The organism is Enterococcus sp. 12C11_DIV0727, assembly GCF_002148425.2.
GTDB classification, from domain to species: domain Bacteria; phylum Bacillota; class Bacilli; order Lactobacillales; family Enterococcaceae; genus Enterococcus_L; species Enterococcus_L lemimoniae.
On the sequence record NZ_CP147248.1, the window covers coordinates 1623940 to 1680162 of the forward strand.

General features: G+C 36.8%; 64 protein-coding genes (2 of these 64 cut by a window edge). 16 read left to right on the forward strand and 48 right to left on the reverse strand.

The genetic code is table 11. From position 1 onward, the window contains the following. The 3 genes from A5866_RS07830 to A5866_RS07840 form a co-directional block, all read right to left on the reverse strand. Positions 1 to 248, reverse strand: partial view of a hypothetical protein gene (locus A5866_RS07830; RefSeq protein WP_086443889.1) — the 5' portion only. Its footprint begins 514 nt before the window's first position; 248 of the gene's 762 nt are visible here — the first part of the coding sequence; its start codon is at positions 246 to 248; its stop codon lies off the left edge, out of view. 35 nt (positions 249 to 283) lie between these two features. Beyond that, entirely contained in the window at positions 284 to 1330 is a 1047-nt protein-coding gene (locus A5866_RS07835) for a BsaA family SipW-dependent biofilm matrix protein (RefSeq protein WP_086443888.1), read from the reverse strand. Between the two features lie 90 nt (positions 1331 to 1420). Further along, positions 1421 to 2164, reverse strand: a complete 744-nt coding sequence (locus A5866_RS07840) for a signal peptidase I (RefSeq protein WP_086443887.1) — start codon at positions 2162 to 2164, stop codon at positions 1421 to 1423. Positions 2165 to 2798: 634 nt separating this feature from the next. Between A5866_RS07840 and A5866_RS07845 the strand changes: the two genes are divergently transcribed. Both A5866_RS07845 and A5866_RS07850 read left to right on the forward strand, forming a co-directional pair. Next, positions 2799 to 3368, forward strand: a complete 570-nt coding sequence (locus tag A5866_RS07845; protein WP_086278555.1) for a recombinase family protein — start codon at positions 2799 to 2801, stop codon at positions 3366 to 3368. Positions 3369 to 3585: 217 nt separating this feature from the next. Then, positions 3586 to 4902 (forward strand): peptidoglycan amidohydrolase family protein, encoded by a 1317-nt coding sequence (locus A5866_RS07850; RefSeq protein WP_086443886.1) that lies wholly within the window; start codon positions 3586 to 3588, stop codon positions 4900 to 4902. Between the two features lie 150 nt (positions 4903 to 5052). On the opposite strand, the gene A5866_RS07855 is transcribed toward A5866_RS07850, so the two are convergent. The 3 genes from A5866_RS07855 to A5866_RS07865 form a co-directional block, all read right to left on the reverse strand. Further along, a complete protein-coding gene (locus A5866_RS07855; protein WP_086443885.1) occupies positions 5053 to 5367 on the reverse strand; it encodes a DMT family transporter in 315 nt (104 codons plus the stop codon). Then, positions 5364 to 5699, reverse strand: a complete 336-nt coding sequence (locus tag A5866_RS07860) for a DMT family transporter (protein WP_086278552.1) — start codon at positions 5697 to 5699, stop codon at positions 5364 to 5366. The genes A5866_RS07855 and A5866_RS07860 overlap by 4 nt, the downstream gene beginning before the upstream one ends. Positions 5700 to 6775: 1076 nt before the next feature. Beyond that, positions 6776 to 8104: an aminopeptidase C gene (locus A5866_RS07865; protein ID WP_086443884.1), complete on the reverse strand. Its 1329-nt coding sequence runs from the start codon at positions 8102 to 8104 to the stop codon at positions 6776 to 6778. 151 nt (positions 8105 to 8255) lie between these two features. Between A5866_RS07865 and A5866_RS07870 the strand changes: the two genes are divergently transcribed. Together A5866_RS07870 and A5866_RS07875 are read left to right on the forward strand one after the other, a co-directional pair. After that, positions 8256 to 8630 (forward strand): GntR family transcriptional regulator, encoded by a 375-nt coding sequence (locus A5866_RS07870; RefSeq protein WP_086443883.1) that lies wholly within the window; start codon positions 8256 to 8258, stop codon positions 8628 to 8630. 14 nt (positions 8631 to 8644) lie between these two features. Continuing rightward, positions 8645 to 10027 carry a DUF5808 domain-containing protein gene (locus A5866_RS07875; protein WP_086443882.1) on the forward strand — a complete coding sequence of 461 codons (1383 nt, stop codon included), beginning with the start codon at positions 8645 to 8647 and terminating at the stop codon, positions 10025 to 10027. 167 nt (positions 10028 to 10194) lie between these two features. Here the strand turns inward: A5866_RS07875 and A5866_RS07880 are convergent, their stop codons facing one another. Next, complete coding sequence (locus tag A5866_RS07880; RefSeq protein WP_086443881.1) at positions 10195 to 10446, reverse strand: hypothetical protein; 252 nt, start codon at positions 10444 to 10446, stop codon at positions 10195 to 10197. Positions 10447 to 10609: 163 nt separating this feature from the next. On the opposite strand from A5866_RS07880, the gene A5866_RS07885 reads away from it, so the two are divergent. After that, positions 10610 to 11089, forward strand: a complete 480-nt coding sequence (locus A5866_RS07885) for a GNAT family N-acetyltransferase (protein WP_086278548.1) — start codon at positions 10610 to 10612, stop codon at positions 11087 to 11089. A gap of 95 nt (positions 11090 to 11184) precedes the next feature. Here the strand turns inward: A5866_RS07885 and A5866_RS07890 are convergent, their stop codons facing one another. The 19 genes from A5866_RS07890 to rpiB form a co-directional block, all read right to left on the reverse strand. Continuing rightward, a complete protein-coding gene (locus A5866_RS07890) occupies positions 11185 to 11802 on the reverse strand; it encodes an AAA family ATPase (RefSeq protein ID WP_086443880.1) in 618 nt (205 codons plus the stop codon). A gap of 6 nt (positions 11803 to 11808) precedes the next feature. After that, on the reverse strand, positions 11809 to 12672 hold the full coding sequence (locus A5866_RS07895) for a class II fructose-bisphosphate aldolase (protein ID WP_086443879.1): 864 nt from the start codon (positions 12670 to 12672) through the stop codon (positions 11809 to 11811). Between the two features lie 27 nt (positions 12673 to 12699). Continuing rightward, complete coding sequence (locus A5866_RS07900; RefSeq protein WP_086443878.1) at positions 12700 to 13098, reverse strand: hypothetical protein; 399 nt, start codon at positions 13096 to 13098, stop codon at positions 12700 to 12702. Positions 13099 to 13113: 15 nt separating this feature from the next. Further along, positions 13114 to 14403 (reverse strand): PTS sugar transporter subunit IIC, encoded by a 1290-nt coding sequence (locus A5866_RS07905; protein ID WP_086443877.1) that lies wholly within the window; start codon positions 14401 to 14403, stop codon positions 13114 to 13116. Positions 14404 to 14433: 30 nt separating this feature from the next. After that, the gene (locus tag A5866_RS07910; protein WP_086443876.1) at positions 14434 to 14739 is read right to left on the reverse strand and encodes a PTS sugar transporter subunit IIB; all 306 of its coding nucleotides are present in this window, start codon (positions 14737 to 14739) and stop codon (positions 14434 to 14436) included. 24 nt (positions 14740 to 14763) lie between these two features. Next, the gene (locus A5866_RS07915) at positions 14764 to 16860 is read right to left on the reverse strand and encodes a BglG family transcription antiterminator (protein WP_086443875.1); all 2097 of its coding nucleotides are present in this window, start codon (positions 16858 to 16860) and stop codon (positions 14764 to 14766) included. Positions 16861 to 17145: 285 nt separating this feature from the next. Beyond that, the gene (locus A5866_RS07920) at positions 17146 to 17346 is read right to left on the reverse strand and encodes a heavy-metal-associated domain-containing protein (protein WP_086443874.1); all 201 of its coding nucleotides are present in this window, start codon (positions 17344 to 17346) and stop codon (positions 17146 to 17148) included. A gap of 15 nt (positions 17347 to 17361) precedes the next feature. Next, positions 17362 to 17826 (reverse strand): CopY/TcrY family copper transport repressor, encoded by a 465-nt coding sequence (locus A5866_RS07925; RefSeq protein WP_086443873.1) that lies wholly within the window; start codon positions 17824 to 17826, stop codon positions 17362 to 17364. A 508-nt stretch (positions 17827 to 18334) separates the two neighbouring features. Next, positions 18335 to 19051, reverse strand: coding sequence for a transketolase family protein (locus tag A5866_RS07930; protein WP_254907517.1), 717 nt, complete (start codon positions 19049 to 19051; stop codon positions 18335 to 18337). Positions 19052 to 19192: 141 nt separating this feature from the next. After that, positions 19193 to 20005 (reverse strand): transketolase, encoded by an 813-nt coding sequence (locus A5866_RS07935; RefSeq protein WP_086443872.1) that lies wholly within the window; start codon positions 20003 to 20005, stop codon positions 19193 to 19195. A gap of 15 nt (positions 20006 to 20020) precedes the next feature. Continuing rightward, on the reverse strand, positions 20021 to 20674 hold the full coding sequence (gene dhaL, locus A5866_RS07940; protein WP_086278537.1) for a dihydroxyacetone kinase subunit DhaL: 654 nt from the start codon (positions 20672 to 20674) through the stop codon (positions 20021 to 20023). Between the two features lie 85 nt (positions 20675 to 20759). Next, positions 20760 to 21524 (reverse strand): SDR family oxidoreductase, encoded by a 765-nt coding sequence (locus A5866_RS07945; protein WP_086443871.1) that lies wholly within the window; start codon positions 21522 to 21524, stop codon positions 20760 to 20762. Positions 21525 to 21541: 17 nt separating this feature from the next. Beyond that, entirely contained in the window at positions 21542 to 22531 is a 990-nt protein-coding gene (locus A5866_RS07950) for a dihydroxyacetone kinase subunit DhaK (protein ID WP_086443870.1), read from the reverse strand. Between the two features lie 18 nt (positions 22532 to 22549). Further along, a complete protein-coding gene (locus A5866_RS07955; protein ID WP_086278534.1) occupies positions 22550 to 22891 on the reverse strand; it encodes a Lin0368 family putative glycerol transporter subunit in 342 nt (113 codons plus the stop codon). Between the two features lie 15 nt (positions 22892 to 22906). Next, on the reverse strand, positions 22907 to 23329 hold the full coding sequence (locus A5866_RS07960; protein ID WP_086278533.1) for a Lin0368 family putative glycerol transporter subunit: 423 nt from the start codon (positions 23327 to 23329) through the stop codon (positions 22907 to 22909). Positions 23330 to 23347: 18 nt separating this feature from the next. Continuing rightward, a complete protein-coding gene (gene dhaM / locus A5866_RS07965; RefSeq protein WP_086278532.1) occupies positions 23348 to 23731 on the reverse strand; it encodes a dihydroxyacetone kinase phosphoryl donor subunit DhaM in 384 nt (127 codons plus the stop codon). Between the two features lie 2 nt (positions 23732 to 23733). Next, a complete protein-coding gene (locus A5866_RS07970) occupies positions 23734 to 24513 on the reverse strand; it encodes a triose-phosphate isomerase family protein (protein WP_086278531.1) in 780 nt (259 codons plus the stop codon). Between the two features lie 69 nt (positions 24514 to 24582). Continuing rightward, positions 24583 to 25227: a fructose-6-phosphate aldolase gene (gene fsa, locus A5866_RS07975; RefSeq protein WP_086443869.1), complete on the reverse strand. Its 645-nt coding sequence runs from the start codon at positions 25225 to 25227 to the stop codon at positions 24583 to 24585. A 26-nt stretch (positions 25228 to 25253) separates the two neighbouring features. Continuing rightward, complete coding sequence (rpiB, locus tag A5866_RS07980; protein ID WP_086278529.1) at positions 25254 to 25703, reverse strand: ribose 5-phosphate isomerase B; 450 nt, start codon at positions 25701 to 25703, stop codon at positions 25254 to 25256. Positions 25704 to 26012: 309 nt separating this feature from the next. Here rpiB and A5866_RS07985 point away from each other — a divergent pair, with 309 nt between their 5' ends. After that, complete coding sequence (locus A5866_RS07985) at positions 26013 to 26777, forward strand: DeoR/GlpR family DNA-binding transcription regulator (RefSeq protein ID WP_086443868.1); 765 nt, start codon at positions 26013 to 26015, stop codon at positions 26775 to 26777. A gap of 64 nt (positions 26778 to 26841) precedes the next feature. Here the strand turns inward: A5866_RS07985 and A5866_RS07990 are convergent, their stop codons facing one another. From A5866_RS07990 to A5866_RS08030, 9 genes are all read right to left on the reverse strand, one after another. After that, positions 26842 to 27387, reverse strand: coding sequence for a dihydrofolate reductase family protein (locus A5866_RS07990; RefSeq protein WP_086278527.1), 546 nt, complete (start codon positions 27385 to 27387; stop codon positions 26842 to 26844). A 257-nt stretch (positions 27388 to 27644) separates the two neighbouring features. Further along, entirely contained in the window at positions 27645 to 28325 is a 681-nt protein-coding gene (locus tag A5866_RS07995; RefSeq protein ID WP_086443866.1) for a uroporphyrinogen-III synthase, read from the reverse strand. Beyond that, entirely contained in the window at positions 28322 to 29230 is a 909-nt protein-coding gene (hemC, locus tag A5866_RS08000; protein ID WP_086443865.1) for a hydroxymethylbilane synthase, read from the reverse strand. Before hemC ends, A5866_RS07995 begins: the two co-directional genes overlap by 4 nt. Before the next feature lie 47 nt (positions 29231 to 29277). Beyond that, positions 29278 to 30063, reverse strand: coding sequence for a formate/nitrite transporter family protein (locus A5866_RS08005; RefSeq protein WP_086278523.1), 786 nt, complete (start codon positions 30061 to 30063; stop codon positions 29278 to 29280). A gap of 444 nt (positions 30064 to 30507) precedes the next feature. Beyond that, positions 30508 to 31488: a uroporphyrinogen-III C-methyltransferase gene (gene cobA / locus A5866_RS08010; protein ID WP_086443864.1), complete on the reverse strand. Its 981-nt coding sequence runs from the start codon at positions 31486 to 31488 to the stop codon at positions 30508 to 30510. A 2-nt stretch (positions 31489 to 31490) separates the two neighbouring features. Beyond that, positions 31491 to 31796, reverse strand: coding sequence for a nitrite reductase small subunit NirD (gene nirD, locus A5866_RS08015; RefSeq protein WP_086443863.1), 306 nt, complete (start codon positions 31794 to 31796; stop codon positions 31491 to 31493). A 2-nt stretch (positions 31797 to 31798) separates the two neighbouring features. Further along, positions 31799 to 34201: a nitrite reductase large subunit NirB gene (nirB, locus tag A5866_RS08020; RefSeq protein ID WP_086443862.1), complete on the reverse strand. Its 2403-nt coding sequence runs from the start codon at positions 34199 to 34201 to the stop codon at positions 31799 to 31801. A gap of 226 nt (positions 34202 to 34427) precedes the next feature. Then, positions 34428 to 34985, reverse strand: a complete 558-nt coding sequence (locus A5866_RS08025) for an NAD(P)H-dependent oxidoreductase (protein ID WP_086443861.1) — start codon at positions 34983 to 34985, stop codon at positions 34428 to 34430. Then, the gene (locus A5866_RS08030) at positions 34982 to 35422 is read right to left on the reverse strand and encodes a MerR family transcriptional regulator (protein ID WP_086443860.1); all 441 of its coding nucleotides are present in this window, start codon (positions 35420 to 35422) and stop codon (positions 34982 to 34984) included. The genes A5866_RS08025 and A5866_RS08030 overlap by 4 nt, the downstream gene beginning before the upstream one ends. A gap of 396 nt (positions 35423 to 35818) precedes the next feature. Here A5866_RS08030 and A5866_RS08035 point away from each other — a divergent pair, with 396 nt between their 5' ends. Next, on the forward strand, positions 35819 to 36769 hold the full coding sequence (locus tag A5866_RS08035; RefSeq protein ID WP_086278517.1) for an amidase domain-containing protein: 951 nt from the start codon (positions 35819 to 35821) through the stop codon (positions 36767 to 36769). A gap of 49 nt (positions 36770 to 36818) precedes the next feature. After that, positions 36819 to 37205: a hypothetical protein gene (locus A5866_RS08040; protein WP_086443859.1), complete on the forward strand. Its 387-nt coding sequence runs from the start codon at positions 36819 to 36821 to the stop codon at positions 37203 to 37205. A gap of 244 nt (positions 37206 to 37449) precedes the next feature. On the opposite strand, the gene A5866_RS08045 is transcribed toward A5866_RS08040, so the two are convergent. The 5 genes from A5866_RS08045 to A5866_RS08065 form a co-directional block, all read right to left on the reverse strand. Then, entirely contained in the window at positions 37450 to 37881 is a 432-nt protein-coding gene (locus A5866_RS08045; RefSeq protein ID WP_086278515.1) for a precorrin-2 dehydrogenase/sirohydrochlorin ferrochelatase family protein, read from the reverse strand. Continuing rightward, positions 37869 to 38606, reverse strand: a complete 738-nt coding sequence (locus A5866_RS08050) for a sirohydrochlorin chelatase (protein WP_086443858.1) — start codon at positions 38604 to 38606, stop codon at positions 37869 to 37871. The genes A5866_RS08045 and A5866_RS08050 overlap by 13 nt, the downstream gene beginning before the upstream one ends. A gap of 10 nt (positions 38607 to 38616) precedes the next feature. Beyond that, positions 38617 to 39264: a response regulator transcription factor gene (locus tag A5866_RS08055; protein WP_086278513.1), complete on the reverse strand. Its 648-nt coding sequence runs from the start codon at positions 39262 to 39264 to the stop codon at positions 38617 to 38619. A gap of 216 nt (positions 39265 to 39480) precedes the next feature. Further along, a complete protein-coding gene (locus A5866_RS08060; RefSeq protein ID WP_254907516.1) occupies positions 39481 to 40515 on the reverse strand; it encodes a sensor histidine kinase in 1035 nt (344 codons plus the stop codon). Between the two features lie 15 nt (positions 40516 to 40530). Then, positions 40531 to 40959, reverse strand: a complete 429-nt coding sequence (locus A5866_RS08065; protein WP_086278511.1) for a GAF domain-containing protein — start codon at positions 40957 to 40959, stop codon at positions 40531 to 40533. Positions 40960 to 41060: 101 nt separating this feature from the next. Between A5866_RS08065 and A5866_RS08070 the strand changes: the two genes are divergently transcribed. The 5 genes from A5866_RS08070 to A5866_RS08090 all read left to right on the forward strand — a co-directional run bounded on the left by A5866_RS08070 (position 41061) and on the right by A5866_RS08090 (position 47357). After that, positions 41061 to 42566, forward strand: coding sequence for an amino acid permease (locus A5866_RS08070; protein ID WP_086278510.1), 1506 nt, complete (start codon positions 41061 to 41063; stop codon positions 42564 to 42566). 117 nt (positions 42567 to 42683) lie between these two features. Next, complete coding sequence (locus tag A5866_RS08075) at positions 42684 to 43457, forward strand: MurR/RpiR family transcriptional regulator (protein ID WP_086443856.1); 774 nt, start codon at positions 42684 to 42686, stop codon at positions 43455 to 43457. 97 nt (positions 43458 to 43554) lie between these two features. Further along, positions 43555 to 43974, forward strand: a complete 420-nt coding sequence (locus A5866_RS08080; protein WP_086443855.1) for an effector binding domain-containing protein — start codon at positions 43555 to 43557, stop codon at positions 43972 to 43974. 492 nt (positions 43975 to 44466) lie between these two features. After that, complete coding sequence (locus A5866_RS08085) at positions 44467 to 45798, forward strand: PTS sugar transporter subunit IIC (protein WP_086443854.1); 1332 nt, start codon at positions 44467 to 44469, stop codon at positions 45796 to 45798. A 128-nt stretch (positions 45799 to 45926) separates the two neighbouring features. Then, complete coding sequence (locus A5866_RS08090; RefSeq protein ID WP_086443853.1) at positions 45927 to 47357, forward strand: 6-phospho-beta-glucosidase; 1431 nt, start codon at positions 45927 to 45929, stop codon at positions 47355 to 47357. A 117-nt stretch (positions 47358 to 47474) separates the two neighbouring features. Here the strand turns inward: A5866_RS08090 and A5866_RS08095 are convergent, their stop codons facing one another. Beyond that, the gene (locus tag A5866_RS08095) at positions 47475 to 47978 is read right to left on the reverse strand and encodes a hypothetical protein (RefSeq protein ID WP_086443852.1); all 504 of its coding nucleotides are present in this window, start codon (positions 47976 to 47978) and stop codon (positions 47475 to 47477) included. Then, complete coding sequence (locus A5866_RS08100) at positions 47956 to 48321, reverse strand: hypothetical protein (protein ID WP_176332531.1); 366 nt, start codon at positions 48319 to 48321, stop codon at positions 47956 to 47958. Before A5866_RS08100 ends, A5866_RS08095 begins: the two co-directional genes overlap by 23 nt. Positions 48322 to 49079: 758 nt before the next feature. On the opposite strand from A5866_RS08100, the gene A5866_RS08105 reads away from it, so the two are divergent. Further along, a complete protein-coding gene (locus tag A5866_RS08105) occupies positions 49080 to 49331 on the forward strand; it encodes a hypothetical protein (RefSeq protein WP_086278503.1) in 252 nt (83 codons plus the stop codon). A gap of 190 nt (positions 49332 to 49521) precedes the next feature. Here A5866_RS08105 and A5866_RS08110 read toward each other — a convergent pair whose 3' ends face one another. Further along, entirely contained in the window at positions 49522 to 50055 is a 534-nt protein-coding gene (locus A5866_RS08110) for a DNA-3-methyladenine glycosylase I (protein WP_086443851.1), read from the reverse strand. 115 nt (positions 50056 to 50170) lie between these two features. On the opposite strand from A5866_RS08110, the gene A5866_RS08115 reads away from it, so the two are divergent. Then, positions 50171 to 50572 carry a hypothetical protein gene (locus A5866_RS08115; protein WP_086443850.1) on the forward strand — a complete coding sequence of 134 codons (402 nt, stop codon included), beginning with the start codon at positions 50171 to 50173 and terminating at the stop codon, positions 50570 to 50572. A 3-nt stretch (positions 50573 to 50575) separates the two neighbouring features. Continuing rightward, the gene (locus A5866_RS08120) at positions 50576 to 50779 is read left to right on the forward strand and encodes a helix-turn-helix transcriptional regulator (protein ID WP_086278500.1); all 204 of its coding nucleotides are present in this window, start codon (positions 50576 to 50578) and stop codon (positions 50777 to 50779) included. A 59-nt stretch (positions 50780 to 50838) separates the two neighbouring features. Here A5866_RS08120 and A5866_RS08125 read toward each other — a convergent pair whose 3' ends face one another. The 5 genes in view from A5866_RS08125 to A5866_RS08145 are tightly spaced (at most 25 nt apart) and all read right to left on the reverse strand, a layout consistent with a single transcriptional unit that may run on beyond the window. Then, positions 50839 to 51762 carry a transketolase family protein gene (locus tag A5866_RS08125; RefSeq protein WP_086443849.1) on the reverse strand — a complete coding sequence of 308 codons (924 nt, stop codon included), beginning with the start codon at positions 51760 to 51762 and terminating at the stop codon, positions 50839 to 50841. Next, positions 51762 to 52592, reverse strand: a complete 831-nt coding sequence (locus A5866_RS08130) for a transketolase (protein ID WP_086443848.1) — start codon at positions 52590 to 52592, stop codon at positions 51762 to 51764. Before A5866_RS08130 ends, A5866_RS08125 begins: the two co-directional genes overlap by 1 nt. Beyond that, the gene (locus A5866_RS08135; RefSeq protein ID WP_086278497.1) at positions 52592 to 53959 is read right to left on the reverse strand and encodes a PTS ascorbate transporter subunit IIC; all 1368 of its coding nucleotides are present in this window, start codon (positions 53957 to 53959) and stop codon (positions 52592 to 52594) included. Before A5866_RS08135 ends, A5866_RS08130 begins: the two co-directional genes overlap by 1 nt. A gap of 25 nt (positions 53960 to 53984) precedes the next feature. Further along, positions 53985 to 54266 carry a PTS sugar transporter subunit IIB gene (locus tag A5866_RS08140; protein WP_086278496.1) on the reverse strand — a complete coding sequence of 94 codons (282 nt, stop codon included), beginning with the start codon at positions 54264 to 54266 and terminating at the stop codon, positions 53985 to 53987. Continuing rightward, a protein-coding gene (locus A5866_RS08145) for a BglG family transcription antiterminator (RefSeq protein WP_086278495.1) crosses the window boundary here: on the reverse strand, positions 54263 to 56223 show its 3' portion. Its footprint extends 91 nt past the window's final position; only the last 1961 of its 2052 coding nucleotides appear in the window; its start codon lies beyond the right edge, outside the window; it ends in the stop codon at positions 54263 to 54265. The genes A5866_RS08140 and A5866_RS08145 overlap by 4 nt, the downstream gene beginning before the upstream one ends.

Below are 56223 nucleotides of genomic sequence, written 5' to 3' on the forward strand. Positions count from 1 at the left end.
GGGATATCTTCTTCTATGTTGATGATCGTGATTTTGGTAGACCATTTTTTACCTGGTGCAACATCTCGAATATCAACGAGATATTGTCCGTCATTTTTTATTTTAATACCTTGATCATCACCAGCCACTATTCCTGGGGGAAGGTTGGATTCAGAGTTTACTTCAACAGGTTTTAAGGTAAGTGATAAACTAATTAGTAGGAGGAACCCCACCCATAACCACTTGTTCTCCCTGTATTTTCTTTTCATCCTTTTTCCCCCTCAAAATAGATAGCTATTTTCAATTATTTAGCTGGTACTAGATCTTTTAAAGCTGTCGCTAAAGAATCATTGATACCTGCTGGCAACCAGTCATCAACAGCGTCTTTGTATGCTGCGATTCCTTGGCCTTTTACAGTTAAGTCATAGATCAATTTACTATATTCATTACCAGCTGTTCCCAGTAATTTAACTGCATCCATCAATTGTGTTGTATTTACTCCTGGGTTTACAACACTTGTGTAGTAGAAGTAACCATCAGCAGCGTTGAAATACCATTTGTCAGCGACAGTTGGATCAGTTGTAATGTTATTAAATGAAATTTGGATATTGTTTGATCCTGTTGCTGCAGGTGCATTCCAAATCAACGTACCATCTTGTGTGAATGTTGGCGCATAAATTGGTGCTTGTGTCCATGCTTTTTCCTCAGCAGCATTGTATTCTAACGATACATAGCTAAGAGCTGGAGTACCTGATTTTACTTTAATTTTATTTGTAGCATCACGCACGAATCCATCAATACCACTTGCATGATATAAAACGCCGCCTTTTTCAAAAGCATAGCGGTAAGTATACGTGGTTTTTGTTCCAACTGTTTCAGCTTTTTCTTTCACTTTTAATGTATAATCACCAATGAATTCTCCTGCTGCTACACTTATTTTTGGTGCAGCACCATCGAAGGTAGAATCTGTAAAACCAGCTGGGGCATCTGCGCCAGGTAATAAGTAGATTTCTTTACTTGTTTTACCTTCAAGTTCAGCACCAGTTGTTGGTTTTGCTTGATGGTCTTTTAAAAGTTGCAATGATTCTGTTAAAGAGACACGGATCAATGTTTTGTATTTACCGATATTGGCAATTGCCACATCTTTATTTACTTCTGAACCTGGATCCCATTCGGTCGGTGGCTCAAATGTTTCCACCACTTCAATATCTTTTCCAGTTGCAATTTGACCTTCAAAGTGGTTGGTTTTTTGGTCTTCACTAGTAAACCAAGCAAACGTTGCCGCAGCTATTGCTGCAAGTGCAAAGGCACTTGCTAACGCAAGAACTTTTTTCTTTCTGTTTTTATTCATTTCTAAATTTCCTCCCAAATTTTTTTATTATTAACTTTTCAACATTGGCAACGAAAATAGGTTTTCATCCCTAATTAAAAAGTAAATATCTTATTTATTTAAAATGTAGTACCTGATGATCGTAATAAAACCGAAAACTGAAATCAGGAAAATAATTGAAACCAGCGGATTTTCACGTACAAAATTTAGAAATGCGCCTATTTTAGGAACAACTATAATTTTTTTCCCCACCACTTGTTTCGCGCTAACTGGCACATCTTCTGCTAAGTTGGCATCTCCTTGAGTGATATAGTAGGTTCCCTTGGTATCGCCTAAATGATCCATCTTTTCTTTCACCCTATGAGTCAAAAATGCCTGACTCTTGATGCTAGGACGAAATGTAATGATATCTCCTACTTCAGCCGAATCTCCAGCAATATTTTTTACGATGATCACATCGCCAGAATGAAAGCCCCCTTTTTGTTTTTCAGGATCTCTCGGCACCATTGAATCCGTTAAAACACCGAAAAAACGATAACCCATAACACTTTTGTCAGCATTTTTAGTCGTTGCAAAAATAATCGATCCAATAATCATAAATAAAATGAAACCGTAAAAAATAATGTTAAATAATAAAGTATAGACAGGATTTTTGGGTTTACGTTGTTGCGTCTTTTTTTTTGCTTTTTTAGAAACATGCTCTTGTTTTCTTTTGCTATTTTTAGCTTGTGGCTTCCTGCTTTTAGGTTTTGAATGTTTAGAGACCTGTTTCTTATTTACAGTTTGTTTTGGTGCTGATTTTGTAGTTCGCTTTTTTTTGTTTGGCTGTTGCTTCTTATTTCGCTCTTCCGCCATTTCCCTAAACCCTCACTTTGCCTTGTACTTACCAAAAACAATGATCTTTTACTTTCAACTGTCAAGAAAAACAACTAAATTTATAAGCTTCATAAATAAGCTTTTTGCTAATCGTTTTAAGTCATTTGAAGAGTCCAAAAAACTAATGATATTGAGAAAATCAACTAAAACGCAAAAAAGAAATACGCTTGAAAGGATAAACCCCTTCATAACGTATTTCTAGACTGCTTCCTCTAAGAAAAATAGCAAGCGTTTCGACTCTATAAAAATCATTAGTTTATTATAGAGAAAACTGAAAGTCAATAGTATTTAAAAATATTTTTTACTCTTTGTTTTCAGATAATAAAACCGTCTAGCTGCGCGGACGAGACTGCTACGCTTTTATTGTTATCTAGCTACGCAGGCTAGCTCCTCGGAAAAAAGATAAAATCTGATTGTGGCAAAGAACGCCACCTTCCTATTTTCCTATTTTTCTGTCGGAGCTGAACGAGACTGCTACGCTTTTATTGGAGGAGGTGATCAAGATGTTTCGGACAACGTTATTCAGTACTTTATAGTACTGAATAAGTAAACAACATTAGCATTCAATATGACTAGCAACAAAGCAACTATCAATAATTAGAGGTGTTTATACATGGCAGTGATTGGTTATATGCGTGTCAGCACGCATCAGCAAAAATTTGATTCTCAACAAAAGGCTCTTGAACGATATGGTGTAGATTTTATTTACAAAGAACGAGAGAGTGGCAGAAAGATATCTAGAAGCGAACTGAACAAGGTTTTGGCCTGTCTAAAATCAGGAGATACATTGGTTATTTTTAAGCTTGATCGATTATCCAGAGGTACAAAGCAATTGTTGAGTTTGTTAGAGGAATTTGATCGAAGAAATATTCATTTTGTCAGTATTCAAAATAATATTGATACTACAACTGCAATGGGGCGATTCTTTTTCACTGTAATGGGGGCTTTCGCTGAAATGGAAGCAGAATTGATTCGTGAAAGAGTGATGGCAGGCCTTGATGCTGCTAGAGAAAATGGTAAGCAGCTAGGACGTCCACCACGAACAAAAGAAGTCAATGAAGCAATGGCGCTTTATACTAATTCAGACTTATCTGTTCCTGAAATTGCGAAAAGATGTAATGTCTCGGTCCCAACAGTCTACAATCATATTAGAAAACAAAACTTACTCAGGAAGGTCAACTAACACACAACTAGCACATAAAAACGCAATGAAAAACTAAGAACAACGATTTATCTTATTACTGACAGTACATAAAAAATAAACCTTTGGGAGAAATATAACAGAATTGAGACATGTATTTGATAGAAAGGTAACAGATTACTCCTTCTTTTTTTTGCTAATCTATTAATAGAGTTAACAGCGCTGTTGATTTATTAACAAACTAAAGGAGAGATGTTTTATGGCAAGTATTGAAGCAATGATTAAATGGATGAAAGATAGAGAAGGAAAAGTAACTTATAGTATGACTAATAGACTAGGTCCAAATAGTTATGACTGTAGTTCGTCGGTCTATTTTTCATTGATTGCAGGTGGCTTTTTGCCAAGTGGAAGTATGGGAAATACAGATACTTTATTTGGAGATCTAGAAAGAAATAATTGGCGGCAAGTGGCTCCTGTAAACGGAAATTATAGAATTCAAAGAGGAGACGTCTTTATCTGGGGAGCTCGCGGAGCTTCTGGAGGAGCTTCTGGACATACTGGTATTTTTGTTGACAGTGTAGATAATATCATTCATTGTAATTATGGCTATAATGGTATCACAACAAATAATCATGATGTTATTTGGGGCTATAATGGAAGACCACCAATTACAGTGTACAGAAGTGCAGCTGCAAAGCCAGAACCACCAAAATTACCAACTAAAAATCCTGAACAGCCAATTACAAAAGGGATTAATTACGAAACTCATGTAAGTAAAGTAGGCTGGATGAACAATGTAGCCAATGGCGCTTTATCAGGATCAACAGGTTACAATTTGCCAGTAGAAGCAGTGAAAGTACTTTTCAAAAACAATCAGATCCCAGCTTCTGTTTCATATCGTGCCCATGTATCCAGTATTGGGTGGATGCCTTGGGTAAAAGACGGACAGCTTGCTGGAACAACAGGACAATCAAAAGCGGTTGAAGCAATCCAAGCCAAATTAACTGGAGAAGCAGCGAACTACTACAATTTAGAATATCAAGCTCATGTTGCTGATAAAGGATGGATAAGCTGGGTTAAAAATGGTGCAACAGCTGGAACAACTGGGCAAAAGCGAAGCCTTCAAGCACTGAAAATGAAACTTGTTCGTAAACCAATTGATCAGGGAACTAGTCAACCTACAACAAAAGGTGTGTCATATCGAATGCATTTAGCCAATGAAGGCTGGCTTGGTTATGTTACTAATAACCAAATGGCTGGAACAACTGGTCTAGGAATTGAAAGCCAATGCTTAGAAGTCTATGTAGAAGGTAAGAAAGAAAATGTACAAATTGATGCTCATGTAGCTGAAAAGGGCTGGTTGACAAACACAGGTGGCACAACAGGACAAAAATTATCCTTACAAGCCGTTAAACTCAAATTAAAAAATGGCTTGGAAAAGCAATACGATATTTCTTACCAAGTACACGTGTCAGAAAAAGGATGGATGAGCTGGGTTAAAAATGGTGCCGTAGCTGGAACAACTGGTCAGAAATTAGCAATCCAAGCGATTCGAATTAAACTTATAAATAAATAAGCATTTTAGAAAATATAAAAAAAGGATTCCACCTTGTTATTAAAAATTGATACCTTTACACACCACATAGAACATGACACACGGATGAGACAAAATTTATGATGGCAATAAGCCACATAACATTTGTCTCATCCTCTTAGTTTTATCTCATCAACCAATCAGTTTCAATCCAATAACGGATACTAAAATAATGCCAATAAAAATAATTCTACGCCAGTCTTTCGATTCATCATAAAAAACCATCCCTAGAATCGCTCCACCAGCTGCTCCAATCCCTGTCCAAATAGCATAAGAAACACCCATTGGCAAATTCTTCATCGCTAGATAGAGAAAGATAAAGCTACTACCAAAGGTCAAGAATAATAAGCATAATGACTTTTTATCTTTATTTTGATTAAAGCGGTTGATCGATCCCACGCCTAGCATTTCAAAAATGCCTGCAATAATTAAAAATAACCAACTCATTTCTGACTAGCTCCTTTCTCACCCGTTACAAATTTCAAGCCCATTACACCAATCAGTAATATTACAATCAAAAGAATTTTTGATACTTTAAATTCTTCACCAAAGAAGAGAATCCCTGTGATCACCGTCCCCGCCGTACCTAAACCAACAAAAACTGCATAAGCCGTTCCAACAGGCAACGTTTCACCTGCTTTGATCAAGGCGTAAAAGCTGATAAGAATACAGACTACTGTCAATAAAATTTCCCACCACGTATTACTATGTTTCATCCCAATGACCCATAAAACTTCAAAAAATGCGCCAATCATTAATTTAATCCAATCCTTGTTCATAAAAAAACCTCCTAATTTTAAAAACTGAAAAAACTAGCCTGCGTAGCTAGATAACAATAAGAGCGTAGCGGGCTCGTTCAGCTCCGACTGAAAAATAGGAGAATAGGAGGGTGGCGTTCTTTGCCTCACTTATATTTTATCTTTTTTCCGAGGAGCTAGTCCGCGCAGCTAGATAACAATAAAAGCATAGCGGGCTCGTTCAGCTCCGACTGAAAAATAGGAAAATAGGAGGGTGGCGTTCTTTGCCTCACTTACATTTTATCTTTTTTCCGAGGAGCTAGTCCGCGCAGCTAGATAACAATAAAAGCATAGCGGGCTCGTTCAGCTCCGACTGAAAAATAGGAAAATAGGAGGGTGGCGTTCTTTACCTCACTTATATTTTATCTTTTTTCCGAGGAGCTAGCTCGCATAGCTAGATAACACTCTTCCGCTTCGCCCCATCTTCTCCTTCATGTTTCAACATCCAACCAAATAAAAAAAGTGCCAATCAACAATTCCATCTATGGCCTAAGAATTGTCGATTCACACTTTTACTGATAAATAGCCGGCGCCGTTTATCAAAAGTTGTTTGATTTAATTTTATTCTATTGATTTGTTGAAACTGCTTCTCATTCTACTCCACAATCTAGAATTTAGCAATAGAATTTTTCTCTATTATTAATTAAAAAATTCTTAATATTCTTCTTCATTTCCCTATAAGACAAGCTTAAACCTCATTTTATACCGAAATAAATACATAAATGTCTAAAAATTCAATCATTTTACTCGATTTTTTTCCATCTATCTTTCTAAAAATCTTTTTTGTTTATATAAAAAGCTGATTGAATCAACTTTTTATGAACATTTATATCTCATGATTTTGTAAATCTAAGCAACATATGATACACTTACTTTATCAAAAAAAGATTCCTAGTGAATCAGTCAACGTTGATATTACTTACTTTAGGCGGTAGTAATGTCAACGTCTTTCTTTTGTCTATACAAATTATACCACACTAAAATCTTTTTGAAAATATCCGTAGACTTAGCGTAATAAAAAGAACCCACCTCATTTGAGGTGGGTATAATTTTTATCTTTATGCTAAAGCGCCCATTGGATCCCAAGGTGCTAAAACGGTTGGTTCTTGTTTCCAAACTTCTTGTAATTCTTTCGATAATAACTCTTTACGAATAACGATTTGATACGTATATTCATCCATCCAAGCATCACTCATCACAAAAAATCCTTTATCGCCGACTTTTTCTCCCCAGCTATTTTCTACTTTCCATTTAGTTGAAGTACCATCGATTACATCTACTCCCGTTAAAACCATCGCGTGGGTCATTAGACTTTCACCGAAATCTAAGCGCTGTGCTTTCGTCATCGTAAAATCGATATCAAATAAATCGTTCATATCATAAGCATCTAGAGACATAATTCCACTATCTCTAGTTGAAGATTGACCAACATCACAGCCAAACCAAACAGATTCACCCTGTTCTAATTGAGCCACAGCAAGTTTCTTAAAGGTGCTCATGTCCACATTGATATACTTCACTTCTTTACCGCCTACGACATTGCCTAGCATTTCTACTGTGTAGGTTTGATTGTAAGGTTTATCCGCTGTGGGTGCATTGATCACACTTACATAGTCATCCAGGTTAACGCCAACGTATTTTTCATAGAATGATTGAGGCGTCAACTTTTGATCTAAATGATAGTTTTTCTCTTCATCACGGTATTCAAAATCAAACGTTTCCGGAGGTGTACCTAATGAAGTTGCTAGAAAATTATATACTTCCTCTAACATTGTTTCTTTAACCGCTTGAACTTCGGCTGCTGATTTTCCAGCCGTTATCAACTCACGCAAAATCGTTGCGTCTTTTCTTAGTTTTTTGTTTAGATAATTGTTTAAGTCTCTAGAATTTGAGCTATTGCTACTTTCTGGCATAGCTGTTTTTGGCACTACACCGTATTTTTGGAAAAGAGAGACGATCATATCCCATTGTCCACCATCTTGCTGTGGTGTTGCTAATAAGAATGCAACCTTTCGGCTATCTAATTCTTGATCCGCTGTCGCAATGATATTTTCATAGAAGTAATTTGATTTTTCATACTTATCCCAGAAAAATGTATAGTTTTGAGAAAGTTCAAAATCTTTTAAGTTGAAGCTATTGATCATTTTGTGTCTAAAAGTGTTTAAGGCAGCAAACATCCAGCAACGTCCGCTTTGTTTTTGGTTGGCTACTTTTCCTGTGGTAATATCGACAGAAAATACTGGCACATTATTTACTTCAGCCTGTTGATTTTGAGCAGATGCTGTGATGCCATTTTTGACAACGCCACGTTGTAAGGCGTTTAGTTTATTATTTTCTATGAAACTATCGTGAAATTTTTGTGTTACAGTTGGTTCGATCACTGACATATTGATTCATCCTTTCAATTATAAGGTTAGTTCTCATTGTCATTATATGCCTGAATCTTCAATCACTCAAGTTTTTGATAAGATAAATTTGCATTTTTGCATCACTTGTATTATCATATGTAATACAAAATAGTAAAAAAGAGGTGATAATATGTTATTAGAGATAGATACTCAAAGTCAAATGCCGATCTATCAACAGATCTGTAATCAATTGATCCTTGGAATTGCTACAAATAAGTTGAAGCCAGGTGAAATTTTACCTTCTGTTCGACAAATGGCTGATGAAATCGGAGTCAATATGATGACTGTTTCAAAAGCTTATACTTCATTGAAAAATGATGGTTATATTTTAACTGATCGTCGAAATGGAACGAAAGTAGCCGAAAAACAACCGCTGGATCCACCTTTTTATACCCGATTTTTAAAGGAACTGGAATTATTGCTAGCCGAGGCTTCTATTCATCAATTATCTGAAAAAAAAATCCAAGCAGAAATCCAACAGATTTATCAAAAATTTGAACAGTAAAAGGTGTGTTGAAAATGAATTTCTTTCTATATTTACTACTTGTTGGGGTCAACTTTTTAATGGCATTAGCAGGTAGAATCCCTGCTAATCCGCATAAAAATATTATTTTAGAAACAACTTTACCTAAAGAAAAACTTCAAGATGAACAGGTTCTAACGATTAGTAGAACTTACAAGAAACGGCTACTACAGTGGGCTTTTATTTTCTCTGTCGCTGCACTTCCAATCCTTACCATATCGTATGATTCATTGACATTGATTTATTTTCTAGTAATGATCTTTTGCTTTATTGGTACCTCATTTTATTTGCAAGTCATCTATATTCGCAAAATGACGACTGTTAAAGTCCAAAATAATTGGATTTTACCTACAAGCCCACTCCTAGTTGATACCACATTAGTGGCTAATAAAAATCGTAAATTAATTTCCATTTGGTGGTTTTTACCTAGTATTTTGATCACTATTTTAGGTTGTATTTATTCTTTTACAACTCTTGGTTTGTCTAATGGTAATTGGATCATTGGTCTGATCTCACTGCTAATGTCAGCCATGTTTTTACTTTTCTATTATTTCATTGCACGTTTTCCTGTTAAGCCTTTAACAAGTGATGAAACAATTAATCAACAAGTCAATGATCAAATGCGGCATCACTGGTCTGTTTTAATGGCTGTTTCAGCACTAGTTTTGAGCCCGCTAGCGTTTATTTCCGTTAGCTCAGTTTCAATTCCTTATGAAAAAATGATGTTGTTTTCAATGGGTTACGCCTTACTCATTTTTGGCTTTGTCCTTTTCACTTTTTACTATTTATTTTCATCAAGAAAAAAACAGGATCATTTGATTGCACAAGCAAAGGAATATCGTTATAGTGATGAAGATCAATATTGGAAGTATGGCATTTATATTAATCCAAATGATAAAAGAATCATGATCCCGGACCGTGTGGGGATGAATATCTCTGTAAATTTAGGCCGACCGGCTGGGAAACTAGCTTTAGGGATAATCGGTGTTTTGGTTTTATTTTCTTTAATTGGAGCTAGTATTCCAATGGTGATCAGTGATTTTTCAGCCAATCCATTTGAATTGAGCACATCACATAATGGGATTTCTCTATCTGCTCCTTTAAGTCAAAGCAGAAAAATCACTTGGGATGAGATTGAATCTGTAGAATTGATCAATACGCTTCCTAAAGATCGACTTAAACTATACGGAACAGCAACAGAAAATTATTTAACTGGGGAATTTCAAATCAATAATGAACCCGCTTATTTACTTGTTTTAACAAATAAGAAACCGATTTTAGAAATAAAGACGAATAATAAGCTGTATTACTACACAAATAAAGACACAACATTAACCGAAAAATACTATAAGGATATCCAGACGATACGTGGAAAATAGAAAAAGGTTGGGCCCCTAAGAGAGGGGCCCAACCTTTTTTTACTTTTATCTAGCTTCACGAGCTCGTTACTCTTTTATTTTTCCAATGTATTCTTGATCATACCTAATAATGCCTTCACATCTTCGGGTCTTGTATCTACTATTTCTAGATCGACGATTGAACACTGTTACCTGATCGTCAAATACACAACTATATTTTTTTCTAATTCTTGTCTGCTGAAAAATAAAACGGGTCGACTTTTAACTCGGATCGCTTCTTGATTAGTCAATAATTTATTCAAATCTTCACTAACAGTGTTTCTTACTAAAGATAACACCTCACTGATTTCTTGATCCGTAACCCCTTTCAATTGTTCCACTGTTTTTTGCTTTTTAGTTTGTTCAGCGAGAATATTGCCTACTTTTTCTAACCTGTGCATATCAGCTTACCTCATTTGTTTATTAAGAATTATTATACTTGATTGCTTGATAAGTTAATAGAGGAGATTATTTTGCTAAAAAATGCTCGATTCTGCAAAATATACTTTGACATATTTCTTTAATGTGATTAAACTAAGCTTAATGAATAGGAGTGAACAACTAATGACTGTATTCAGTTTAAGAAAATATCAAAAATCTGATTTAGAAAACATAATTGCTATATTTAACGGAACTGTTCAAGCAATCAATAAAAAAGATTATACACAACAACAGATCGAACAATGGGTACAGCTATCACCTGATTACGATAAATGGGATGCTGAACTATCGTCTAGTTATACAATGGTTGCATTAAACAGAATGGAAATCATCGGTTTCGGTAATATATCTGACACGGGTGAGCTTGGTTACTTGTATGTAGATAAAAAGTGGATTGGCTATGGCATAGGAAAAATGTTAGTCCAAGACTTAATGGATCATGCACTTAAAGCAGGAGCAAAAGAACTGATTGTTTATTCATCGATCACAGCGAAGCCTTTCTTTGAGTCGTTTGGATTTGAGGTAGTGGAACAAAAAATCAATTACCGTAATGGTGTTTTGCTCATGAACTATTTGATGGTTTATCGTAAAGAGGCCAAGTAAGGATTTAACTTACTGAATCGTTTAGCAATACAAAATAGAGACATTCACTGGAAATTTCAGAGATGCCTCTATTTTTGTCGTTTTCTATTTATTTTTTAGTGGTTATTTTCGATCTTGTTTTTCAAGTATTCAATCAGAGAACGATAATCAACTTTCAGATAATCTGTAACATCAAATTCGTGAAGTTCTCCTAACTGAAATTGATTATAACCTCTTGTGTTAATAATTTGTTTGAATGCAGCTTTTGTAATATGATTGTCTGCTTCGTTGCGATTTTCTAATTGATCATGAAAATGGTAATGTGTCATCAAATGACTCAGATGTCGCTCAGGCTCTAAATCCCGTTTCTTTCTGCGTTCCCACAAGACTTCAAAATCAGCAACCAAACGGATCGTGATCACTTCATATCCATAAGTGTCAGCAAAGTGAGCGAGTCTATCTTTTTGTTTGTCACTAAATGGATACTCTGAAACGATCACCTGTTTTCCTGCCTCCATATATAATTCTAAAACCCCATAATAAAAGTGCCAAACCCTTTGTTCCAACTGCTGCTTTTCATCAAGCGTATCAAATCCAACTGAATCGGCAAATAATTCCTTCCCTTCATCTGGTGTGATCAAAAATAGATCAGGAATCTGTTCTTGGATTTTTTGAATCAAATAGGTTTTCCCTGTTGCGGGACTACCTGCAAGTAAGATTAAAAGTTTCTGCATCCAATCCTACCTCATAACAAGCGGGCTATCCACATTCATAAATAACCCTATTTTATGTTTGACAATTTCGTGACATACTTCATTGGCAGGAATTACATTGTATCGTAAAGACTTATTAATGGCTGTCGCTTCAAATGATTCTTTCGCCGTTTTAGTCCAATTAACTAAAAGTTCTGTTCCAACATTGAATTTTCGGATACCGTTATTGATCAGCTCTGGGTAGTCTTCTTCTTTTACACCAGTTCCTCCGTGGATTACAAGAGGAATATCAACTGTGGCATGAATCTCTTTTAACAACGGTAAGTTGACTTCTGTTTTAGACTTAAATTGACCGTGATTGGTTCCAATCGCAATTGCTAAAGCATCAATTCCTGTAGCTTCTACAAATATACGGGCATCTGCTGGTTTTGTGTAGACTTTGTCATTTTCCTCTACATGAATTCCTTCCTCTGTGCCGCCAATCGTTCCTAATTCCCCCTCAACAGAGACTCCTCGTGGATGGGCATATTCTACCACAGCTTTCGTTTTCAAAATATTTTCTTTAAACGGTAAATGAGACCCATCATACATTACAGATGTATACCCTTGATCGATTGCCTCTTTGATATCATCAAAATTTCTTGCATGGTCTAAGTGAAGAACTGCATCTACCATTTCTCTATCAGCCATCGTTTTCACTACAGAAACTAACACATCATAACCAATATATTTCGCTGTATCCACACTGGTTTGAATAATAATCGGAGCACCCATTTCTTTCGCTGCTCGAATAATTTCTGGCAACATTTCTAAATTATGAGCGTTAAACGCTCCCACTGTAAAGTTCAGTTTTTCAGCTACTGTTGTAACTTCTTTTAATGTTGTATACATTTATTTATCCCCTATCTGTTGATTTGTCTAACCACTGATCGTGACTTTTTTAGCGATCTGTCTCATATCATCCATTTTATTCATCCATTGATCAATGCCTGCTCCATCACCCTTTTTAGCAGCCTCTGCTCGCTTTTGATTGTACAAACTCATTAATTTTTTATAGCCTGCTCCAATACTGTTTTTATGGGACTGACTTTTTTCTAGTGATGCGATTGCTTCGTCGATTTCACTTAGTTGTGCAAATAACAAACCGACTTTTTCATGTTTTTCAGCTAACACACTATCTATTGGTTCTGATGCTGTGATTTCTAAAGTAAGTTCAGCAATTTCTTGACGTAATTCATTTTTTTGTTCCTCTGTTAAAACCTCGTCGACTTCTGCTTTGATAGGTTTTGTTTTTTTCTTTTTTAAGAAATCAAACATCGTTTCACTCCTTTCCTAAAAGGCCTTCGTAATTGGGCTAATGAGCCAAGCATATAAAAGTGCTGCCGTAACGGTATCCACATCTGTTGCTGTAGCATTGATAAAGCCCATACTGTTGAAAATCGTCACTAATAGTGCTGGTAATAAAGTGATAAAGAATCCATGTGCGATCCCACCAATGATTGCACCACGTCTGCCACCAACTGCATTACCAAAAATCCCGGCTGTACCACCTGCAAAAAAATTGGTCAACATTCCTGGTAAAATCATCGCTAAGCCAAACGTTGGTAGAATGAACATCGCCAAAACCGCTCCGATCGTTGTTGTAATAAATCCTAGAATTACTGCATTTGGGCTGTAAGGAAAAAAAACAGGACAATCTAGAGCAGGAATTGCATTTGGCACTAGTTTCATCGCAATCCCTCTAAAAGCTGGTACGATTTCTCCCAGTAGTAAACGAACACCTGCTAACAGGACGTAAACACCAACGACAAACTGAATTGCTTGCAAAAAGGCAAACATAATATAATTTTGATTGCCAGATAAAGTTGCTGCAAACGTTTCACCTGCAAACAATACTGTCACGATATATAAAGGAACCATTACAACCATCACGGATAAATACGTATCTTGAAGAAACTCAAAGGATTTCGGCAACTTAAGATCTTCCACAGACTTCTTATTTTCACCACGTTCACCAAAAATCCAGGCAACACCAGCTTCAAATAAATACCCTATCGTACAAAAATGACCTAGTGCAATATCATTCGACCCTGTTATCTTTCTAATAAACGGCTGTGCAATCGCAGGCATTGCCACCGCAAAAACACCACCAATAAATCCACCAACCACAATCAACACAATCCCGCGAAGTCCAGCAAAGTAACCAAATACTGTTGTCATCGTTGCCATCCACAAAATAGCTTGCCCTGTTAAGAAAATGTATTTCCATTTCGTAAACCGTGCAATCACTATATTAAAAATAAAAATTGCTAAAAATGTTAACGCGATATCCCGACCGAGTCCAAGTTCATTCATTGCTTGTCCATTAATCGCTTCAATGGAAGGAATGATTCCTTGCATATGAAATCCTTTAGTAAAAATCTCACCAAAATAAGTCAAACTGCCTACAATAATACTGGAACCCGCACTTAACACTTGAAACCCTAATAAGGTTTTTAGTGATCCCGACAAAACTTGCCCAATCGATTTTTTTTGCAAGATCAATCCCAGCATAGCAATCAAGCTAATCGTGATCGATGCCTGTGTCAAAATGTTTTCGATGATAAAATTAACTACCCCCATGATAAAAAACCTCCATTTATATTCTTGTCGCTAAATAGCGCCTTTTGCTTGTAAAACTGGTGTGATTTTTTCATCTATTTCGGCTTTTGAAACAATATTTTTCAGATAAATGATCGCTGTTTTTTCTTCATCAATACTAAATTTTTCAAATTGTGTCTGAAAGTTTTGAGCTGTAATAATGATATCTGGATTCATTGAAACGGCAGATGAGATATCTGTATGTTCAAGTTTAGCTTCTACTCCTTTCTGTGTTAATACATCTTCTGCTGCCATTTGCGCCGCAAAACTACTGCCTAACCCTGCTCCACAAACAAATAAAATTGTTAATTTTTTCATGATAATCCGCTCCATTTCTTCGTATTATTTTGTTTCTTTTAACGCTTCTTCATATAGGATTGCTTCAAAATCAGTTACATTATTACAGCTAGCTAAACGCTCGATTTTTGTCTCATCATTAATCAATTCAATCAAGCTTTTCATGATATTTAAGTGGGAAAATGAATCGACTGCTGCTAAACAAAAAATGATTTTCACTGGATCATTTTCTTCATTACCAAACACAACAGGTTCGGCCAATGTTGCAACACTGATTCCTAATCTATTGACCCCATCTTCGGGTCTTGCATGGGCTAGCGCTAGATGTTTTCCCATAACGATATATGGACCAAATTCTTTAACAGAGGCAATCATTGCTTCCACATAAGATTCTTTGATACAATTTTCGCTTAATAAAGGAAGTGCGACTCGTTGAATTGCGCTCTCCCAATCTGGACATTTTTCTAATAACAAGATATCGCTCTTCTTTAAGACATCTTTCAGCATTGGCTGCAACTCCCTTTTATTTATCTTTAAATGATTCTTATCAAAAGTATTTTCTAATTGTTGGTAGATATTACTAGAAATCATTCCACCACTTTCTTTGATCAAGTCAAGAACTGTATAGAACAATTCGGTAGAATCATTGGCATTATTTATTAGACGCTTAAATTGTTTATTTCTCTCCAAGAATTCTTGGATGTTTTTCCGACTTTCTACTTTGATGATCGGATCTACAACTAAAATTGGTTTTTCTGGATACGTTAAACTAAGCGTTGAAAAAATCAAATCCACATCCAATTTCTTGATTAGCTCCATTTCTCCTGTACTTAAGACAGCCAGTACATCGATATTGAACAATTCTTTCAAATGTTCTGCCAATAACCGACCTGTTGCTGTACCGTGATTGCAAATCACAACAGCTTTATAGGTATAGGTCAATTCTTGATTGATTGCACTGACAGAGGTAGAAAAATGAATCGTCAAAAAGGCCATTTCATCTTCACTTAGCTCATTTTTGGTAATGACTTCAATCGTTGGTGCAAATTTTTCAATCGCAAAATAAATATTTCCATAATATCGTTTAACCGTTTCCTTTAAAGGATTTAAAATGTGTATTTCGCTTTTTACCCGGCTAATCAAGCCAGCCATATGCCGATACAATCCTTCATGAAGCGATTCTTCTTTCTTGGAAAAAGGAATTTTTGTCGTTTGCTCGACGAATTGGATGAGCTGAATCGATAATAATTGTGCTTGTACCCATTCTACAGAGTTGCTGATACTACCAGTGTTAAAGGTTTCCAGCATGAAAATAATATAGTTTATTTCTGAGCTAGGCGGTCTGACAGCAAGTATTCGGCACAATTGATTGATAAACGTCTGGAGCTTATTTTGAGCTGGCTCAACCTCTTCCCAAGAAGAGTTCATAATCAATTCCTGCCTTAAATAACGGCTTAGCCAAATAGCTGTAAACATGACCAGTTGATTTCGGTAAAGGTCCTCTCGTGCAGAAATTGTCTGATGATAGACCTGATCGATTTTCTTCAATATATGCTTAGGAATATAGCGAAATAGATATTTTTCTGAAGTACTCAAGCCCACTTCATTTCCCTCAAGAAAACGCAAACTATCAATAGTTTGGTTAATCACATCGTAAATCATGGTTCGAATGGTTCGTTCGGAGCCTTTCAAAATAATCCCTTGCTTAGGTATACTCAGAACCTCGAGTCCATATTCTAAAAGAATCGTTCTGACCCTGCGCATATCTTCATCCATTGTACTTTTTGAGATTTGGTACTCTGATTCTTTTTGATATAAAAACACAGGCTGCTCCGATAAAGAAAATGCTAAAATTAGGTCAAAAATTCGTTCTTCTCGATTTAAGTAATCGAATTCATCTTTTTCATCCAGATACCCCTCCAATAATTTCCTTTCCTTTTGCTCTAGCTTTAAAAGCATTCCTCTGTTGCGGATCGTTTTAATTTCAGGTAATTTTCGTTCATTAAGAAAAATATTGATTTCTTTAATCTCATTTCTGATTGTTCTGTTACTGAGTTGAAAATCTTCGCTTAGCTCGCCTAAAGTCAAAGGATAGTCCGACCAAATAAAACGGTTGAATAGTTGGATTGTTCGATCTTTCATCTGCTTCTCTCCTTGCTTGGTTTTATTATATAATGATGCGGAACAATTGATTAGTAGAGATTGTTGCACTATTTATTGGCAAGAATGTAAGCGCAGACATTTAGTGAAAAAAATAGTTACAGTTTTAGTATACAAAAAAAGAGAGCTGACAAAACTAAAGATCAGTTTTGTCAGCTCTCTAAATCCGAATAAACGGCGAGAAAAAAGCAGCTCATTCGGAAATAAACCCTTTTTTTCTCGGCCTCTTTGAGTTGTAATAGATAATTTTTAGTCGCAATCTACTTTTTAAGCTACAGTAAATTTAGTTTCTGACAATGAGTTTTGTAACTCATCATTTGAGATTTCTCTGTCACTTGTTACAGATGCAGATTTTTTCTCTAAATCAACACTAGCAGATTGAACACCTGCAATTTTTTCAAAGTTTTCTTTAACGATATTTACACAACCATCGCATTTCATTCCGTTGATCGTTACTGTTTTTTCCATTTATAAACACTCCTTCTAATTTTTTGATACGCTTGGTTTAACTAAATGGCACTGACATTGTCCAGGTATACAGTTACAAGGTACGACATCCACAGCTGATTTGCGTTTCTCTTTTAATAAGGCTTCTAGCTCATCGAGATCTTGAAAACTTAATAAACTATCAGTAATGATCGTCTCAAGAACTTTTCCGACTTTTTTGCTACAAACTTTGGCCAGCATTTCTTCTGAAAGTGCCTCGATACTTTTGCGCTCTTCTACTAATGGAAAATAGTTGAATTTATTGCCATTGCGCTTCGTTCCAAGTAGACCTTTATCGACTAAACGACTTAATAATGTTTTAACTGTAGTACTTTTCCATTCAGTCTTTTCATTTAAGATCTCAGTCACTTCTTTGCTTGTCGTTTCCTCTGTAGCCCAAGCAACACGCATAACTTCCCATTCAGCGTCAGTAATGTTTAAGGCTTTTTTCTTTTCTGACATAAAAAGTCTCCTTTTTATTGATTTCTGGTCGGACTACCAAACTCAACTACACACGTAGTCGATTCTTATATTAATAATAGCTCTTTTTTTATGGTTTGTCAAAGGGAAGATTTTATTTAAATGAAGAGCCTGAGACATAACTCAAAAAGTTATGTTTCAGGCTCTTCGTATCTGAATAAACAGCGGGAGCAAACGGTCATCCCTACTTCGAGGATCAGAGTGAAACGAGAACCGTAGTTGCAGAAGCAACTCCTTCTTATTGCTGTAAAAAAACAGCGCGGTACGAGCTGATGCTTTCTCGTCAAAGACTCGTCGCAGCTAAACATTGTTGCACAGTCCCTATTACACTACGTTTCGATTTCATCAATCTCTAAGCGTCAACAATACTAAGAATTGAAGGACTTGGTTCTCGGAGTTAAACACTTTTGTCCCAACCTCGCTCTTTGCTATAAAGATAATATTTTCACTGTTTTAATCAAATTTTCAGCAGTCAATCCGTATTTTTCTTTTAATAAGGCAGGATCTCCTGATTGACCAAAACGATCTTGAAACCGATTTTTACGATTTTTGTAGGATAATTTTCAGAAAGATATTCAGAAACAGCTGAACCAAGACCACCGATTATGCTATGTTCTTCTGCAGTAATTAACCATGGGGTTTCTTTAGCTGCCGACAATACAAGCTTTTCATCTAACGGTTTAATCGTGGAGAAATTCAAGACACGAATAGAAATTCCTGCCTTCTTTAACGCTTCTGCAGCCATTAACGCTTCTTGCACCATTAATCCAGTAGCTATTATAGTGCCATCTCCCCCTGTGGTCAGGGTCTCACCACAACCAATGTTGAAAGTTGGCTTTTCTAAATGAACTCTTGTCACTGCTAAACGACCTAAGCGTAAATAAACAGGACCCGTGTGTTCCATTATCGATTCAATAGCAGCTTCTGTTTCTAAATCATCAACAGGATTCAAAATAGTCATTCCAGGAATCACTCGCATCAATGCAATATCTTCAATCGCTTGATGTGAACCACCATCTTCTCCTACTGTTATTCCTGCATGGGTCGCCGCAATCGTTACATTTAAATGTGGATATGCCACGCTGTTACGAATCTGTTCATACGCTCTACCTGCGGCGAATAGTGCAAAACTACTTGCAAAAGGACGTTTTCCACCTAGTGCTAGCCCCGCTGCAGTACCAATCATATCAGCTTCTGAGATTCCCATATTGTATTATTTGGTGCTTGCTTCGCAAAAATATCTGTTTTGGTTGCAGCGGATAGATCAGCATCTAAAACAACTAAATCTGGATGTTATTTTAGTTTTACCAAGGTTTCACCGTATGCCTGCCTTGTTGCTTTTTCCATATTATTCTGCCCCCTTTAATTCAGCTAAGGCTTTTTCTGCTTCTTCTTTTGAAGGAGCTTTTCCATGCCATGATACTTGATTTTCCATAAAACTGACACCTTTGCCTTTGATCGTTTCGCAAACAATAACAGTTGGTGCGCTCGTTTGTTTTTTTGCCATTTGGACCGCTTTGGCAATCGACGGGATATCGTGTCCATTTGCATGGAGAACATGCCAATTGAAACTGGTGAATTTTGCACCGATATCATTAACGCCCATGATTACATCATTTGTACCATCTATTTGCAAGCCATTGTGATCAATAAGTACAATGATCCGATTCAACTGATAATGAGCCGCACTCATCACAGCTTCCCAGACTTGCCCTTCTTGAAGTTCACCATCGCCTAGAAGAACAAAAGTATAGCAATCACTATTATCGATTTTTTTTGCTAATGCCAACCCGTTTGCAATCGATAACCCTTGCCCTAATGAACCACTTGATACGTCAACACCATATGTTTTATTCCTATCTGGATGCCCTTGCAAGTGACTGCCAAATTTACGTAATTGCATTAAATCACTCTTTGGAAAAAAGCCTTTATCTGCTAATACTGCATAGAGTGCCGGCGCCCCATGTCCTTTTGATAAAACAAAATGATCTCTGTTTCTCTGTTGATAGTTTTGCGTATTGATTGTCATTTCTTGATAATATAAGGTTGTTAAAATATCGATTGCTGATAGTGAGCCACCTGGATGTCCTGAGCCTGCGGCTGCCAACGATTGAATAATCATGATTCTCAATTCTTGCGCTTTTTTCTCTAGTTTTTTCATACTACACAACCTGCTTTATTTAGTATTTTTCATTTCTTCATAAAAGACATTGAGCAACATCCACGATGATTCTGCCCCAGGATCTTTGTGCCCGATTGCGCGTTCACCAAGACGCATTGCACGACCTTTTTTAGCAATTAAAGGGATTGTGGATTCTGCACCTTTTTGCATAATTTGGATTGCTTTTTCCATCACGGTCAGATAATCATCGTCTGTTTTGTGTGCTTGTAGATAGTCAATCCCGGGCAATAATGCATCCAACATTGTTTTATCCTGCAACACTGCTTTTCCTCGGGCTTGAATAGCATCAATACCGGATTGCAGCATATCGACAAATTCTGAAAAGGTGACTTCTGTTTTTCCTTCAACGTCTTTTCCCATTTTTATAAAAAAGCTACCGTATAATGGTCCTGACGCTCCACCTACTTTAGAGAGTAGAATCATTCCAGATTTTTTAAGTAATGAGTTGATATCTTTGGTTGTTTTATCTAGCTCGTCAATCTCTTTAGAAATCCCACGGAAACCAATGCTCAAATTGATACCGTGATCCCCATCTCCAATATTAGAATCCAAAGAAGTCCAATAATCTCTTTGTTCTTCTGATAGCTCTGCCATTTTCATAAGTGAATTTCTAAAAAAGTCTTTATTTGCGATTACTGCTGTTGTCATCGTTCATTACTCCCATCTAAAATAAAATTCTTTTAGGTATTAAGTAATAATTGAAAAAACAAATTATTACTTAATACCTATATTGTTATTTGATCGTATATCCACCATCAATCACAAGATTTTCTCCAGTGATCAAGTTTGATGCATCAGTCGCCAAGAAGAGTGCACAAGCAGCCACCTCTTCTGGATAGCCGAAGCGACCAGCTGGAATTTGTTTTTTCATCTCTTCGCCCACTTGACCTGCCCAAGCTTTTTTACCTAGCTCAGTCAAAATAACGGTTGGAGAAATACAGTTTACATTAATATTATATTGTGCCCATTCATAGGCTAACACTTTTGTCATCGAAACAATTGCACCTTTACTCGCGCAATATGCAACATGATTATCTAAAGCTACCATAGCAGCTTGTGATGCCATATTGATAATTTTCCCACCATTAGCATCGATCAATTCATTCCCCACTGCTTGTGCCACTAAAAAGCTACCTTTCACATTGATTCCAAATGTTTTATCCCAGTACTCTTCTGACAAGTTTTCAGCATCATCCAATAAAGCAACGCCAGCAGAATTAACTAAAATATCGATTTTCCCAAAATATTTTTTTGCTGCTGCGACAGCCGTAATCACACTATTTTTATTGGTAACATCTACTTTGATACCTAAACCCTTTTCTTTGAATTTTTCTGAAACAAGTTGCTCTGTTTCTTCTTTTATATCAAAAATGACAATTTCAGCCCCTTTTTTCACAAAAAGTTCTGCAATTGCCTCACCGATTCCACTCAATCCCCCAGTGACAATCACCACTTTATCAGCTAAGCCAAAATTTATATCATATCCTTTATAGTCCATTCTCATACTCTCCTTTTCTATAATTTCATATATGGCGTATCACATGACATATCAAGCAACTCCTTTAATTCACCATCTAACCTAACAATTGTGATCGACATACCAACCATATCCATTGACGTTGCATAATTTCCTACTAGTGGTCTATGGATCATGATTCCTTTTTCTTTTAGCACTTCAGCAACACGGCGATAACAAACATATAGATCCATTACAGGTAACCCACCTAGACCATTGACCATCACATGATACTCTTCTCCGGTCTTTGCTTTTGCATCTTCTAAAATATAGTGCAAAAGTTGATCCACAACTTTATCTGCTGGTTCTAATTTACTTCGTTCGATTCCTGGTTCACCGTGGATGCCCATACCAACTTCCATATCACCTTCATCCATTTGGAAAATAGCTTTTCCTGTCACTGGCAATGTGGATGAGGATAATGCAACACCCATAGAATAAGTATTACTATTCGCTTTTTCTGCTAATTCTTTCACTCTATCTAAGTCATATCCTTTAGCAGCCGCTGCTCCTGCAACTTTAAATACTGGAACATCTCCAGCTACACCACGACGATCTGGAATATTTTTAGCTGAGTATACATCATCTGTAATCAAGACTGTTTCAACTCTAATACCATCTTCTGCGGCAAGTTCTGCTCCCATATCAAAGTTCATCACATCTCCAGCATAATTTCCGTACATGAACAGGCAGCCTTTGCCACTATCTACAGCTTTTACAGCATCATAACAAGCATCTGGTGCAGGTGAAGTGTTGATATTACCGACAACAGAAGCATCAGCAAAATTTTTTCCTACATACCCGATAAATAAAGGTTCATGTCCTGATCCACCACCGACGATCACGCGTACTTTGGGTTCTTCACTCATTTTTTTGCTAACAAGAACTCTTTCATTGCCAGCAAATTTGACATACTCTTCATGGGCAGCGCAATAACCTGCCAGCATCTCTTCAACTACTTCATATCCATCATTTACTAATCTTCTCATTTAAATCTCTCCTCTGTTTTATAAAAATAATGACAATAAGAATCCACCAAGAATACCACCTGAAACTGCTGCTAAAATATTTCTATATGATTTTTTCACACTGCCTCCTGTTAATGCAGAAGCAACCCAAACACCTACGCCAGCAGATAATCCCATGTCGACCCACGCTGTTCCAGATTGTGTGATCATCGGTGTGGAAATTCCATGATTGATACACCAAATAGTTCCAACAACAAATGCCGCTGCCATCCAACCGCCAATCGCCCCCCATTGATCAACCATTTTTCCCCAGATCATCCGAACCACAAATGGAAATAAAAAACCACCTAAAATTGTTGCAATCCCTAAACTAATCGTCATTTTTTATTCTCCCCTTTATTCCGTTTCTGCTAAACGATCCAATTCTTTTCCCGTCATGCCAGGCTCTGGTGCAGTTTCTTCATACTCGTCATCTTTTGCCATATTTTTTTCAAACGCTGCAGCGACAATTCCGCCAAGAATCGCACCGACTACAACTAAACCAATTGTTGGTAATGAAGATACTAGGCTCTCAGTTCCATTCATAAATGTATCCCGCATAATTCCACATACGCCGATCGCTAGCCCCATATCAACAAATGCAGCATCATCTTTATTTCCTACTAAGTTAACAAAATGATTCATAAACCACATCGGACCAATAATGATAAAAGCTGCTAAGTAACCACCAAAAATTCCAAAAGCACCTAACTGTCCCCAGACTGCCATCACTAACATTCCAGCAATTGTGTAGCCAACCAATCCTCGTATGAACTTCATTGTTTTGCTCCTTTTCTTTTATAAATGACTTAACTCTGCAACAACTAATTGTTTGTTTTGTGAAACGGACGCTTGAACAGCAGCAGCAAAAGCACCTTCTACTAATGGACAATCCATGATTTCTACCTTCCCTTTTAATCCATCATCTTCAATCAAATCGATGGCTGTTTCCGAACTCAAAATAGCGCTTCCAATATCGCAGAAAATCAAAATATGGTCGCAATCCTGACAAGCCTCTATATAGTCCATAATCATGACTGAATTCGTTCCTAAGCGTCCATCGCCTGTACCACCTGCTGAAATAACCCTAACGCCCTCTAATTCACCTGTCATTTCTTCAATCATTTCTTTTGTTCCATCTGTAATTTTTTGACTATGAGAGACCAATATTATTCCAAACATCCCTAAACCTCCTTGATCATTTTGACTGTCTTAACGATGTTCGCATAACGTTCAGGATCATGACCAAATCGCCCGACAAAAACTCCATCAACATTTTCATTCGAAACAATCAACTGAACATTTTCTTGTGAAACTGAACCACCATAAATAATACGCATTTTTTGAGCTATTTTATGTGAATAAAGCGTTGTTAAACATTCTCTAATAGCAGCATGAACGGCATGGACGTGAACTGCACTAGCTGCTAGTGTTTTCCCAACTGCCCAAGCTGGCTCATATGCTAAAATAACTTTTTCAGCTTGGTCTTTAGGAACTTGGTTAAGCGCTAAGAATAATTGCTTCATTAATAAATTTTTTATTTCTTGGTAATCGTCACTATGATCCAATTCTCCAATACAAAGAACAGGGGCCACCCCTTTTTCTAAAGCCAATAATACTTTTTGGTTGATCAAGTCATCACTTTCACCAAAAATCGCCCGTCGTTCTATATGTCCTAATTCTACATACGTTCCCTCCATATCCAGTAACGAATCAATCGAGAATTCTCCTGTATATGCACCATAAGCAACAGGGGCCATATTTTGAGCACCTAAACCAATCTTAGAATGCTTAATCATTACTGAAACTGGATAAAGAACACCCATCCCTGGACACATAAATTGCTCCACTTCTTCGACTTGCCCTGTTAACTCAGAAATCCTTTTAGCAAATCGTTGAGCTTCCTTGATCTGATTTTGATACATTTTTAAGCTAATTCCTACGATAGGTTTTCTTTTTGTCATCACTAGCTCCTCCTACCCTTTACTCAGACCTCTTGGAGTAGCAATTATTCCAAGAGGTCAGGTCTTCATTTACTTTGTAAAATTTTCCCAGTCATTCATAAATGCTTTGATTCCAGCATCCGTTAAAGGATGAGACCACAGTTTTGGAAAAATACTTCCAGGAATCGTTGCTATATCTGCTCCTAATTCTGCCACATCTTCGACATGCTTCAAATTTCGAATGCTGGCTGCTATAATTTCAGTAGCATAACCATACTGATCCAGGACATTTCTTAAATTTTTGATTAAAGCTAAGCTATCTGTGCCGATATCATCTAGTCTACCCACAAACGGACTGATAAATGTTGCCCCTGCTTTTGCTGCCATCAATCCTTGTGCAACGGTAAAAACCAACGTCACATTTGTTTGTATATTTTCTTCACTTAAAATATGAACCGCTTTCAATCCTGCTTCTGTCATAGGGATTTTTACAACAACATTGTCGGCCCATTTGGCTATATCTCTAGCTTCTTGGATCATGCCTTGCGTATCTAGTGCGATGATCTCAGCGCTTACAGGACCTTCTACCAGTTCACAAATCTCAACAATGACTTCTTTAAAGTCTCTTCCTTCTTTAGCGATGATTGTTGGATTAGTTGTCACACCATCTACTAAACCAAGCTCATTGATTCTTTTGATTTCTTCAGTATTAGCTGTATCAAGAAAAAATTTCATTTATCCGGCTCCTTTTCTTTGCATTTTTATTTGGCAACTTCTGATTCTTTTTGCATAATTTGATCAATTTTACGTGCAGAATTCCCGCCTTCAAACTTGACAGAAAGATATTCCGAAACAACTTTCTTTGCTACTTCTATTCCAATAACTTTTGAGCCCATTGTAATGATTTGCGCATTGTTACTTAACTGGGCACGTTCTGCAGAATAGGTATCATGACATTGTGCTGCCCTAACCCCTGGAACTTTGTTAGCGGCCATCGCCATGCCAATACCTGTTCCACAAACTAAGATACCTCGTTCAATTTTTCCATCATTAATACCATTTGCTACCTCAAAAGCAATAGAAGGATAATCTACTTCTTCTGGTGAAAAACAGCCAAAATCGATGACTTCTATTCCTAAAGTTTCGATATGTTCTTTTAATTGAGTTTTCATTTCAAATGCATTGTGGTCTGAACCGATCCCGATTTTCATTTTCTCCACCTCTTTCTTTGTATACACTCATATTAACTTTTCACTTTCGTTTTGTCAACTTTTATTTTCGTTTGTTTTCGTTTTTGGTTTAAAAGAGAAATATCGAAAGTATGAAGATACGGTTTCGACACGTGAATATACGTGCAAAAAAGCCTTTTTCAGCAAATCCACCTTATGTATCTTATCAGCAAATAGTTTCGTATTTTCTTAAAAAAACAAAAAAACGAAAGTAAATGGCAGTATATTTGTCATTTCATAGCCAATCCTGTATACTTTAGCTAACAAAAGGAGTTAAGGAGGAAGGTAAAATTGTATACAGACCAACGAAGAGAGAAGATTTTGTCCCTATTACAGGAACAAGAGTCTGTATCTGTTAACGGGTTAACAGAAGTTTTAAATGTCTCACGAGCCACAATTCGCTCTGATCTAAATTATTTAAGTAAAAATAATCTTTTGATTCGTACACATGGTGGAGCAATTCGCAGTAAAGAAGATGAAACACTTAAAATCGACAAAAATTATGATATTCGTAAACAAAAGAATATAGATAAAAAGGCACAAATTGCTAAAAAGGCATTAGCTTATATTCAATCAGGCGAGTGTATTGTGTTAGATGCCAGCTCAACTTGCTATGAACTGGCTAAATTAATCGATCAATCTGATTTAAAATTAACGATTTTGACCAATGGTATTCGTACAGCATCTTTATTGAAGGAAAACTATAATTTGACGGTAATTTTAATTGGTGGCGTTGTTAAAGGTTCATCCAATGCTGTTGAAGGGATTTTGGGTATTGAAATTTTGAAGAAACTAAATATCGATACTTTATTCACCTCAGCTTATGCTATTTCTTCATCCGAAGGTCTATCGGATTTCAATCTTTATGAAGTTGAATTAAAGAAACGCATGGTGGAAATTGCACCACATACGATTGCTTTGATCGACAGCACTAAATTTGAGAAAAAATCTATTGCGACATTTGCAAAATTGAATCAGTTAGAAGTCCTGATCACTGATGACCAATTGTTGCAGGAAGTAAAAAAACATTACGAAAATGATGTTGAAATTTTGTAAAAAAATAACTATTTCGTGTCAGTGAAAGACACGAAATAGTTATTTTTTCTTATAAATTAAAATGTTAAACGATAGACTCTCTTCTTGTATACGTTGTATACACCATATCATTCTTCACATAAACTTGGTCTACCTTCAAATTCACCGGTCCATTGAATTCATTAAATAAACAAATCCCTTTCCCTAAAATCGTCGGAATTGTCGTAAGAATATAAGTATCAATCAAATTTGCTTCGACTAAAGGTGCAATAATACTTGCTCCGCCAACGACCCAAATCGCTTCACCCTCTTGCTCTTTCAATTCTTGAATTAACTCAACAGGTCCTTGACTTGTAAAGAATAGCTTTTCAGTATTTTGATCTGGTTGACTTGTGATAATGTAAGATGATTGCTCTTCATATGGATATTGATCAACCGCCAATTCATTGACTACTTGATCATACGTTGTCCGTCCCATCACTACTGTATCGATCTTTTCCATCAATTCTTGATAACTAGTATCCTCTTCCACTAATTCAATCCCGCCGCCTAAAAAATCAATACTGCCATCTGGTTCAGCGATATACCCATCGACACTTGCTGCAATGTACAAAATAACTTCTCTACTCATTAAAAACCTCCTAATTTAAAAGCGGAACAAATCAGTTAATCCTGTAGAAAATTATGAAATTGACATTGAAACGTTCTTTGTTTCACTGACAATTTATCTATTTTCCTAAGGATTAATTTGTGCAGCTTGGTCAACACCGATAATACTAAAGTATGTATCTTCCTTGAATTATTTATTGTACCCGTTTTATCAATTTCGTCAACCAGTTTGTCTAAAAAAAGAAGTATAGTTGAACTGAAGAGTATTCCTTCTTTCAACTATACTTCTTTTCTTAGTTTTGCTTTGTAACCATCTTTTAGAATAGCTTGTCTTGTTGTTTCACCTAAACAGTATAGCATCGGCATTTCTCTTATCTTAACTTCTTTATAAACGGATAAAAACCGTTGCCATAAGGATGGACTTGCTAAATAAACTGCAGCTATTCTTTCCGTTTGTAATTGCTTTCGTAGTAACTGTTGATTTTCTTTTGGAAAGTCATTATCGTAAAGGATTGGCGTAAATAACCGATGCCCTTTAGCGACTAATTCTGCTTCACCAATGTTATCAGCTAAATTACTTTTGGGATAAAAAATCGTAGTTGGTTCTAAATAACTGGCTGCCCATCTCTCAAATAAGTTCTTTTTAGTTGCACATGGCGCTTGGAATGTTGTCTCTACCTGATTCGCGAAAAGCACCTGAGCAGTCTTCTCACCGATCACAGCAAATTTTTTCATCTCAATCTCTTTTTGACTTATTTGCTGAAAAAAGAACTCCGCTGCATGTTGACTTGTTAAAAAAATCCACTCACTCTGTTTCACCATTATCTCAAATGATTGATCTAAAACTCTTTTTTTCAATTCAATCAATGGAATTTCAACCGTCTCAAATCCTTTTTGCTGAAAATACAAACGATCCTCTTCGTTATCTTCTATCAAACGTGTTAAAAGAATTTTATTCATATTGATTCCTGATTCATTTCAGTTAACAACGTTCTGGCTACTTGCGTTCCAACACCCTCTATTTCTTGAACAGTCACACTTTTAGTGAAGGATTGTTGTAACTCCTTATCTCCTAAAAACCCTGAAAAGCGGTAACCATTTTGCTCTTGACTAGCGAAAGCACCAATAGGAATATCACAATTTCCATTTAACATCGCTAAAAAGTCACGCTCTTCCATAACTAATTTTCTTGTTAATAAATGATCGATTGGTTTTAAAAAATCGTTCATCGCTTGATCTTGGCTACGACACTCTACAGCTAAAGCACCTTGTCCTACCGCTGGAATACATTGCTCACAGGTTAAAATAAGGTAAGGATGGGTGGGTTCTGCAAACCAATCTAAACGTTTTAAACCAGCAACAGCCAACACGATCCCGTCTAAGCTTTGCTCTTCCATCCGCTTCAAACGAGTTCCAACGTTGCCTCGAATCGATTCAACTTGAATACCTTCACGCAAATTTTTCATTTGGAATTCCCGCCGTAAACTACTCGTTCCAATTCTAGCACCAAACGGTAATACTTCCAAAGTATTTACTTCTCGAAAAATCAAACAATCAGCTGGATCACTTCGCTCTGGAATCGCAGCTAGCGTCAATCCATCTGCAACTTTTGCCGGCATATCTTTTAAGCTATGGACCGCAAAGTCAATCGAACCTTTCAACAAAGCTTGTTCTACTTCATTGATAAATAATCCTTTTCCACCGATTTTAGCAAGACTAACAGAAAGCATCTGATCTCCTTTGGTCGTCATCGGAACGATCTCAACTGGAAAATCACCATGAACTTCTTTTAGTAACGCTAACACGATCATTGTTTGTTTCATTGCTAAGGGACTATTTCTGGTACCGACACGGACGGTTTTCATTCTACTTACTTCCTTTTTCTTTTCTTATCTTCTAATCATACTAGATTTCATTTTTTTGACAACTGCCCAGTACCGACTTTATAGGCTAAGAAATAGAGACCAGCTACAAAAAAGCCGCCACCAATAATATTGCCTAAGTAAACACTAACCATATTTTGCCCAAACGCTGACCAAGTATTCCCACCTAAAAGAATCCCCATTGGAATCAAAAACATATTGGCTACAACGTGCTGGAACCCACAAATCACAAAACCCATGATCGGCAGGAAAATCCCTACAATTTTTCCAATAAAATCTTTTGCTGCAAAATTCAAATAAACAGCTGTACTGACTAAAAAGTTACACGCAATACCTGAAAGAAAGCCTTGTAAAAAGGTATCTTTCGTTCTTCCCAGTGAAACTTGGATCGCACGCTCAGCAAAATCACCTTGTAAGGCTCCACTTAAATAACCAAAGAAGTACGCGACAAATAATGAACCAAGCAAATTAAAAATCGTCACGATCACAATATTTCTCAGCCATTCTTTGCCACTGATTTTTCTAGCGAACAATGCCATCGAAACGACCATCATATTCCCTGTAACTAATTCTCCTCCAGCTAATAACAAACAAATCAAGCCAAAAGGAAAAACTGCAGCACCGATCACATTAACAAGTGACCCCCATTCTTTCGGCATCGTTCCCATCGCCCGAATCATTGCAATGCCTGCAACAGCAATAAAAACCCCTGCTAAAAACCCTAATACCGCCAAAGTCAAAAAACTAGCTCGCGCTTTTTGAACCCCTTTTTCAATTGTAACATCAACTATTTCTGGTGGTTGAAGTGAACTCATATTTTACCTCCTAATTTAAAAGCGGAACGGGCTCGTTCAGCTCCGACTGGAAAATAGGAAAAATCGATTGTGGTGCTTTTTACCACAAACTATTTTTATCTTTTTCCCGAGAAGCTAGCCCGTGTAGCTAGATAACTATAAAAGCGGAACAAATCGGCTAATCCTGTAGAAAATTAGGACATTGACATTGAAACGCTCTTTGTTTCACTGACAATTTATCTATTTTCATAAGGATTGATTTGTGCAGCTGGATAATATTAAAAGCGTAGTGGGCTCGTTCAGCCTCGACTGGAAAATAGGAAATTATGACTGAGGTGCTTTTTGCCTCATTCATAATTTATCTTTTTCCCGAGAGGTTAGCCCACGTAGCTGGATAACACATGGTAACAACGTTCCGCTTCGCTGCAACTTGTATCATAATAACTGAATGAAGCAAAAGCCTAGCTAGACAATTTCCTTAATTAAAACATCCCACTCTTTTTCATACATTGTTGCCAATTTTTGATCTAAATACACTACTTCATCAAAATAATGATCACTTAAATATCGCTGATGCACCTCATCAAAGCGCTGATCCCGCTGTTCACCAACTTGAATGGCATAAACATCGGCTCCTTGCTGTGTATAAGTAATAATCGTTTCAAAATCGATTGTTTTTGTATCGATCAACACTATTCTATGTCCAAATAATGGCAATTGTTCAAACCAATCGGCACCATTTCGGCAAGAAACAACCTCTCCTATAATAATCAACGCCGGGTTTTGAATTTGATGCGTTTCAATTGCGTTGATCATCACTTCAACGGTTGTCGTAATCGTACGCTGACGACCTAAGCTGCCCCATTCGATGATTGCCACTGGTAATTCCTTTGAAACCCCTTGTTCTAAAAGCTTTTGCTGTGTACTTGCTACTTGCTCTACACCCATATATAAGCACATTGTACCGTTTTCCGTTAACCCTTTAAAATCCAGCATCTCACCTGCTTGGCGATGAGCGGTTGCTAACGTTACTTTACTGCTATGGTCACGATGCGTAAGCGGAATGCCACTGTAACTGCTAGCAGCTGATGCAGCAGTTACTCCAGGGACGATTTCATAGCTGACGCCTTCACTTTTAAGGGTGGTGATTTCTTCACCAACTCGACCAAAAATACTAGGATCACCGCCTTTCAATCGAACGATAAGCTGATTCTTCCGTCCCTCTTCTAACAATAATTGATTAATATTTTTTTGCTTTAACACATGATTTTTGGGGTACTTCCCACTATAAATAAAGCGTGCTGAATCTTTTGCCAAATAGAGCAAAACTGGATGAACCAGACGATCGTAGATAATCACATCAGCTGATTCCAACACGCGTTTCCCTTTTAATGTTAGTAGTTCTGGATCTCCTGAACCAGCCCCGACAAAATAGACTTTCCCCATCGCTACACCATAATATAAACGAGATCTGCTTCAACAATCGTTTCATAAGAACGAACACAGCCTTCATCTGGTTCTTGTACTTGTCCGTCATTCAAATTGATTTTATAGTCATGCAATGGACAAAAAACATACTCTCCTGAAACCGTTCCTTCAGCTAATGGTCCTTGTTTATGTGGGCAAACATTTTCAATTGCTTTGATACGATCATCACTTAAGCGAAAAACAGCAATTTTTTGCTCTCCAACAATAACTTCTTTCCCCATTCTAGGGGCTAAACTGGCTAATTGACCAACCAAAATTTTCTCCATATTTATACTCTCCCCACTGTATATAATTCTTGGCGTGTTTGGGCATCTTCCACGACTTCATCCCAAGGATTTCCACGACGTCCAGTGACTGCTGTATCTAATGCAGCCAATAATTCTTGGCGTTTTTCTGGATCTAATAAAACATCTTTCACAAGCTCAAAGCCCATACGTTCTATCCACGGAGCCGTTCGTTCAGCATAAATACCCGTTTCACGATAATATTGCAGCATTGCTCCACAAATATCGATGACTTCTTGTTCTGTTTCAACTGTTGTTAGTAAAACTGCTTCCTTGACTTCCGTTCCACCATTACCACCAACATAAATTTGGAACCCATTGTCCACACCAATAATTCCAAAGTCTTTTACTCCGCTTTCTACACAGCTTCTTGGGCAAGCGGATACACCCATTTTAAATTTATGAGGGGTATCGATAAACTCATATCGTTGCTCTAATTTGATTCCTAGTCCCATTGAGTCTTGAGTCCCAAATCGGCAGAAATTTGCGCCAACACAGGTTTTCACTGAACGAACCGCTTTTGCATAAGCTCCCGCTGATTTCATCTCTAACTCTGCCCAAATTTTTGGTAAGTCATCTTTTTTCACGCCGTATAACCCAATCCTTTGGCTACCTGTGACTTTAACCATTGGCACATCATATTTTTCTGCAACTTTGGCAATCAATAGCAATTGTTGAGGATTCGTTTTCCCACCGCGCATTCTTGGTATTACAGAAAATGTACCGTCATTTTGAATATTAGCGTATAGACGTTCATTTACATAACGGGATTCTTTCTCATCTTCGTGTTCTTTAGGCCATGCTACATTTAAATAGAAATTGATCGCAGGTCGGCATTTTGGACACCCTTCTGGATTGCTAAAATTCAGTTCACGATAAACTTCAGTAGAAGAAGTTAACTTTTTCGCATAGATTTGGGTGACAATTTGATCTCTTGTTAAATCAGTACATGCGCAAATCCCAGTTGGTGCAGAAACGACCTCACCACCTAAAGCATAAGCCAAAACATCGCCAATCACTGATTTACATTTTCCACAAGATCCGCCAGCTTTGGTATGTTTGGTCACATCTGCCACTGAGGTCAAGTCTTTTTCATTGATTGCCGTCATGATCGTTCCTTTATCGATTCCGTTACAACCGCAAATTACTTCATCATCCGGCCATTCACTGACATCTGTACTGGCTTCTTCACCCACCATATGCAAAAGAGAAACAGGCGTATATTCTTCAATACTTTCATTTTTCCTCAAAATATTATAATAGCGATTACCTTCACTGGTATCTCCATAAAGAACCACACCAACAACTTGATTCTCTCTAACAAATATCTTTTTATACGTATAATTGATGCCGTCAAATGCTTCGATACTGTTGATTCCTTCTGTTTCTCTGATATTCCCTGCAGAATATAGATCACAGCCAGATACTTTTAACGAAGTAAATGTCGTACTGCCTTGATAAGGTTTCGTTTCTTTGTCGGTTAATACATCTGCCAACACTTTTCCTTGTTCAAATAAGGGCGCAACTAAACCATAAACATTGCCATTATGCTCCGCACATTCTCCAACAGCAAAAACATCTGGGACATTCGTTTTCATAAAGTCATCCACAACAATGCCACGGTTCACTTCGATAGTGGTGGTTCTTGCTAAGGTCGTTTCTGAACGAATCCCGATCGACATTACGACTATGTCTGTTTCAATCGTCGTTCCATCACTAAAAGCTAAACCTGTAACCCGAGTCTCGCCAAGAATTTTTTGTGTCGCTTTTTCCATTAGAAATTTTAATCCTTGTTTTTCTAAATCAGCCTGGAGCATTCTCCCTGCTTTTTCGTCTAATTGCGTTTCCATCAGCCATTTTTCCAAGTGGACAACCGTAACATCCATTCCTTGATCTAGTAATCCTTTGGCCGCCTCTAAACCAAGTAACCCGCCGCCAATCACAACTGCTCGTTGATATTTTTGAGCAGCCTCAAGCATATTTTCAGTATCATCAATTGTTCTAAAGCCAACAACACCGGGTAAATGCGCGCCTTCAACAGGTAAGATAAATGCTCTTGAACCTGTGGCTAGTATGCATTTATCATAAGAAATTTCTTTGCCTGAACTTGTACTGATTGTTTTATTATTTGGATCCATTTTAACTGCTGGATCGTGATTGATCAGTTCTATTTGGTTTTCTTCATACCATTCCAGTGGATTGGTAATAATCTCTGAAACAGTCATTTTCTTTTGTAAGACGTTACTTAACATGATTCGATTATAGTTTGGGTATTTTTCTTCTCCGATGATCGTGATTTGATAGCGATTAGGGTCACGGTCTAAGATTTCTTCGATCGTTCGGACACCAGCCATTCCATTTCCAATTAAGACAAGCTTTTCTTTCATTTTATGTCGATTCTCCTTTTGTGATATTTTGAGCAATCAATTTGATGCTTTGTCTTTTTTAGAATAGCAAGAATGAGAGGGGATGACTATTAGGGAATTGCCTAATAACGATAGAGTTTGGATTCGATTATTTAGGTTATTTCTCAGTAAAAAGTCAACTGTCTTAAACTAAGTAATGCTCTTCTTAGTTATGACAGTTGATCTTTCCGTTTATTAAAACCTGTATTTAAACATTGTTCAGAAATTGTTCTCTTTGATTTTTTGAGGCAGTTTTAACATCAATGTATTTCCATTTTGCTTTTTTTATACCAATATCTTTCAATGTTCCGTTAATAAAAACCGACTTAACATCGTTTCCTTTTATGAATTTTAAGTACCACTTTGGTGCTGTTCCTGTGTTGATGATTGTCGTCTTTTTTATATTAGTGAACAAGCCTTTTAAGCTCAGTCCTGAATCATCATAAGCAATATTTTTTAACATCACTTTATCAAAAAAACCTTTAACGATCGCTGGAAATTCGTACCACCAAGTAGGGGCTATAATAAATAATTCTTCTGTTTCCCCTAACATCTTTTGATATTGAAGGACCAGTGGATCCGTTGTTTGACCTTTAGAAAATAAAGCCAAATCTTTTTCGGAAAAAACTGGATTGAACTGCTCTTTATTTAAATCAATTAATTGATATTTTTTTTGCTCGTTTTTTAAACGCTTAATTACCTTATCCAAAATTGCTTGATTGTAACTGCCCTTCCATGGATGAGCATAAATGATCGTTGTTTTCATCGTGATTCTCCTAACGTAGATTGTTTGATTTCTTGATAAATAGTACTAATTTTGCTGTTGATTTCTGTTTCATACTGCCCATATTCTTTTGCAACAATTTTGGGTTTTAACTCTTTGATCAAGCTTAAAACCATCTGTTCATGTTTGATTTTTTGTTTGATTTCAATTTCTTTTTCTGTTAATAACTGATTGGATCGTTGACTGCAATCATCACTTTCCGGGAATTTCAAGAAAGCCAATAATTCTTTGATTTCTGCGATTGAAAAGCCTACATGCTTCATTACAACTAGGTATTCTAGTAAGATTTTATCTTCTTCATCAAACACACGATACCCATTTTCTTGACGAGTTCCTATTACAATTCCTTGGCGTTCATAGTATCTAATAGTCGAAAGTGAGATATTCATTTCTCTTTCAACATCTTTTATCTTATACATTAAAACTCACTCCTTTTTTTACGTTCTCAAGGCATCTTAACATTGCACCTAAGAACGATGTCAACAAAAAAGCCACTTCGCTAAAATAAGCGAAGTAGACTGGTACATATCAAAGCTGCTCATCTTTTTTCAAGAACACTGATCAACTATTGTCTTAATTTTTTTGTGGATTTTGGATCTTTCCCATAAGAAGATAACGCTATCAAATAATCCTGAGATTCGATCGTACTCATATTATAAAAATCACCACCAACATATTAACTTAGCATAAGTTCAAGTTACGTTTAAGAAAATTAAATAAAACTTTTGAAAAAAAATAGATTGCATTCTTATTTCAAACCCTTTATTATTTATAGTACAAATTGTACTGATAATACACAGAAGGAAAGTTATTGTATGAAAAAATTTATTTTAGGGTTAGTAATTTGTTGTTCAATCGGGTTTGGAGCAAGCGTAGTTTATGCGGATGAGGTTGTTAGTGAAGTTAATTCTGGTATGGATATGACACTTGGTGAAATTGAAGATGTTTTAATGGCCTATTTAAAAGAGCAAGGATTAGACTACTCACTTCATTCCAAAGAGCTTTCTGACTATCTATATGATCAATTAACTAGTTCAAGTGATCAAGAGCTAACTAAATTAGACGAATATGATAATATATTAGCTTATGCAGCTGAATATATATATTTAGAAACACTTCCTGAAGAAGATGGGAAAATCTCAACGATTGAAGAGTCGTATGATATGACATTAGCTGATGTTAAAGAAATTGTTGATGAAGAAAATTTAGAGTCTGCACAAACAGCTTCTGAGCAAGAAAATAGTGGACCAAGAATTTCACCTCGTGGAGTCTGGTCAAATAACCATGTCTCTAATTATGCAAGAACTTTTGGAACGCGACCAAATCCAGCATACAATAATTATGATGGCAGAGGTGGAGATTGTACAAATTTTGCTTCACAAGCACTTAGAGCTGGCGGAGCGAAAGATGGAATAACAGGATATCCAGGTTACATTGACTGGTCAAGTAAAAGAACTAGCCAAGGATTAAAAGATTCTGCTGCGTGGATAAATGCAGATGCGTTTAGACAATACTGGCAAGTAAAAGGGCGTAGTGTACGAAGATATTCAAATAGAAATGATGTGAATAAAAATGCCCAGCTTGGAGATATTTTGAATTATGCAAATAAAAAAACTGGTAGATCTTGGCATAATGCTGTAGTAACGGATAAACTGAACGGAAACATTTATATTAGTCAACATAGTACAAACAGAACTAATTGGAATTGGAATAGTATATCTTTGAGCTTAAACGATAATTATGTTTATATTATTAGAGCCATTTAAATTATTTATTAAATGATTCAACCAAATATTGAAATTAAGGAAAATGTCTATGAATCGTGCAAAATGGATACTGCTATTACTTCCACTTTTATATTTAACGTCTTGTTTTTATTCAATAGATAAGAATATAGGAGAATCAAGTGAATATTCAAAAGAAGAAATAGAAGATGCTGTAGCTGTAGTGGAAAATAATTATAAAGAGTTTTTGACTGTTGGTAGACCTATAACTTTAATTTTTGATCAAGAGATCTCCGACAGAGTTCTTAAAGACTATTCTGATGACTATAAAAAAGAGCTAATTGTTCTAAGTTCTGATATTAGAACTAAATTAGTTTCAGGTGCACTCTCTCCATTATCAATCTATAAAGATTATTATTGGATTTTAGAAAAAGATAAAAATAGTTGGAGAATTATTCAAGGAAATTTTTTGAATTAACTGTCGATGTCATTATCTAGTTGTAATTGAAATGAGCCTGGGACATAACACAAAAAGTTATGTTTCAGGCTCTTATTATCCGAATAAAAGGATCATTCGGCAAATCAAGCTGTTTTGTTCAACTGCAGTACGAGGGGTACTAGGAATGGGAAAGTGAATAATTAATAATGCTTGAGTGATTGCTCAGCTCAAAATGACGAACTGTATCAAAAGGGACAGAACTTGATAACCTATCGTTTATTTTTTATTCTTCTAATAACAGTTTGAATTGATCTTTCTTCTTTTTTAGAGCTGCTGGATCTTTCCCATAAGAAGACAACGCAATCAAATAATCCTGAGATTCGATCGTACTCATATTATAAAAATCACTGTTTTCTTTCTTACTACAGTCATTGACCCATTGAGCTTCTGATGCATCGTTTACGATTTTCTGATTGATGGCTTTGGAATTTGTGCAAGCAAAAATTAGATGGGCTTCTTTGATATACTCAGCCATGTAGGTTGCTTTAATCAGCTTTATATTTTCTAATTCATTGAATTCCTCTAAAAAAATTGGTGCAACAAGTGTTACTTGTCCTTTAGCGTTTAAAATCGCAATGGTTTTTCGTAATGCGATTCGGCCACCGCCGATGATCACGATTCTCTTGCCTGTTAAATCAAGCATTACTGGATACATGTAATAGCCCCTTTCACAATTCCTTCTAAATCTACTAAAATTCGTGAATCAAATTCCAGTGTTCTTGAGAGGATAAAATCCGTTTTGGGGAACGCTTCGTTAAGTTTATTTTTCATGATCGTAATCAAATGTCCATCGAATAAAAAGAAAGGAACAATCACTATTTTTTGATCCGTTGATACTTGTTTTTTGATATCTTCTAAGTAGTCTTCCTGCCCTTTCAAACTTGTTGGGATAATGGAAAAACCGACTTGTTGTTGGATTTCGGCTGCAATCTCCGTTAATACTTGTTGTGGTTCATCCGTTTGTTTTGTACCATGCGCGACTAAAATTCCTACTAGTTGTTCATCTGGATACGCCGCCTCTATTTCTTGGAATCGTTCCAACAATACTTGACGGCTACCACTTTTACTGCCGAAGGTTTCTGTTTGCTTGAATTGAACATCTGGATATTGCTCTTTGACTGCTTCAAGTTCATTCGGGATATCCACTAAAGCATGTTTCGCTGCAAATAATAAGACTGGTACAATGATTAATTTAGTGACACCATTTTTGATCATTTTTTCGGCAACAATAGGAATCGTGTCCGAATGGTTTTCTAGAAAAGCTGTTGCTTGGTAAAGTGCTGGATCAATTTTTGTTTCTAATTGCTTAATAAACGCCGTCGCTGCCTGATTTTTTTCGGCTTTTTGACTGCCATGAAATACATAAAGAACTCCGATCATCTTTCTCACCTCATAAATCGATTAGTTGATGTTTCATACTATACTGCAATAATTCGCTAAACGTTTCAAACTCTAATTTTTTCATCACATGAGACTTATGCACTTCGACGGTTTTAACAGAAATGAATAGGCGCTCGGCAATTTCTTTATTGCTGTATCCTAGGGCCACTAAGGGTAAAACTTCCCGTTCTCTTTTAGAGAGACGTTCATATTTTGCATCATTTTCTACTGTATCCTTGTTGTTAAGCCAAGTTTCACTATCGTACTCGCCAAACAAAGGATCGATTGCAATCTGCCCATTGATGACTTGTTGAATCGCTTCTAACAAAACAGTATCTTGGGAACTTTTCAGGATATAACCTTTAGCTCCATATTCTAAAGCTGTGCGGACATATTCTTCTTCATCATGCATACTTAAAATGATTGTCTTTACACCTGGAAAATGCTCTTTAATACGACGAGTTGTCTGAAGCCCATTTTCTCCAGGCGGCATTCGCATATCCATCAGCACAACATCAACAGGATATTTTTCAAGAAGTAAAAAAGCCTCTGTACCATCTGCTGCATCTCCAACAACTGTGATATTTTTTTGACTTTCCAGTAATAAACGCAGGCCACTTCTAACCACTGCATGATCATCTGCTATTATAATATTCATCTTACCACCTCCTAATTTAAAAGCGGAACAAATCGGTTAATCCTGTAGAAAATCAGGAAATTGACATTGAAACGCTTTTTGTCTCACTCCATTTTTAGCTTTTTCCAGAAAGGCTAGCCCGCGTAGCTAGATAACAATTAAAGCGTAGCGAGCTCATCCAGCTCTGACAGAAAAATAGGAAAATATGTTTGTGACGCTTTTTGCCACAGGCGGATTTTATCTTTTTTCCGAAGAGCTAGCCCGCTTAGCTAGATAAGACATTGGCAAATGCAACGTCACCGTAGTTCCTTCCATTTCTTCTGATTGAATCCCTAAATGACCACCGATTGATTCAGCTCGTTCTTGCATATGTAAAAGCCCCAATCCATGGCTATGTCCATTTACTTTTTGAAGATCAAATCCTTTACCATGATCCCGAACAGTTAGTACTAAGTGATTTTCTTGTTCACTTAACGTTACCCACAATTCATTCACATCAGCATGTTTCACACTATTCATGACACTTTCTTGTAATACACGATACGTAATGACTTCTATACTTTCTACAAATCGTTTATTTTCAATCATCGGAATAAAATGAATCTCTACACCTGTTGCTTCTGTTAAGCGATGTAATAAGGCCTCGATTGCTGGAATCAAGCCTAGATCATCCAACGCTGCTGGCCGCAAATCAACAGCGAGTTGTTTCACTTCTCCCAACAATGCAACAAAATCTTCATCGATTTTTTGTAGTTTTGATGGTAACTCCGCCAATTGTTCACACCATTTTAACTGTCGCGTTTCCAACATCAAACTATAAATACTTTGGGCTATTCCATCATGCAATTCTTGGGAAATTGCTCGACGTTCGTTTTCATGTGCTTGGTTGACGTACTCGATCAACCGTTTATTTTGAATTACCTGTTGCAAACGATTTTGAACAGCTACTCGACGAATACTCAATAACGCCATTTTGTGATCGATCATCGTATAACTACCACTGAATTGTTCTTGCTCTCCTGCTTTATTTTCTAGAACAAATGGAAATGCGGCTTGGTCCCAATCCGATCTGACCTCACAATCTAAGCATTTTTCCATGGTAGAATGAAGCATACAGCCTTCACCTCTAGCAATTTCCAAAATTTTTTCTAAAGGAAATGGGTAAGCAGCTTCTAATTCAGCGGCTGCTTTATTTCGTTTGATACAGTTATTTTCCTTGATTAAAAATAGGCTATCTTTTGCTTCTTCAAATAATCTTTCCATTCCATTCATTTCCATCTTCTTCACCTATAAATAAACAGCTAGTTCATTTGTTTTGTCTTTAGCAGCACTCAAAAAATCTTCAGTAACACTGGTTTTCTCTCTAAAACCAAGTAATAATACACCTTTTACTTCACCTGATTTCAACACTGGAAAAGCAGCAATCGTTTCTAGTTTTTCCATTCGTGTGATGGGCAGTTCCACTAATTTTTCTGGTTGTTTTTGTAAAGCTGTTGCTTGATACGGTCGACCTGTTCGCCAAACGATTCCGCCGATACCTTTGCCAACTTGCAAACGAATTTTTTTGTAATTTTGGTTGGTATTTCCCGCTACGTAATTCCAACGAATCACACGAATTTTAGTGCGTTCGTTTATAGTAGAAAGAGCTAATGCGACAAAATCCACCTTTAAGTCTGCTTTGATTTGATCGATTGCTTGTTGCATCTGATCCGTCATTTGACTACTCCTATTCCCTAATTTTTAATAAAAAGCTTGTTTTCTGCTGACTCTTCTCTTATTCTTAAGCCAACATCATCTTATTTTAGAAGGATTTTTTTATGAAAACAACTACTACTTTTAGTCCCAAACGTTTAGTCATGATTATTACGATGACTGTTTTTTCTTTTTCTAGCATGACCACCGCTTTTTTCTTGATGGGAATCAAGGCTTTTCCGTATTTTATCGGTGCCGCTCTTTTCTATTTTATTCCCTACGCTATTATTATAGCAGAATTTACAGGTGTATATAAAAATCATATTGGCGGATTGTATCAGTGGCTTTCCGGTCACCTTTCAGAAAAGGTGGCTTTTATTGCAGCTTTCTTATGGTATTGCAGTTATTTTATTTGGATGATCAGTTTGTTTATGAAACTGTGGATCCCTTCATCTATTTTAGTTTTCGGTCAAGATTTAACGAAAAAAAGCACTTCTTCTTATTTTTCAACACCGATCTTGATTGGTTTGTTATCAATTTTAGCCGTTTCTATTACTTTATTTTTTGTCAGCAGAGGATTTCAAGGGATTGCTGCTGTATTATACCTAAGCGGCATTCTAATGACACTTCTAATCATTGTCAGCTTGGGGAGTAATCTCTGGTTGTGGATCAATGATCATACAGCAATTTTGCCAAATCTTATCGCCAGTTTTAAAGGGGGGCAAGGAAATGCTGCCTCAGGTCAAACGTTGCTTGAGCAGTTAGCCTTTTTGATTTTTGCTATTACAGCGTTTGGAGGATTAGATACGATCGCAAGCCTAGTAGATAAAACCGGCAAACAAAAAAAGAAATTTCCAAAACTATTGATCATCAGTAGTATTTTAGTCGTCGTTTGTTATTTTTTAGGTATCCTTTTATGGAGTGGTGGTACCGATTTAGCTCGTTTAAAGGAAAATGGCAGCATTCACTTAGGGAATTTGATGTATGAGTTAATGGAAAGCTTAGGCTATTCAGTTGGTCGTTCTTTCGCACTAAGTCCAGACCATGCGCAGTGGCTAGCCCAACTTTTCATTCGCTTTACTGCACTAACACTACTGCTTTCTTATATCAGTTTACTCTCAACTATTTTTTATCTTCCGATTCGCACATTGGTTGAAGGAACGCCAAAACATTATTGGCATCCACTTTTAAAACAAAAAAATAAACATGAGATGCCCATTTATGCTTTGCTTATTCAAGGTATTTTGATTAGTTTATTTATTTTAGGCATCAGTTTTGGTAGTCATTATGTTGTTTTTTTATATAATCAATTGACATTGATGACCAACATTTCTCGAGCGATCCCTTACTTACTCGTTGCCCTAGCTTACCCAGCATTTAAGCAAAAGCAATTAGAACAAGAGTCTTCATCCGGTTTGATTCAATCGAAAAGGATAGCTTCATGGATCAGTCTCAGCGTCATCGCCAGTATTGGTTTAGCGATTGGCTTTCAACTGTATCACCCCATCTCACAAGGAAATTGGCTGCAAAGTGTCACTTTAGTGATTGGCCCCTTGTTGTTTACGTTGATCGGTTATTTACTTTATCAGCGATTTCATCGAAAAAATAAAAAAGAATTGGCAGATATCTAAATAAACTATAGTAATAACAAGCGAAATAACAGCCTTTCCTGTACAATGTAAAGTGAGCAACTTTCTGATTCTTCTCGAAAAGGAGAAACAGTTATCTTTTGTACAGGAGGGATTTTTTTGTTTGATTTAGAAAAGGTTCAATCATTGAATGAGCTAGAAATGATCGTTTACCAATATATCTTAGAACATATGAACAGTGTTCCTAAATTAACGATTCGTCAACTTTCCGCCGATTGCCATGTTTCAACTTCAACGATTTTACGTTTTTGTTCCAAAATGGGGTTTGATGGTTTTTCCGAATTAAAATATGCCTTGAAAAAGGAAGATGAGCAACAGCAGCAATCTTTCGAGCAATATTACGATGCTACGATCCATGTCGATTCTTTTTTAAAGCGTCTTAATCAACAAACTTATTATGAAACACTAAAACCTGCGATCACAATGATTGCATCTGCACGCCATATTGTTTTCTCAGGTATTGGCACTAGTGGGATTTTAGGAACTTACGGTAGCCGCTATTTCGCAAACATGGGGATCAATGCTTATAGTATCGGTGATCCATTCACACCAATTCCTCAAAGAGGGTTTGAAAATACGTTAGCAATCATTCTGTCTGTTTCAGGAGAAACCACAGAAGTAATCAAACAAGTAACTGATTTTAAGCGATCTGGTGCCAAAATTATAAGTATCACTAATGATGAACATTCTACGATTGCTCGGTTAGCGGACTATAACATTTCTTATTATATGCCAGATGAACGGTCTGTTTACGCTGATCCTTATATCAATATCACCACACAAATCCCAGTTATCGCAATGATCGAACTATTAGCCCATCAAGCAAGTAAAGAATTTGCAGCCAATAACAGCCAACAACAAGACGTTGAATAAATACGCGCTGAAACTTTGGGAAAATTGCTATGGTTTCTTCAAATGGTCTATCCTATTTTTTAGGCACGGCGACTTAGTTAAAAAGGAGTGATGATCAATGACATTTACCATTGAACAGTTAAATAATGAAATTATTACTGGAAAACAATATAAATTTGCCATCCCCAAAACTGCCGAGGATTTCGTTGAAGTAAATACTCAAAAACAAGAAATCTTCGCTGACGAACCCAACAATATCCGAGCACTCATTATCAATGATCCAGATGAAAGTAATGGTACCTATAAATATTTTATTGAACATAGCGAAGGGAACCGAACAGTTGAATTATCAGGTGGTGCTTATGCCGTCTTCACAGGGCATTGGAAAACCCTAGCTGATCTTGATCATTTTATTGGAGCCTGTTATGGTGAACTAGCTCAATCAGCTGAATACAAGATCAATGGCACCAACAATCTCCAGCTGATCGATTTTGAACAAGGGGAAATCATTTTGAAACTACCTGCGAGCCAACATTAAAACTAAGATGTAGAAGTAAATCAACATTGATTTACTTCTACATTTTTTTCTGGATGTTTTTTTACGTGGTACATGTTTCTCAACAGCTTCCAGCTATTTTAAATTCGTATAAATTATCTTATAGTAAATATGTAAACGTATTCATTAGGTTGAAAAAGTGACTAGGACATAAATCTGTGAGTCATATCCTAGTCACTTGGAATCCGGATAAACGGTGGGATCAGAAGCAACTCCTTCGGAAATAAGCTGAAATTGCTGTAAAACACAACAAGGAACGAGTTGATGTTGCACAGTACCTACCTGGTCACAAAAATTTGAAGAGCACCAGGTAGGTACCAATCATCATCAGTTCGTAAACTCACTGTGATTCTTGGCAATTTTCATGAATTCCTTCTTATCTCTCGGAGTTAAACGCTTCTGTCCCAACCTCATTGAAATACTACTACAGCACTTATTTTCCGTTACTTTAGTTAACCAAAGGAGAGGTTTAGAATGAATGAATGGATCAATGAAAAAGTTCTACCACCCGTGTTAAAATTCGTTAATACTAAAGCGATTACAGCATTAAGAAATGGGATGTTATACACGATGCCCTTTACGATCGTCGGTTCGATTTTTCTATTATTAGCAAACCTACCGATCGAATCTGTAGCAAAATGGATCACGGATAGTGGTCTAGTTGTTTACTTTAATCAAGCATATGGTGCCTCTTTTGCAATCATGTCTATCTTTGCTGTAATCGGGATCGCTTATTCTTATGTCAAAACAGAAGGCTTTGAAGGATTACCTGCCGGAATGATTTCACTCGTTGTCTTTATTTTATTTATGGCACCAGGTGTTACTGATTCAGACAGTGGTGTAATAATCGGCAATGTTATCAATAAAGACTGGACTGCTGGCAAAGGGATGATCACAGCAATCATCGTTGGATTGATCGTCGGTTGGGTTTACAGCTGGTTCTTACGTCACGATATTCGTATCAAATTACCTGAAGCAGTTCCTGAAAATGTTGCAAACTCATTTACAGCTTTAATTCCAGCTGCAGCTTTGATTACTGGCGCAATGTTTGTTTATATTTTCTTTGATAAAGTCTTTAAGACAACGTTCTTCGATTTCATTTACGATGTTTTACAATCTCCACTTCAAGGTGTAACAGACTCATTAGGCGGCGCCTTAGTCCTTGGTTTCTTAGTTCCCCTATTCTGGTTCTTTGGTGTTCACGGTTCAACGATTGTTGGCGGAATCATGGGACCGATATTACAAGCGAACTCTTTAGAAAATACAGATATTTTAAAAGCTGGTAAAGAATTAACTGTTGCCAATGGTGGTCATATCGTAACACAACAATTTTTAGATCAATTTTTAACGGTGACTGGTGCTGGTATGACACTTGGCTTAGTTGTTTATATGGTGTTCTTTGCTAAATCTGCGCAGTTCAAACAATTAGGTCGTTTATCGATTGGTCCTGCAGTATTCAATATCAATGAACCCATTACGTTTGCGACACCGATCGTTATGAACCCAATTATGGCGATTCCGTTTATCTTAACACCCGTTGTTTCATCTGTTATCACGTACTTTGCGCTCTATACTGGTTTAGTGCCATTATTTACAGCGGTTCAAGTCCCTTGGACAACACCTCCGATTATTTCCGGATTATTAGTCGGCGGTTGGCAAGCAGCGCTATTACAAGCATTTGTCTTAACGTTAGGTTTCTTCATCTACTTACCATTTGCTAGAAAAATGGATGCAATCAATTATGCACAAGAAACAAATCAACCCATTACAGAAGAAGTATTAGAAGAAATTGAAGCAGAAGCTTAAAAAAATCCGTTCTAAACTGACTTAAACATCCCTGTACAGCTGATTCCGTTCAAATGATTCCTCCTAGCTGTACAGGGATAATTAAGTATTTCGTCAAAAAAATAGTAAGGTTGTAAGGAGTAGATCACATGTCAATTTTAAGAGAAAATTTCCTTTGGGGCGGCGCAGTTGCTGCTCATCAATTAGAAGGTGGTTGGGACCAAGGTGGTAAAGGTGTTAGTGTTGCTGATGTGATGACGGTAGGCGCTCACGGTGTTCCTAGAAGAATCACAGACGGTGTGTTGCAAGGGGAAAATTACCCCAACCATGAAGCCATCGATTTTTACCATCATTATAAAGAAGATGTAAAATTATTCGCAGACCTTGGGCTAAATTGTTTCCGAACATCGATTGCTTGGACGCGGATTTTCCCCAATGGTGACGAAGCAGAACCAAATGAAGCAGGATTGCAGTTTTATGATGATTTGTTCGATGAATGTTTAAAATATGGAATCGAACCTGTCATTACTTTATCTCATTTTGAAATGCCTTATCATTTAGTCACCGAATATGGTGGTTGGCGTAATCGTAAAATGATCAATTTCTTTGCGAAGTTTGCCCGTGTTTGTTTTGAACGCTATAAAGATAAAGTAACGTATTGGATGACCTTCAATGAAATCAATAACCAAGCGAATTATGCTGAAGACTTTGCTCCCTTTACCAACTCTGGTATTAAGTACCAAGAAGGGGAAGATCGTGAAAAAATCATGTATCAAGCGGCTCACTATGAGTTAGTTGCTAGTGCGCAAGCGGTGAAGATCGGACATGAAATCAATCCTGATTTTCAAATTGGTTGTATGATTGCCATGTGTCCAATTTATCCCTATTCTTGTGATCCAAAAGATATGATGATGTCGGTCAGTGCGATGCAAAAACGATACTGGTTTACGGATGTTCATGTGAGAGGTCATTATCCTAGTTTTATGGAAAATTATTTAGCGCGTAAAGGCTTTGAATTGGATATTACGGAACAAGATTTGACTGATTTAACCCATGGTTGTGTGGATTATATCGGCTTTAGCTACTATATGTCTTTTGCGATCAAAGATCATGAAAAAGGTCCTGCTTTTGATTATGATGAGTCGAAAGATTTAGTCAAGAATCCTTATGTAAAAGCCTCTGACTGGGGTTGGCAAATCGATCCGTTAGGCTTGCGTTATGCCATGAACTGGTTTAATGAGCGTTATGAATTGCCGTTGTTTATTGTGGAAAATGGCTTTGGTGCCATTGATGAAGTTGAAGCAGATGGTACAATCAATGACCAATATCGCATCGATTATTTGAAAGCTCATATTGAGATGATGAAAGAAGCGGTTGAGTTTGATGGGATTCCGTTGATTGGCTATACGCCTTGGGGCTTTATTGATTTGGTTTCCGCGGGGACTGGTGAGATGAAGAAACGGTATGGTTTTATCTATGTGGATAAGGATAATGAAGGACAAGGGACGTTGCAGCGTTCTAAGAAGAAGTCGTTTGATTGGTATCAGCAAGTGATTAAGAGTAATGGTGAAGAGTTGTAAGAGGTTTGGATATAAAAGAAAGGGAAAGCTTAATTGCATAAACACAATTTAGTTTCCCCTTTCTTTTTTACTATGCAAGCAAACTATTGAGTATCAGAAAGAATAGTGAAACGTTCCCTATTCTCCTCCAAATAAATCAATCCCCATATTTCTGACTTCTTGGCATTCTTCATCTGTCAAAAACCACCACGACATTTTTTCATGCCCCACTGTACCTAGCCATATTTTTTCCCCCTGAAAAAAGGCAATATCTTCTGGCAAATTCGGACCTTGCCAATCTCCAATTGATTTTGAATAGTTTAAAAGAATGGATAGTGAATCTGAATTAAATACAAAGCGATATACTTCCACTACTTTTTCATGATCAATTACCATTGAAGTTGCCCAACTATTTGTTTCAATTTTAGTAACTAAAAATGAATCTAAATCACTAATTAATTCATATGCTTTTTTATCATATGAATAGGTGTTATCTCCTTTAAAATCAATATCATGACGAATACAAAATTCAAAAAATGTACACCCTTGTTTTAAAGCTAAGTTAGTAATATCTTGATATTGCTGACTGTGTATATCCTCTGAATAATAATATTTGTTCCTATTTGTTTGAAGCCATACCATAAAATGAATGCCCTCCAGACCTATTCCAAGTATGATAATGTGCGAAATTACCAGCTCCATGCGCCCTATCTGCTATTGGCGGTTGGAACTTGCCACCACTTAGTCCACCAGCTAAATGAGCTACCTTGTAGGCTCCTGTAGATGTTGTTGACCATAAATCTCCACGTAGCTTCATGTAATTTACAGCTGTATTTTTCAACCGCTCTGAGTTTGAATACTTTTTTGAGAATGCTTGATAGTCAAACTTATTCAATGATGGTAATTCACTTTTCTTGCTATACTGATAAAGAAAACCAATGATGAAAATACTTATAAGAGTATAGAACACATTGTTTAACTTCATTTCCAGATAATTCACCACCTATCTATTTTTTAAGATACACTTCTTTACAAATTGAGCTTTAACAAATTTGAATTTTCAGAATTTTTCCATTTCATAAAACTCATCATATGATATATTTCATAATATGTAAAGATTAATTTCATTTAGAATAGTTTCATCCTTTTTTGCTTCAAATGTAATTGTGACACAGATAATTAGGCACCATCTAACTATTTCAACGAAAATTGTCTTCGTATCCAACTCGTTTATTTCTAGCTTTTTCATCATATAATCAGCTCTTTCAGACACAACGCTAGGACTATGGATATTCGCAACATCACGATTTAACATACGTATCAAAAATCAATTGGTTTTCTCCCTTGTTCGTATTGACCATTCATGTTAAGTTCTTCATACTCATTGGTATAGGATAGCAACGAAAAAAGCTTTACGAACTAGGATACGTTCGCAAAGCGCCATCACATATAAATAACCATTGGCACCTCAAGTATCTGGCGGGAACCAAAATCATGAGGCCCTGTAAAGACAGCAATACCTACCAATACAAGTTGCCGATAGCCAATACCGAAATACCAACATGTTTTATTGTACCCAATTTTTGCCTGAATTTCTACCTTATGTGAGAAATTCTTTTAGATTGAGTCAAGAGGTTTGCGGTGGTTTTTGTCTATTGAAAACGATGAGGCGCGGGTCTGATTGTTTTTTATTCGTCTATCTAGTTGGGTTTTTAATCAACTTTAGACTAGGAGAATGTAGACATGGGAAAATCACAGGAATCTAACACAATCGCTTATCAGGAGATTTTGGCTATAAAAGCTTCTTTGCGCGAGCTAAAATCATGGCATGAAGCATTGCATTTTATGCGTCATTTTCTTGATGGGAAGAAAATAAGGACTTCTGAAGAGATGCAGGCTTGCGCTGAAATGTTTGAAGTGGTTTATCAAAAATTTGGTGCATTATTAACTGAGAGTGAAGTATCTTTGCGTAAAATAGTTAAGCAAAATAAGTAAAGTATCTAAAAAAACAACCTGTGTATGCGGTATAGCCTACACAGGTTGTTTTTATTTTTAAGACTACAAATTTCAAGTTCTTAGAAAAACTGTTGTACTACTTTTCTTAATCGATTCAACGACTCTTCATTTATCTGTGACACTGCTGATTGATTCTCGCTTGGGGATCAATATTTCTTAAATGGGATAATTATTTTAATTCCCGATTCAACACTTCATCTTGAATCATGCCACTGGCTTTCATAAACATATACGTCACAACGGGTCCGACAAAGGTAAAACCATGTTTCTTCATATCTTTGGCTACATTTTTAGATAACGGTGTGACATTTGGAACCTCATATGCTTCTTCATATACATTCAAACGAGGCACACCACCAACAAAATCCCACATATACTCAGCAAAACTGCCATATTCTTCTTGCACAGCTAAAATCGCTTGCGCATTTTGAATCGTCGCATTGATTTTTCTCGGATTGCGGATCATTTCGGGATCTTGCATGATTTTCTCCACATCGTCTGGCATCATACCAGCCACCTTTTGAATGTCCATATTGTGGAAGTTCCTTAAAAATACATCCATCTTCCCTGCTGCTGCTTTCCAACTTAATCCAGCTTGAAAAGTGCCGACTGTTAACAAGATAAAAAGTAAACGATCATCATGTGTGGGTTTCCCCCATTGGTTATGATACCAATCAAATTTCGATGGTTGGTTCTTTTTCATCTCTTTCTCCCACATTTAACTTTTTTTCTATCATAACATAAAAAAATAAAATGAGATCGTTTAATGATAATCCAAAAAGATTCTATTGACTATCACCAGAAAGGATGTACTACTTATGAAAACTAAAATGAATCTAACTGGAAAAATCTATACCATAGAACTCTTGAGCGGAATGATTTTCTATAGCTTAGGAATTCTATTCATTACGCCACCAACAACCCCAGGAATTTTAAAAAACCTAGCAATAGGTTTAATGATTCTAGTCTTGTTAATAATAATGGTCGTAACCATCCTTACTAATAAAGAAAAACTTGATGAACATGCCTTAAATATTTTTTATAAATCTAGTAATACAACATTTTTCTTTATTTTGATATTTTTACTCGTAGGAGGAATAGTGGTTTATTTTATCCCAATGGGTCTCAATCTCTCACCCGCTATAATTTCATTTATACTCGCTGTAATTCTAATCCTTCATGGTTCGACTTTTAGATCCTTAGAACTATCAGGTAAATAACTCATGGGCAAAATAGAAACGACTTTAAAACAATACAGAGAAGAAAAAGGTCTGACTCAAAAAGAACTTGCAGAAAAAGTTGGTGTTCGACGGGAAACTATCCTTCATTTAGAAAACAATAGATACAATCCATCCTTAGAGTTAGCTCTGGAAATAGCACGTGTATTTGGCGTAACCGTTGAAACGCTTTTCAAATTAAAATACTAATATCTTAACTCTACTATATTAGTGTTACTTCTTAATTTCATCATCCATATTCAAAAAACTCACTCTAATAAACCGACCATTGCCTTCGAAATATCAGCAGCTTTCAAACCATAAACTTCTTTCAAATACTCTAGTTTACCCACTTGACCAAATTGCTCTTTTACACCGATTCGTTTCATTTTTACTGGATGATTTTCCGTAACGATTTCCGCTACAGCACTTCCTAAACCACCGATCACATTATGATTTTCTGCGGTTACGATAGGACCCATTTTAGCTGCTTCAATCACGATTTCTTCATTCATCGGCTTGATTCTAAACAAATCGATCACTTGAACTGAAATCCCCAGCCTCTCTAAATCAGTCGCTGCCTGAAGTGCTTCTTCTACCATGATCCCACTCGCAAAAATCGTCCCAGCTGTTCCTTCTTTCAGTTTAACGTATCCTTTAGAAAAATCTTCTTCTCCTTTATAAAGTGATGTTGCTTGTTTGCGTATCGTCCGAATGTAGAACAGCCCTTTTGCCGTATGCGCATACTCTAAAATCGCTTTAAACTGATACGGATCTGACACCTCATAAATATGATTTCCTGGAATCACCCGCATCAACGCAACATCTTCAAACGGCATATGCGTTCCGCCATTCATTTCAGCTGTAACGCCTGGGTCTGTCCCAACGATGACAGCATGATTTTTGGCATACCCTAACGAAAGAAACACTTGATCGAAAGAGCGTCTAGTCGCAAATGGCGCAAAGGTATGGATAAATGGTGTGAAGCCAGTGACCGCCAAACCAGCAGCTACCCCCATTTCTTCTGCTTCCATAATTCCCACATTGATATAGCTTTTCCCCAACTGCTCTTTTAATTTACTCGTTCCCATCGAACTCGCAAGGTCTGCTTCTAAAACGACAACTTTCTGATCTTTTTCCGCTAAAGCTAAGATGGTTTTTGTATAGACTTGCCGCATTTCTAAGTTCTTCATTATGAATTCACCTCGATTTTTTCAGCCAATGTTACAATGGCTTTTTTGATTGCTGTTTTGGCTGCTTCATCTGGACGTATATGGTGATTATCTGCTAGCTCCTCCAAATAAGGAACACCTTGTCCTTTTACAGTATCTAAAACGATCGCTGCTGGTTTTCCCTTTATCTCCTTCGCTTGATCGATTGCTGCTTCAATGGCATCAACATTGCCACCATCCACCCGCCAACTATTAAAACCAAACGCCTGCATTTTTTCGACAAAATCAAATGGATCACAAATATCGGTTGTATAGCCGTCTAATTGTTTTTTATTATCATCGATAAATACGATCAAATGATCCAATTTTTGATGCGCTGCAAATTGAAAGGCTTCCCAGCATTGCCCCTCATTTAATTCTCCATCTCCAACAATCGCAAAGGTAAAATTTTCTTTCCCTAGCAGTTGATTACCTTTCGCAATGCCTGTTGCAGCGGAAATTCCTTGCCCGAGTGAACCTGTAGTCATGTCTACACCAGGTGTTTTGATTCGATCAGGATGTGAAGGAAGGTTGGTTCCATTTTGGTTTAGGTTAAAAAGAAACGCTTCATCAAAATAACCTTTTAAAAATAAGGTAGCATATAGTGCAGGTCCAGCATGTCCTTTTGATAGAACAAAATAATCACGATCTGGATCATCTTTCTTTTCTGGCGACACATTCATGACTTTTCCATATAAAACCGCTAATGTTTCTACAATAGATAAGCTCCCGCCAAAATGACCAAAGCCTAGATTGTCTAATTCCTTCATCGTATAATAACGAATCTGATCCGCAAACTTCTGTGTATCCATTATGCGACCTCCTTCGTTTCAGTTGCTTTTTTCTTTCCAAATATAGTTAATGCCAATAATAAAGCTAGCACTGCCACAACACCTGCAACGACTGCGATTTGACCGCCCATATCTGCTAGTTTCCCAAGAAATATCCCTGTCACACCATAATCTGTATCGGAGAATGTTGATCCTTGGAAGCCTAAATCCCCCATAACGGGCATCAATAAAATCGGCATAAAACTAATAATCACCCCATGAATGAACGAGCCCACAACAGCACCACGTACACCGCCTGTGGCATTTCCGAAAACACCGGCCGTTGCGCCACAGAAGAAATGCGGCACCACACCTGGAATAATTACGGTCGTACCTGTTGCGATCATAATAAACAAGCTTACGATTCCGCCAACAAAACTAGTTAAGAAACCGATCAACACAGCATTTGGCGCATAAGGAAAAACAATTGGACAATCTAAAGCCGGAATCGAATTCGGCACTAATTTTTCTGAGATTCCTTTAAAAGCTGGTACAATTTCTGCTAAGATCAAACGAACACCAGCTAAAATCACAAAGACACCTGCTGCAAACATCCCTGCTTGTTGTAAAGCATAAATAATGTAATTGGTCCCATTACTAAGGTTTTCGGCAATAAACGCATTTCCTGCAAATAATGCCACGATCGTATACACAATGCCCATCGTCAATGTGATACTAACGGTCGAATCACGTAGGAACGACAAGCCCTTTGGAAAATTGATATCTTCGGTTGATTTTTCTTTATTCCCTACATATTTCCCGATAAACCCACTCAGAGCATACCCAAAGTTTCCTGTATGACCTAAAGCCACTGAATCATTTTTCGTGATTTGTTTGGTAAATGGCTGAGCGATCGCTGGAAAAATCGTATTAGCCAAGCCTAACGCCAAACCACCAACTAAAACTAACGGCACTGCACTCATTTTTGTCACACTCATGATCACGGCAATCATACACGCCATATAAAGTGTCGCGTGACCCGTTAGATAGATATATTTAAATTTTGTAATACGGGCAATTAAAATATTAAACGCCATTCCTGCTAACATAATAAGTGCTGTATAAGTGCCATATTTTGTCAAAGCCAAGGCAACGATTGCTTCATTGTTTGGCACTACACCTTGCATATTAAACGCATGCTGGAACATTTCGCCAAATGGCGCTAGTGCCCCTTCGATCACTCCAGCACCAGCAGTCACGACTAGAAACCCTACAAATGTCTTGATTCCGCCACGGACAACATCTGAAATCGATTTTTTTTGTAAACCTAACCCAAGCACAGCAATCAATGCCACCAAAATTGCCGGGGTACTTGCAATATCAATCAATATATTTAAAACGCTATTCATCTTTTTCTCCCACCTTCTTTAGACTTTAAAGTAACCCTTCTTTTACACACACTGCTTTTACTTTTTCTCTCAACTCGTCCATATCGATAATACTGTTTAAAATAACTACGTTCCCTAAATGCTGCGCACTATCCGCTAAATCCCCGCCGACAAAAAAGACATCTGCCAAATCTGGTGTGGCACTTCCCATATCATAATGCGCCACCTCAACTCCTGTTACTCCTAATTCATTCAACACGCTATTGATATTCATTTCCACCATAAAACTAGATCCTAATCCAGATCCACAAACTGCTGCCATTTTCATAATGATTCTCCTTCCTTTAATAACTGAATAATTGTTGCTTGATCCTTTGCAGCTAATAGTTTTTCTAAATTCTCTTTATTGGATAAAATTTTCGTCAAACTCGCCAATGCTTTTAAATGCATTTCATTATCTACAGCTGCTAAACAGATAAAAATCGTGATTTCGTGTTTAGAATCATCTAAAAGCAGCACAGGTTTTTCCACTTTTAAAAGCGACATCCCTAATTGTTTCACCCCATCTTCTGGTCTTGCATGAGGCAAGGCGATTCCTTTCCCAATATGAATAAAGGCGCCGTAATCTTTCACCTTTTGAATCATTGCGTCAATATAATTCTCTGTAATCTTCCCCTGTTCTTTTAGAGGTTGCGCCGCAAAAGCAATCGCTTCTTCCCACGTTAATGTTGTATCTGTCAACTGAATCATTTCTGTCGTTAGCAACTCCGATAGCATTGGCTTCCCATCTTCTTTCACTTTTAGTTTTTTGATCATTTTACGATTTAAAATACGATAAATTTTTTCTTTAGTAACATCTTTTTTTAACTCGATATATGGTAATAATATTTCAATAATTTCGTCGATAGAAGGGACAACGATTCCTGGTATCAATAACTCTTCTTGCACATGACGGATCAAGTTATTTTTTTCTAACTGCGTCATGATTGGATTGATCAAATACGTTTTCTTTGGTGTATTTAACGGAACACTCGAAAAAATCACATCGTATTCAGATTCGGCAATACTTTCTAATTGATCAACGGTTGTTGTTAAACTAAAGTCGATCGTTGGAAAAAGTTCCTTCAACTCTGATTGCATGATTAGACTAGAACTAATTCCACTTGGACATAAAACCAATGCTTTATAACGGATCACCCGATTTAATTCCCGCTGATTTCCAATTTCACCGCCAAACAAAATTGTAAAATACCCAACTTCTTCATCTGGGATCGCTTGACCTGTCAGCATCTCTAAAGGGTGCAACGCTATTTTTGTCAAAGCGAATAATTCGCCATATTGTTCTTTGATTTCTTCTATCAGCACATTCGTTAAAGAAAAATGATACTTGATTCTAAAAAAAGCTGGCACCAAATGATAAAAAAGATCGAGTAGTAATTTTCGATACGCTTTAAATTCGATTGCTGCTAAACGTTCTATCTCATGAATGATTTGGCTCGCACATTCTAGTAAAAATTCCAGCGCAGTATCGCGGATTTCTCCTTGTGTAATCGTCATAAAAATGAGTGTGAAATAAAATTGTTCACTTTCAGGCTCTAAGATAGCAGAGAATTTAGCTAAAAACAGCTGACTTCCATGAAAAGCATTCAGCTCTTTTATCATCTCTTTTGCTTGTCGATCCAACTTAATTGAATGCGATTTTGCACGCCTTAAAACATATGCCATAAAATAAATAGTCTCTTCAATTCGGCTTGGTACAATCACTAACTCATTTGCTCTGATCGTTTCAAAAAGATATGAACGAACATCTGCTTCAAACGTTCTTGAATACTTGATCAAGCCTTTTTTTAAGCCCAATTTCCCTGAAACTGACGTGACGACTTTTGCAGTCATTTGATGTGCTTGAATTCGAATATCTTCTTCACGTCCCGATAAATAAAATCCTTTTTTTCGTGAATAGTCTAATTTGATCTGATACTTCGTTAAGCGTTCCCGCAACTTTTTGATATCCGCTAAGATCGTATTCTTACTGACTTGAAAAAATTCTTGATAATGAAACACAGATAAATCCTCATCTGCAGTAAACGTCAACAGATAAAGTAGCGCTTGTCGTTCATATTCTGAATAGAAAATCTCTGTTTCCAACTTACCAAAATGAAGTTCCAACCATTTATCGGCTACTTGCTTTGGAAAATAGAGTTTGCCTTCTTCCCAATAAATCGGTTCATAAGAAAATTTCTGCAGCTGCTCATCAATTTTCCCTAACTGATCAATCACGGTTTCTG

What these genes read in the sequence shown, in the direction of transcription:
- A5866_RS07835 (WP_086443888.1), bottom strand. Translation starts at nt 1,330, where the DNA reads ATGAATAAAAACAGAAAGAAAAAAGTTCTTGCGTTAGCAAGTGCCTTT.
- A5866_RS07840 (WP_086443887.1), bottom strand. Translation starts at nt 2,164, where the DNA reads ATGGCGGAAGAGCGAAATAAGAAGCAACAGCCAAACAAAAAAAAGCGA.
- A5866_RS07845 (WP_086278555.1), top strand. Translation starts at nt 2,799, where the DNA reads ATGGCAGTGATTGGTTATATGCGTGTCAGCACGCATCAGCAAAAATTT.
- A5866_RS07850 (WP_086443886.1), top strand. Translation starts at nt 3,586, where the DNA reads ATGGCAAGTATTGAAGCAATGATTAAATGGATGAAAGATAGAGAAGGA.
- A5866_RS07855 (WP_086443885.1), bottom strand. Translation starts at nt 5,367, where the DNA reads ATGAGTTGGTTATTTTTAATTATTGCAGGCATTTTTGAAATGCTAGGC.
- A5866_RS07860 (WP_086278552.1), bottom strand. Translation starts at nt 5,699, where the DNA reads ATGAACAAGGATTGGATTAAATTAATGATTGGCGCATTTTTTGAAGTT.
- A5866_RS07865 (WP_086443884.1), bottom strand. Translation starts at nt 8,104, where the DNA reads ATGTCAGTGATCGAACCAACTGTAACACAAAAATTTCACGATAGTTTC.
- A5866_RS07870 (WP_086443883.1), top strand. Translation starts at nt 8,256, where the DNA reads ATGTTATTAGAGATAGATACTCAAAGTCAAATGCCGATCTATCAACAG.
- A5866_RS07875 (WP_086443882.1), top strand. Translation starts at nt 8,645, where the DNA reads ATGAATTTCTTTCTATATTTACTACTTGTTGGGGTCAACTTTTTAATG.
- A5866_RS07880 (WP_086443881.1), bottom strand. Translation starts at nt 10,446, where the DNA reads ATGCACAGGTTAGAAAAAGTAGGCAATATTCTCGCTGAACAAACTAAA.
- A5866_RS07885 (WP_086278548.1), top strand. Translation starts at nt 10,610, where the DNA reads ATGACTGTATTCAGTTTAAGAAAATATCAAAAATCTGATTTAGAAAAC.
- A5866_RS07890 (WP_086443880.1), bottom strand. Translation starts at nt 11,802, where the DNA reads ATGCAGAAACTTTTAATCTTACTTGCAGGTAGTCCCGCAACAGGGAAA.
- A5866_RS07895 (WP_086443879.1), bottom strand. Translation starts at nt 12,672, where the DNA reads ATGTATACAACATTAAAAGAAGTTACAACAGTAGCTGAAAAACTGAAC.
- A5866_RS07900 (WP_086443878.1), bottom strand. Translation starts at nt 13,098, where the DNA reads ATGTTTGATTTCTTAAAAAAGAAAAAAACAAAACCTATCAAAGCAGAA.
- A5866_RS07905 (WP_086443877.1), bottom strand. Translation starts at nt 14,403, where the DNA reads ATGGGGGTAGTTAATTTTATCATCGAAAACATTTTGACACAGGCATCG.
- A5866_RS07910 (WP_086443876.1), bottom strand. Translation starts at nt 14,739, where the DNA reads ATGAAAAAATTAACAATTTTATTTGTTTGTGGAGCAGGGTTAGGCAGT.
- A5866_RS07915 (WP_086443875.1), bottom strand. Translation starts at nt 16,860, where the DNA reads ATGAAAGATCGAACAATCCAACTATTCAACCGTTTTATTTGGTCGGAC.
- A5866_RS07920 (WP_086443874.1), bottom strand. Translation starts at nt 17,346, where the DNA reads ATGGAAAAAACAGTAACGATCAACGGAATGAAATGCGATGGTTGTGTA.
- A5866_RS07925 (WP_086443873.1), bottom strand. Translation starts at nt 17,826, where the DNA reads ATGTCAGAAAAGAAAAAAGCCTTAAACATTACTGACGCTGAATGGGAA.
- A5866_RS07930 (WP_254907517.1), bottom strand. Translation starts at nt 19,051, where the DNA reads ATGGGAATCTCAGAAGCTGATATGATTGGTACTGCAGCGGGGCTAGCA.
- A5866_RS07935 (WP_086443872.1), bottom strand. Translation starts at nt 20,005, where the DNA reads ATGAAAAAACTAGAGAAAAAAGCGCAAGAATTGAGAATCATGATTATT.
- dhaL (WP_086278537.1), bottom strand. Translation starts at nt 20,674, where the DNA reads ATGACAACAGCAGTAATCGCAAATAAAGACTTTTTTAGAAATTCACTT.
- A5866_RS07945 (WP_086443871.1), bottom strand. Translation starts at nt 21,524, where the DNA reads ATGGACTATAAAGGATATGATATAAATTTTGGCTTAGCTGATAAAGTG.
- A5866_RS07950 (WP_086443870.1), bottom strand. Translation starts at nt 22,531, where the DNA reads ATGAGAAGATTAGTAAATGATGGATATGAAGTAGTTGAAGAGATGCTG.
- A5866_RS07955 (WP_086278534.1), bottom strand. Translation starts at nt 22,891, where the DNA reads ATGACGATTAGTTTAGGGATTGCAACAATTTTAGGTGGTTTTTTATTT.
- A5866_RS07960 (WP_086278533.1), bottom strand. Translation starts at nt 23,329, where the DNA reads ATGAAGTTCATACGAGGATTGGTTGGCTACACAATTGCTGGAATGTTA.
- dhaM (WP_086278532.1), bottom strand. Translation starts at nt 23,731, where the DNA reads ATGTTTGGAATAATATTGGTCTCTCATAGTCAAAAAATTACAGATGGA.
- A5866_RS07970 (WP_086278531.1), bottom strand. Translation starts at nt 24,513, where the DNA reads ATGACAAAAAGAAAACCTATCGTAGGAATTAGCTTAAAAATGTATCAA.
- fsa (WP_086443869.1), bottom strand. Translation starts at nt 25,227, where the DNA reads ATGAAATTTTTTCTTGATACAGCTAATACTGAAGAAATCAAAAGAATC.
- rpiB (WP_086278529.1), bottom strand. Translation starts at nt 25,703, where the DNA reads ATGAAAATCGGGATCGGTTCAGACCACAATGCATTTGAAATGAAAACT.
- A5866_RS07990 (WP_086278527.1), bottom strand. Translation starts at nt 27,387, where the DNA reads ATGAGTAGAGAAGTTATTTTGTACATTGCAGCAAGTGTCGATGGGTAT.
- A5866_RS07995 (WP_086443866.1), bottom strand. Translation starts at nt 28,325, where the DNA reads ATGAATAAAATTCTTTTAACACGTTTGATAGAAGATAACGAAGAGGAT.
- hemC (WP_086443865.1), bottom strand. Translation starts at nt 29,230, where the DNA reads ATGAAAACCGTCCGTGTCGGTACCAGAAATAGTCCCTTAGCAATGAAA.
- A5866_RS08005 (WP_086278523.1), bottom strand. Translation starts at nt 30,063, where the DNA reads ATGAGTTCACTTCAACCACCAGAAATAGTTGATGTTACAATTGAAAAA.
- cobA (WP_086443864.1), bottom strand. Translation starts at nt 31,488, where the DNA reads ATGGGGAAAGTCTATTTTGTCGGGGCTGGTTCAGGAGATCCAGAACTA.
- nirD (WP_086443863.1), bottom strand. Translation starts at nt 31,796, where the DNA reads ATGGAGAAAATTTTGGTTGGTCAATTAGCCAGTTTAGCCCCTAGAATG.
- nirB (WP_086443862.1), bottom strand. Translation starts at nt 34,201, where the DNA reads ATGAAAGAAAAGCTTGTCTTAATTGGAAATGGAATGGCTGGTGTCCGA.
- A5866_RS08025 (WP_086443861.1), bottom strand. Translation starts at nt 34,985, where the DNA reads ATGAAAACAACGATCATTTATGCTCATCCATGGAAGGGCAGTTACAAT.
- A5866_RS08030 (WP_086443860.1), bottom strand. Translation starts at nt 35,422, where the DNA reads ATGTATAAGATAAAAGATGTTGAAAGAGAAATGAATATCTCACTTTCG.
- A5866_RS08035 (WP_086278517.1), top strand. Translation starts at nt 35,819, where the DNA reads ATGAAAAAATTTATTTTAGGGTTAGTAATTTGTTGTTCAATCGGGTTT.
- A5866_RS08040 (WP_086443859.1), top strand. Translation starts at nt 36,819, where the DNA reads ATGAATCGTGCAAAATGGATACTGCTATTACTTCCACTTTTATATTTA.
- A5866_RS08045 (WP_086278515.1), bottom strand. Translation starts at nt 37,881, where the DNA reads ATGTATCCAGTAATGCTTGATTTAACAGGCAAGAGAATCGTGATCATC.
- A5866_RS08050 (WP_086443858.1), bottom strand. Translation starts at nt 38,606, where the DNA reads ATGATCGGAGTTCTTTATGTATTTCATGGCAGTCAAAAAGCCGAAAAA.
- A5866_RS08055 (WP_086278513.1), bottom strand. Translation starts at nt 39,264, where the DNA reads ATGAATATTATAATAGCAGATGATCATGCAGTGGTTAGAAGTGGCCTG.
- A5866_RS08060 (WP_254907516.1), bottom strand. Translation starts at nt 40,515, where the DNA reads ATGAATGGAATGGAAAGATTATTTGAAGAAGCAAAAGATAGCCTATTT.
- A5866_RS08065 (WP_086278511.1), bottom strand. Translation starts at nt 40,959, where the DNA reads ATGACGGATCAGATGCAACAAGCAATCGATCAAATCAAAGCAGACTTA.
- A5866_RS08070 (WP_086278510.1), top strand. Translation starts at nt 41,061, where the DNA reads ATGAAAACAACTACTACTTTTAGTCCCAAACGTTTAGTCATGATTATT.
- A5866_RS08080 (WP_086443855.1), top strand. Translation starts at nt 43,555, where the DNA reads ATGACATTTACCATTGAACAGTTAAATAATGAAATTATTACTGGAAAA.
- A5866_RS08085 (WP_086443854.1), top strand. Translation starts at nt 44,467, where the DNA reads ATGAATGAATGGATCAATGAAAAAGTTCTACCACCCGTGTTAAAATTC.
- A5866_RS08090 (WP_086443853.1), top strand. Translation starts at nt 45,927, where the DNA reads ATGTCAATTTTAAGAGAAAATTTCCTTTGGGGCGGCGCAGTTGCTGCT.
- A5866_RS08095 (WP_086443852.1), bottom strand. Translation starts at nt 47,978, where the DNA reads ATGGTATGGCTTCAAACAAATAGGAACAAATATTATTATTCAGAGGAT.
- A5866_RS08100 (WP_176332531.1), bottom strand. Translation starts at nt 48,321, where the DNA reads ATGAAGTTAAACAATGTGTTCTATACTCTTATAAGTATTTTCATCATT.
- A5866_RS08105 (WP_086278503.1), top strand. Translation starts at nt 49,080, where the DNA reads ATGGGAAAATCACAGGAATCTAACACAATCGCTTATCAGGAGATTTTG.
- A5866_RS08110 (WP_086443851.1), bottom strand. Translation starts at nt 50,055, where the DNA reads ATGAAAAAGAACCAACCATCGAAATTTGATTGGTATCATAACCAATGG.
- A5866_RS08115 (WP_086443850.1), top strand. Translation starts at nt 50,171, where the DNA reads ATGAAAACTAAAATGAATCTAACTGGAAAAATCTATACCATAGAACTC.
- A5866_RS08120 (WP_086278500.1), top strand. Translation starts at nt 50,576, where the DNA reads ATGGGCAAAATAGAAACGACTTTAAAACAATACAGAGAAGAAAAAGGT.
- A5866_RS08125 (WP_086443849.1), bottom strand. Translation starts at nt 51,762, where the DNA reads ATGAAGAACTTAGAAATGCGGCAAGTCTATACAAAAACCATCTTAGCT.
- A5866_RS08130 (WP_086443848.1), bottom strand. Translation starts at nt 52,592, where the DNA reads ATGGATACACAGAAGTTTGCGGATCAGATTCGTTATTATACGATGAAG.
- A5866_RS08135 (WP_086278497.1), bottom strand. Translation starts at nt 53,959, where the DNA reads ATGAATAGCGTTTTAAATATATTGATTGATATTGCAAGTACCCCGGCA.
- A5866_RS08140 (WP_086278496.1), bottom strand. Translation starts at nt 54,266, where the DNA reads ATGAAAATGGCAGCAGTTTGTGGATCTGGATTAGGATCTAGTTTTATG.